General features: G+C 60.6%; 34 protein-coding genes and 2 tRNA genes (2 of these 36 running past the window's edge). 18 read left to right on the forward strand and 18 right to left on the reverse strand.

Going from position 1 to position 57,671, the window contains the following annotated elements:
* Positions 1-3,372 carry the final stretch of a non-ribosomal peptide synthetase gene (locus CFII64_RS02645; RefSeq protein ID WP_020289211.1) on the forward strand. The gene continues 9,654 nt to the left of window position 1, outside the view, so only the last 3,372 of its 13,026 coding nucleotides appear in the window; its start codon lies off the left edge, out of view; it ends in the stop codon at positions 3,370-3,372.
* Positions 3,373-3,424: 52 nt separating this feature from the next.
* On the opposite strand, the gene dsbG is transcribed toward CFII64_RS02645, so the two are convergent.
* From dsbG to dsbD, 3 genes are read right to left on the reverse strand one after another with little or no spacing between them, the layout of a single operon-like run.
* A complete protein-coding gene (dsbG, locus tag CFII64_RS02650) occupies positions 3,425-4,195 on the reverse strand; it encodes a thiol:disulfide interchange protein DsbG (RefSeq protein WP_020289212.1) in 771 nt (256 codons plus the stop codon).
* Entirely contained in the window at positions 4,192-5,025 is an 834-nt protein-coding gene (locus CFII64_RS02655) for a TlpA disulfide reductase family protein (protein WP_020289213.1), read from the reverse strand. Before CFII64_RS02655 ends, dsbG begins: the two co-directional genes overlap by 4 nt.
* Complete coding sequence (gene dsbD, locus CFII64_RS02660) at positions 5,025-6,761, reverse strand: protein-disulfide reductase DsbD (RefSeq protein WP_020289214.1); 1,737 nt, start codon at positions 6,759-6,761, stop codon at positions 5,025-5,027. Before dsbD ends, CFII64_RS02655 begins: the two co-directional genes overlap by 1 nt.
* A 639-nt stretch (positions 6,762-7,400) precedes the next feature.
* Between dsbD and CFII64_RS02665 the strand changes: the two genes are divergently transcribed.
* The 5 genes from CFII64_RS02665 (at position 7,401) to CFII64_RS02685 (ending at position 14,149) form a co-directional block, all read left to right on the forward strand.
* Complete coding sequence (locus tag CFII64_RS02665) at positions 7,401-8,090, forward strand: response regulator (protein WP_020289216.1); 690 nt, start codon at positions 7,401-7,403, stop codon at positions 8,088-8,090.
* On the forward strand, positions 8,087-9,415 hold the full coding sequence (locus CFII64_RS02670) for an ATP-binding protein (RefSeq protein WP_020289217.1): 1,329 nt from the start codon (positions 8,087-8,089) through the stop codon (positions 9,413-9,415). The genes CFII64_RS02665 and CFII64_RS02670 overlap by 4 nt, the downstream gene beginning before the upstream one ends.
* Positions 9,416-9,558: 143 nt before the next feature.
* Positions 9,559-11,049, forward strand: coding sequence for a DASS family sodium-coupled anion symporter (locus tag CFII64_RS02675; protein ID WP_020289218.1), 1,491 nt, complete (start codon positions 9,559-9,561; stop codon positions 11,047-11,049).
* A 114-nt stretch (positions 11,050-11,163) separates the two neighbouring features.
* The gene (locus tag CFII64_RS02680; protein WP_020289219.1) at positions 11,164-12,576 is read left to right on the forward strand and encodes an aspartate aminotransferase family protein; all 1,413 of its coding nucleotides are present in this window, start codon (positions 11,164-11,166) and stop codon (positions 12,574-12,576) included.
* Between the two features lie 298 nt (positions 12,577-12,874).
* A complete protein-coding gene (locus CFII64_RS02685) occupies positions 12,875-14,149 on the forward strand; it encodes an aromatic amino acid transport family protein (RefSeq protein WP_020289220.1) in 1,275 nt (424 codons plus the stop codon).
* Positions 14,150-14,277: 128 nt separating this feature from the next.
* On the opposite strand, the gene CFII64_RS02690 is transcribed toward CFII64_RS02685, so the two are convergent.
* From CFII64_RS02690 to CFII64_RS02725, 8 genes are all read right to left on the reverse strand, one after another.
* Entirely contained in the window at positions 14,278-14,751 is a 474-nt protein-coding gene (locus CFII64_RS02690) for an SgcJ/EcaC family oxidoreductase (RefSeq protein ID WP_020289221.1), read from the reverse strand.
* Between the two features lie 214 nt (positions 14,752-14,965).
* On the reverse strand, positions 14,966-16,561 hold the full coding sequence (locus CFII64_RS02695; protein WP_020289222.1) for a gamma-glutamyltransferase family protein: 1,596 nt from the start codon (positions 16,559-16,561) through the stop codon (positions 14,966-14,968).
* Between the two features lie 37 nt (positions 16,562-16,598).
* A complete protein-coding gene (locus CFII64_RS02700; RefSeq protein ID WP_020289223.1) occupies positions 16,599-17,471 on the reverse strand; it encodes an ABC transporter permease in 873 nt (290 codons plus the stop codon).
* A complete protein-coding gene (locus tag CFII64_RS02705; RefSeq protein WP_020289224.1) occupies positions 17,468-18,415 on the reverse strand; it encodes an ABC transporter permease in 948 nt (315 codons plus the stop codon). Before CFII64_RS02705 ends, CFII64_RS02700 begins: the two co-directional genes overlap by 4 nt.
* A gap of 28 nt (positions 18,416-18,443) precedes the next feature.
* A complete protein-coding gene (locus CFII64_RS02710; RefSeq protein WP_020289225.1) occupies positions 18,444-19,946 on the reverse strand; it encodes an ABC transporter substrate-binding protein in 1,503 nt (500 codons plus the stop codon).
* A complete protein-coding gene (locus tag CFII64_RS02715; RefSeq protein ID WP_020289226.1) occupies positions 19,943-21,076 on the reverse strand; it encodes an ABC transporter ATP-binding protein in 1,134 nt (377 codons plus the stop codon). The genes CFII64_RS02710 and CFII64_RS02715 overlap by 4 nt, the downstream gene beginning before the upstream one ends.
* Positions 21,073-22,080 carry an ABC transporter ATP-binding protein gene (locus tag CFII64_RS02720; RefSeq protein WP_020289227.1) on the reverse strand — a complete coding sequence of 336 codons (1,008 nt, stop codon included), beginning with the start codon at positions 22,078-22,080 and terminating at the stop codon, positions 21,073-21,075. The genes CFII64_RS02715 and CFII64_RS02720 overlap by 4 nt, the downstream gene beginning before the upstream one ends.
* Positions 22,077-22,814: a FadR/GntR family transcriptional regulator gene (locus CFII64_RS02725; protein ID WP_020289228.1), complete on the reverse strand. Its 738-nt coding sequence runs from the start codon at positions 22,812-22,814 to the stop codon at positions 22,077-22,079. The genes CFII64_RS02720 and CFII64_RS02725 overlap by 4 nt, the downstream gene beginning before the upstream one ends.
* A 457-nt stretch (positions 22,815-23,271) precedes the next feature.
* On the opposite strand from CFII64_RS02725, the gene CFII64_RS02730 reads away from it, so the two are divergent.
* A complete protein-coding gene (locus CFII64_RS02730; RefSeq protein WP_020289230.1) occupies positions 23,272-26,802 on the forward strand; it encodes a toxin VasX in 3,531 nt (1,176 codons plus the stop codon).
* A 1-nt stretch (position 26,803) separates the two neighbouring features.
* Positions 26,804-27,931 carry a hypothetical protein gene (locus CFII64_RS02735; RefSeq protein ID WP_020289231.1) on the forward strand — a complete coding sequence of 376 codons (1,128 nt, stop codon included), beginning with the start codon at positions 26,804-26,806 and terminating at the stop codon, positions 27,929-27,931.
* Between the two features lie 200 nt (positions 27,932-28,131).
* Here CFII64_RS02735 and CFII64_RS02740 read toward each other — a convergent pair whose 3' ends face one another.
* Entirely contained in the window at positions 28,132-29,265 is a 1,134-nt protein-coding gene (locus CFII64_RS02740) for a cupin-like domain-containing protein (protein ID WP_020289232.1), read from the reverse strand.
* Between the two features lie 308 nt (positions 29,266-29,573).
* Between CFII64_RS02740 and CFII64_RS02745 the strand changes: the two genes are divergently transcribed.
* The 3 genes from CFII64_RS02745 (at position 29,574) to CFII64_RS02755 (ending at position 45,857) form a co-directional block, all read left to right on the forward strand.
* Entirely contained in the window at positions 29,574-39,839 is a 10,266-nt protein-coding gene (locus CFII64_RS02745; protein ID WP_020289233.1) for a non-ribosomal peptide synthetase, read from the forward strand.
* On the forward strand, positions 39,836-42,973 hold the full coding sequence (locus tag CFII64_RS02750) for an amino acid adenylation domain-containing protein (protein ID WP_020289234.1): 3,138 nt from the start codon (positions 39,836-39,838) through the stop codon (positions 42,971-42,973). The genes CFII64_RS02745 and CFII64_RS02750 overlap by 4 nt, the downstream gene beginning before the upstream one ends.
* 433 nt (positions 42,974-43,406) lie before the next feature.
* The gene (locus CFII64_RS02755; RefSeq protein WP_052026557.1) at positions 43,407-45,857 is read left to right on the forward strand and encodes a TonB-dependent siderophore receptor; all 2,451 of its coding nucleotides are present in this window, start codon (positions 43,407-43,409) and stop codon (positions 45,855-45,857) included.
* A 76-nt stretch (positions 45,858-45,933) separates the two neighbouring features.
* Here CFII64_RS02755 and CFII64_RS02760 read toward each other — a convergent pair whose 3' ends face one another.
* The gene (locus CFII64_RS02760; RefSeq protein WP_020289236.1) at positions 45,934-46,899 is read right to left on the reverse strand and encodes a bile acid:sodium symporter family protein; all 966 of its coding nucleotides are present in this window, start codon (positions 46,897-46,899) and stop codon (positions 45,934-45,936) included.
* A 149-nt stretch (positions 46,900-47,048) separates the two neighbouring features.
* Positions 47,049-47,969 (reverse strand): recombination-associated protein RdgC, encoded by a 921-nt coding sequence (gene rdgC, locus CFII64_RS02765; protein ID WP_020289237.1) that lies wholly within the window; start codon positions 47,967-47,969, stop codon positions 47,049-47,051.
* Between the two features lie 161 nt (positions 47,970-48,130).
* Between rdgC and CFII64_RS02770 the strand changes: the two genes are divergently transcribed.
* The 6 genes from CFII64_RS02770 to CFII64_RS02795 all read left to right on the forward strand — a co-directional run bounded on the left by CFII64_RS02770 (position 48,131) and on the right by CFII64_RS02795 (position 51,118).
* Positions 48,131-48,206: transfer RNA gene (locus CFII64_RS02770), tRNA-Val, on the forward strand.
* A gap of 19 nt (positions 48,207-48,225) precedes the next feature.
* Positions 48,226-48,302, forward strand: a tRNA-Asp gene (locus CFII64_RS02775).
* Positions 48,303-48,651: 349 nt separating this feature from the next.
* Positions 48,652-49,413 (forward strand): FKBP-type peptidyl-prolyl cis-trans isomerase, encoded by a 762-nt coding sequence (locus tag CFII64_RS02780; protein WP_020289238.1) that lies wholly within the window; start codon positions 48,652-48,654, stop codon positions 49,411-49,413.
* 406 nt (positions 49,414-49,819) lie between these two features.
* Positions 49,820-50,272, forward strand: coding sequence for a YkvA family protein (locus tag CFII64_RS02785; protein ID WP_020289239.1), 453 nt, complete (start codon positions 49,820-49,822; stop codon positions 50,270-50,272).
* 136 nt (positions 50,273-50,408) lie between these two features.
* Positions 50,409-50,756, forward strand: coding sequence for a helix-turn-helix transcriptional regulator (locus CFII64_RS02790; protein ID WP_044901094.1), 348 nt, complete (start codon positions 50,409-50,411; stop codon positions 50,754-50,756).
* On the forward strand, positions 50,753-51,118 hold the full coding sequence (locus CFII64_RS02795; protein ID WP_020289241.1) for a hypothetical protein: 366 nt from the start codon (positions 50,753-50,755) through the stop codon (positions 51,116-51,118). The genes CFII64_RS02790 and CFII64_RS02795 overlap by 4 nt, the downstream gene beginning before the upstream one ends.
* A gap of 24 nt (positions 51,119-51,142) precedes the next feature.
* Here the strand turns inward: CFII64_RS02795 and CFII64_RS02800 are convergent, their stop codons facing one another.
* Positions 51,143-52,915 (reverse strand): bifunctional diguanylate cyclase/phosphodiesterase, encoded by a 1,773-nt coding sequence (locus CFII64_RS02800; protein ID WP_020289242.1) that lies wholly within the window; start codon positions 52,913-52,915, stop codon positions 51,143-51,145.
* 118 nt (positions 52,916-53,033) lie between these two features.
* Positions 53,034-55,115, reverse strand: coding sequence for a carboxy terminal-processing peptidase (locus CFII64_RS02805; protein ID WP_177325384.1), 2,082 nt, complete (start codon positions 55,113-55,115; stop codon positions 53,034-53,036).
* A 140-nt stretch (positions 55,116-55,255) separates the two neighbouring features.
* Between CFII64_RS02805 and CFII64_RS02810 the strand changes: the two genes are divergently transcribed.
* Complete coding sequence (locus CFII64_RS02810; RefSeq protein ID WP_020289244.1) at positions 55,256-56,218, forward strand: NAD(P)H-quinone oxidoreductase; 963 nt, start codon at positions 55,256-55,258, stop codon at positions 56,216-56,218.
* A 128-nt stretch (positions 56,219-56,346) separates the two neighbouring features.
* Here CFII64_RS02810 and CFII64_RS02815 read toward each other — a convergent pair whose 3' ends face one another.
* Positions 56,347-57,000 carry an HAD family phosphatase gene (locus CFII64_RS02815; RefSeq protein ID WP_020289245.1) on the reverse strand — a complete coding sequence of 218 codons (654 nt, stop codon included), beginning with the start codon at positions 56,998-57,000 and terminating at the stop codon, positions 56,347-56,349.
* A 129-nt stretch (positions 57,001-57,129) separates the two neighbouring features.
* Positions 57,130-57,671, reverse strand: partial view of an ABC transporter ATP-binding protein gene (locus tag CFII64_RS02820; RefSeq protein ID WP_020289246.1) — the 3' portion only. The gene runs 445 nt beyond the window's last position; only the last 542 of its 987 coding nucleotides appear in the window; the start codon falls outside the window, past its right edge; the stop codon is at positions 57,130-57,132.

Consider the following 57,671-nt stretch of genomic DNA (forward strand, 5'->3'; position numbering starts at 1 on the left):
CTGACTGAGCTGCAAGGGTTGATCGCTCATTGCCTGGCCGATGATGCGGGCGGGCTGACGCCTTCGGACTTCCCGCTGGCCAGACTCAGCCAGCAACAACTGGATGCGCTGCCGATCCCGGTGGCGGCCATTGAAGATGTTTATCCGCTGACGCCGATGCAGGAAGGTTTGCTGCTGCACACGCTGCTGGAGCCGGGCACTGGCATTTATTACATGCAGGACCGTTATCGCATCGACAGCGAGATCGACCCGCAACGTTTTGCCCAGGCCTGGCAAGCAGTAGTCGCCCGCCACGAAGCCTTGCGCGCGTCGTTCTGCTGGGACAGCGGCGAGCAAATGCTGCAAATCATCCACAAGCCCGGCGCCACCCGGATCGAGTTCGTCGACTGGAGCGCCGAACCCGAGCAAGGCCATGAAGCGCGCCTGCAAGCGCTGCTCAAAGACGAGCGCGAGGCCGGGTTCAATCTGCTTCATGAAGCGCCATTCCACTTGCGCCTGATCCGCATCGGCGCCGGGCGTTACTGGTTCATGATGAGCAACCACCACATCCTCATCGATGCCTGGTGCCGTGGTTTGTTGATGAGCGACTTCTTCGAAATCTATACCGCGCTCGGCGAGGGACGCGAAGCCGCGTTGCCCGCGCCGCCGCGTTATCGCGACTACATTGGCTGGTTGCAGCGTCAGGACATTGCCCAGTCGAAACACTGGTGGCGTACCAATCTGCAGGGCTTCGAGCGCACCACGTTCATTCCGGTGGATCGCCCGTTGCTGCGTGAACACGCCGGTCACAGCGGCGGCATGATTGTCGGCAACCGCTACACGCGTCTCGATGCTCAGGACGGGCTGCGTCTCAAGGATCTGGCCCAGCGTCATCAACTGACAGTCAATACTTTCGCCCAGGCCGCGTGGGCCTTGCTGCTGCGCCGTGTGAGTGGCGAGCGTGATGTGGTGTTCGGCGTTACCGTGGCCGGACGTCCCGTGGACATGCCGCAGATGCAGCGCACGGTCGGGCTGTTTATCAACAGCATTGCGCTGCGGGTCAGCCTGCCTGCGGATGATCAAAGCTGCTCGGTGCTGGATTGGCTGCACGGCCTGCTCGACAGCAATCTGCAACTGCGCGAGCACGAATACATGCCGCTGGTGCAGATTCAGGAATGCAGCGAACTGCCCAAGGGCCAGCCGTTGTTTGACAGCCTGTTCGTCTTCGAAAACGCCCCGGTTGAAGTCTCCGTGCTGGATCGCGCGCAAAGTCTGAGCGCGAGCTCGGATTCGGGCCGCACCCACACCAACTTCCCGCTCACAGCCGTGTGTTATCCGGGCGATGAGCTGGGCCTGCATCTGTCGTTCGATCAGCGTTATTTCGATGGCGAAACCGTTGAGCGCTTGCTGGGCGAGTTCAAGCGCCTGCTGCTGGCGCTGGCCGATGGTATTCAGGGCACGATGGCGGACTTGCCGTTGCTGGCCGATGCGGAGCGCCAATTCCTGATCGAGGACTGCAACCGCAGCGAGCATGACTATCCCCTTGAACACGGCTATGCACGGCTGTTTGAAACCCAGGTCGCGGCGCATCCGCAACGCATCGTCGCCACGTGCCTGGAGCGCAAGTGGAGTTATCAGGATCTCAATCGTCACGCCAATCGCCTCGGTCATGCCTTGCGCGAGGCCGCTGTGCAAATCGATCAGCCCATCGCCTTGCTGGCCGAACGCGGTCTGGATCTGCTGGGCATGATCCTCGGCAGCTTCAAGGCTGGCGCGGGTTATCTGCCGCTGGACCCTGGCCTGCCGGATCAACGCCTCAGCGGCATCATCGAACAGAGCGGCACGCCGCTGCTGGTCTGCACCGCCGCCTATCGCGAGCAGGCGCTGGGCTTGCTTGAAAGCTTCTCCTGCGCTGGCAAGCCGCGCTTGCTGGTCTGGGAAGAGGTGCAGCAGGGCGCGCATTCGGAGCTCAATCCGGGGATTTATTCCGGGGCGGATAACCTCGCCTACGTGATCTTCACCTCCGGCTCGACCGGGCAGCCCAAAGGCGTGATGGTCGAGCAGCGCGGCATGCTCAACAATCAACTGAGCAAGGTGCCGTATCTGCACCTGGATCAGTTCGACGTGATCGCGCAGACCGCCTCGCAAAGTTTCGATATTTCGGTCTGGCAATTCCTCGCCGCGCCGCTGTTCGGCGCGCGGGTGGATATCGTGCCGAACATCATTGCCCATGATCCCCAGGCGTTGCTGGAACATGTGCAGGGCAGCGGCATCACTGTGCTGGAAAGCGTGCCGTCACTGATTCAAGGCATGCTCGCGGCAGAGCGGCTGCCGCTGGAACGCTTGCGCTGGATGCTGCCGACCGGGGAAGCCATGGCGCCGGAACTGGCCCATCAATGGTTGCAACGTTATCCACAGATCGGCCTGGTCAACGCTTACGGGCCGGCAGAATGTTCCGATGACGTGGCGTTCTTCCGCGTCGATCAAGCTGCGACCGAGGGCAGCTATTTGCCGATTGGCACGCCGACCGATAACAACCGCTTGTACCTGCTGGATGACGCGCTGGAGTTGGTGCCTTTGGGTGCCATCGGCGAGTTGTGCATCGCTGGCACAGGCGTGGGCCGGGGTTACGTGGGCGATCCGCTGCGCACGGCTCAGGTGTTTGTGCCGCATCCATTTGGCGCCGCTGGGGAGCGGCTGTACCGCAGCGGCGATCTGGCGCGGCGCCGGGCGGATGGCGTGCTGGAATACGTCGGGCGTATCGACCATCAGGTGAAGATTCGCGGTTTCCGCATCGAGCTGGGGGAAATCGAAGCGCGACTGCATGAACAGCCGGAGATCCATGACGCTGCGGTCGCGGTGCAGGAAGGGCCGAACGGCAAGTATCTGGTGGGCTACATCGTCTCGACTGCCGATCAGGCGGGCGAATTGCCGGAGATCATCAAGGCGCGTTTGCGTGCGGTATTGCCGGATTACATGGTGCCGCTGCACTGGCTGTTGCTTGAGCAGTTGCCGCGCAACGCCAACGGCAAGCTGGATCGCAAGGCGCTGCCGGCGTTGGAGATCGGCCAGCTGCACAATCAAGCCTACGTCGCGCCAGGCAATGACCTTGAGCAAACCCTGGCCGATATCTGGGGCGAAGTGCTCAACGTCGAGCAGGTCGGCACCCACGATAACTTCTTCGAACTGGGCGGCCATTCGCTGCTCGCCACGCAAATTGCCTCACGGGTGCAGAACGCCTTGCAGCGCACAGTGCCGCTGCGGGCGATGTTCGAATGCAGCACGGTTTCCGAATTGGCCGGTTATATCGACGGCCTGGAATCCAGTGTGATCACCGAAGAGAAAGTGGATCGCCTGAGCGACTTGATGGCACAGCTGGAGGCTCTGGATTAACGACACGCCAGATCCGGGCGTGCCGTTTTGGGGCATGCCCGGATTGTGATGGCTAAGGTTTGGGGCCCAGAATCTTTTCCAGCTGCGCGGTTTGCGGTGCGCCTTGCTGCTGTTGCAGTTGGCCCTTCGCATCGAGGTAGAAGATCGACGGCGTTGCGGAAAGGCCCAGGTCGTTCATCAATTGCAGATTGGCGTCGAGACGGGTCTGAATGTCCTTGGGGATGCTGCCCAAAGGTTTCAACTTGCTGCTTTTGCCCGCCTGTTCATGCGTGTTCAGTGCCGCTTGGGGATCGTTGTCGGCCAGTAAAGCAGCGGCCTTGGCGGCGCTGTCTTCACGGATGATGCCGACCATGATGTGGCGCAGTTGCACCTTGCCAGCCTTGACCCATGGCCGCGCCTGTTCCCAGAACATGTTGCAGTACGGGCAATTGGCATCGCTGAACAGATACACCACGTTGGGTGCATCGGCGTTGCCATCGGCGATCCAGGTGCTTTTCTCCAGACCGCTCCAGACCTCTTTGGACATCGGCTCGTAGACCAGTTTTTGCAGCGGTGCCTCGCTGAGGTCTTCACCTTTTTCGTCATAGAGATTGCCCGCCAGCACATGCTTGCCATCCCGGGTCAGGTACAGCGCCATGGCCTGTTTCTGGTATTCAGCGGCATAGCCGCGCAAGCCGTCCGGCGCATCGAAACTGCCGATGATGCGCGCGCCTTTGTCTTGCAGTGCGCGAATCGGCGCAGGCAATTCTTCGGCCTGTAACAACGGGCTTTGCAGGATCAGCAGGCTCAGGCTGAGCAGTGAAAGGCAACGGATCGAAATCATGGGTCAAGGGTCCTTGAAGGCTGGGTCGTACTCGGAAAACTGTCGAGGTAGCGGGTCAGGCTGGCTTGGGAAAGCTCGCCCAGGTGACTGCCGATCAGGCGGCCTTCGGAGCTGTAGAAAACGGTGGTGGGCAGGGCCATGGAGCCGACGCTTTGCGCCAGTTGGCCGCTGCCGTCGAACAGCACGTTGCTCAGGCGCAAGCCTTGGGTGTTCAGGAAACTTGCTACGGTTTGCGGCGATTCGGCTTGATTGACGAACAGGAACACCACGTCATCGCGCTCGGCCTGGGCGGCTTGCAGGACGGGCATTTCCCGCCGACAGGGCGGACACCAGGTCGCCCAGAGATTAATCACCAGCGGTCGTCCCTGATAATCGGCCAGCTGCACGGATTCCCCGGCAGCATTGCGCAAGCTGATTTCCGGCAGGCTGACACCTTGCTGATAAATGTTCAGGCCCAGATTGGCCAGCAGCCAGAACATCAATCCGCTGCCCAGACCAAGCCCCAGCGGGCGGCGTAGCTCCAGGCGTCGCCAGGCGATCAGCAGTCCGCCGAGGATCACCGCGAGCACGCCCGGCCAGATCAGGAAACCGCCATCGCGAATGTCCAGCGCCTGCCACGGCTGCGCCTGATAATGCGCCCAATACTCGATGACAAATCCCGCACGTGCGACCAGCAACCCCAACAGGAACAGACCGAACAACGCCGATTCCGGGTTGGCGCCGGTCCGCCGCGAGGTCAACCAGCCCACCAGCGTGGCCAGCGCCAGTGCGCCGATCAGCAGCAGGTGCACGACGGCCAGGGCGAACGGCCCGATAGAAACACTCAACATCAACTGCGCTCCCGAGTGGCTTGCCAGTGTTGCAGGAAAGTCCCGGCGTCGACCTGGCCGGTGATCCGCCGGTCGCGTCGTTCGTTGCCGTCTGGCCCGATCCACAACAGGCTCGGTGGCCCCGGCACCTTGTAACGTTGCAGCAGCTCGCGGCTGGCCGGGCTGTCAGCGGTGACATCCAGGCGCAGCAGATGCACGCCTTGCAGCGCATTCAACACCTCGGGTTTGGCGAACACCTGTTTCTCCATGATTTTGCAGGACACGCACCAGTCGGCGTAGTAATCGATCAGCACCCAGCGACCGCTGGCTTTGGCGGCTTCGAGTTCAGTTTGCAGCGCCCGGGGATCGCTTAGCGTGACAAACGCTTCATCTGTCGTGGCGCGTTGTTCGACACGGTTGGCACTGTAAACCTTCAGCGGCTGCCAAGGGTCGTCCGCGCCACCAGCGGCGCCCACCAGCAGCAACACGGACCACAGGCCGAAGATCAGACCAGCGGGGGCGAAGAACCGGGTGGTGCTTTTCATTCGCTGGGTCAACGCCAGCGCACTGCATGCGGCGATCAACAGCAGCGCGCCCCAACCGGCGACCCACAACGACTCATCCAGCAGAGGCCGCGCCATCAGCAATGCGGTGCCGAGGAACATGAAACCGAACACGCCTTTGAGCACATCCATCCACGCTCCAGGCTTGGGCAGGAAACGATTGCCGACGGTGACCAACAGCATCAATGGCAAACCGATTCCCAATCCCATGACGAACAGCACCAGGCCGCCGTGCAGCGCATTGCCGCTTTGTGCGATGTAGAGCAGCGCGCCGGCCAGCGGTGCGGTCATGCACGGGCCGACCATCAACCCGGACAACGCTCCCAGCACACCGGCGCCGAGCAGGCTGCCGCCGCGTGTGCGCCGACTGGCGTTTTCCAGTCGATCACGCAACGCGGCGGGCAGTTGCAGTTCGAAAAACCCGAACATCGGCAATGCCAGCAAGACGAACAGCGCAGCGAAGCTGCCGAGCAACCACGGCTGTTGCAGCAGCGCCTGCAGATTGCCGCCGAGCAATGCCGCAACCACGCCGAGTCCCGCGTAGACCAGTGCCATGCTCAGCACATAACTACCTGCCAATGCCAGACCGCGCCGGGGACTGGCGCCACCACCCACCACCACGCCCGCCAGAATCGGCAACATCGGCAGCGAGCACGGGGCGAAGGCCAGCAGCAGGCCCAGGCCAAAGAAGATCAGCAGGCTCCAGCCCAGCGAGCGTTGCGCGAGGGAGCTGGCCAGTGTCTGGTCTTCGGCTTGCTGCCCGTTTTGTTCGACACGGGTGTCGCCGATCTCCAGCAACCGGCTTTGCGGCGGATAACACAAACCCGCATCGGCACAACCTTGCCAGCCAAGTCTCACGGTGCCGTTGGCGGCGGCCGGGATCAACACTTCAAGACTGTTGCGGTACACCTGCTGTTCGCCGAAAAACTCGTCACTGTGGGCTTCGCCTTCGGGCAGCACCGGCTGATTTTCGGCGCTCAGCCCGGCAAAACCGACGCGCTGCTTATACAGGTAATAACCCTCTGCGATGCGCCAGTGCAGACGGGTTTCCCCGGACTCCAGGCGGTCGCTGGTCAGGGTGAACGCCTGGTCAGCAGGGAGAAATTCGGCTTGTCGCTTGAAGGGATCATTGCCGGACAACGCCTGAGCAAGTGAGGGCAACAGCAAAAACATCAGCAGCAAAAAAATACGCATACAAGAGCCTTGGGATTTACAGACCGGCCAAGGGTGGAGGAGGGGGATTAAGTGATGGTTAAGGCCGTACCCTTTGTTGAAGCGAGGCTTGCCCGCGAACCAGACGCCTCGGTGGGCCAGATACGCCGCGTCATCGTTCTTCGGTGCCGTGTGTTGAATCGGGTGGCACCAACAGCATTTGCGGTGCGGCTTATTGAGGTTTCGCCCTGACGGTCGAGTCCTTTTGTTCCGGCAAAAGGACGAAACCATCTGCGCTGACGTCCGGCCCGACTTCGTCGGGTTCCTTCGCTCCGGTGTCGTGGCGTGGGTACGCGCCGACGCGCCATCCCTGGCGCAACGGCGCTCGACCGGCATCCATGCCGGTCGCCCCACACCACGACGCCTGCGCTCAGCCTCCCGACGCGCGTTTGGCGGTGTCTGTCAGATCGCGGCACGGAAAAGCGAAAATCAACAGCCAGAGCAATGTTTCAGGTGGGCCCTGAATCGGTTAGAGCGAGGCTTGCCCGCGAACATAGAATCTCCAACGAGATTGCATTTTTTTGATCTGCGCGACCGGGGTCGCGATCCCATCTTGTCCTCGAAGGCATAATCCTGCCTTAATCCTGACCTGTTTCATTGGTACATTTCCCGAGCCCGAGCATGCACGTATTACTCTGTGAAGACGACGATCTGATCGCCAGCGGAATTGCCGCCGGCCTCAATGCCCAGGGCCTGACCGTGGATCGGGTGGCCACGGCGGCAGCGGCGCGGGCGATTCTGGCGGCGGCGCAATTCGATGTGCTGATCCTTGATCTGGGCCTGCCCGACGAAGACGGTCTCAAGCTCCTCAAGCAGCTGCGCGGGCAGGGCGTGGAGCTGCCGGTGTTGATTCTTACCGCGCGGGATACGGTCAGCGACCGGGTCGATGGTTTGCAGGCCGGTGCCGATGATTACCTGCTCAAACCCTTTGATCTGCGTGAACTCAGCGCCCGCCTGCACACGTTGGTGCGGCGCGTGGCCGGACGCAGCGTCAACCTGATCGAGCATGGTTGCCTGAGCTACGACCCCAGCAGTCGCGAGGTTTTTCTATCCGGTCAACCGGTGGATTTGTCCCGCCGTGAGCAGGCGCTGTTGCATGCGCTAATGCATGCCCGAGGTCGTGTACTGTCCAGCGAGCAACTCAAGGATTGCATTTACGGCTTCGGCGATGAAGTGGAAAGCAACGCGCTGAGCGTGCACATCCATCATCTGCGGCGCAAGCTGGGCGGCCACATCGTCGAGACCGTGCGCGGCCTGGGTTATCGACTCGGCGTGGCCGGCAAAGACCTGCCATTGGAGGACCGTCAATGAGTCTGCGTCTGCGCCTGAGCCTGACGCTGGGCTCGGCATTCGTGGTGATCTGGATGCTCGCGGCGGCCTGGATGTTGTGTGATTTGCGTGCACAAATGATGGACTCACTGGATCAACGTCTCGCCGCATCGGCGCGCATGGTTTCCGGGCTCCTCGAGCAATTGCCAGTCCCCGCCAGCAATGACGGCGCAGCCTTGAGCGCCGAGCAGTTGGGCATCCCCGGCGGGCTGGCGTGTCAGGTCAGTTCATTGCGCGGCGAAGTGCTCGCACGCAGTCACTCGACCCCGGATGAACCGCTGGCGGCCGATGCCAGCGGCTTTCAAGACCAGCTTATCAACGGCGAACGCTGGCGCAGTTTCACCCTGACGCACGGCGAGTTGCGCGTTACCACGGCTGACCGCCAGGACGAGCGCGACACCCTGAAATATTCGGTTTTATTGGCGGCTTCGGTGCCGGTGGCGGTGGCCTTGTTCGGCAGTCTGGGCCTGCTCTGGCTGGGCATCGGGCAAGGTTTGGCGCCGCTCAATCGCATGCGTGATGCCTTGAAACGGCGCAGTGCCGATTCGCTGGAGCCGCTGGATATCTCGGGTATGCCCAATGAGTTGCTGCCGTTGCTGGACACCCAGAACCAGCTGTTCCAGCGCATTGCCCAGACCCTGGAACGCGAGCGGCGTCTGACCGGCGATGCCGCCCATGAGCTGCGCAGCCCGCTGACCGCCATCAAGACCCACCTGCAAGTGGCGCGCATGACCCAGGGCGAAACCCGTGATCGTTCGCTGGCCCACGCGGAAGAGGGCGCGGATCGCCTGCACAGCACGCTTGAGCAATTGCTGTTACTGGCGCGAGTCGAGGGCAGTCTGTCGTTCGAAGATGGCGTGCAATGCAGCGCCGAAGAAGTCGCGCGTCTGGCGATGCACGACGCCAGTCACGGCCACGTGTCGCGCATTGATCTGCACCTGCCGGACGATTTGTCCTCAGCGGCGCTGGATATGCCATCGGTGCTGGCCATCGCCGCCTTGCGCAATCTGCTGGAAAACGCCTTGCGCCACGCACCTCGAAACACCCGGGTTGAGCTGACCTTGAGCACTTCAGCGAGCCTGGCATGCTTTGAGGTGCGGGATCACGGCAGCGGCATCGCCGAGGAACAATTGAGCCTTGTCACCCAACGCTTCTGGCGGCAGGGCACCGGCGAAGGTGCCGGTCTGGGCCTGGCCATCGTGCAGGCCATTGTCCAGCGCTGCGGCTGCCTGCTGACTTTCGCCAATCAGCCGGATGGCTTGCGGGTCGAACTGCGTATGCCGTTGAGTCGCGACCTTCACGGATAAGTCCGGGCCAAGCATCAACATTGTGTTGATCCATCTCAAGCGTTGCCGTCAACCGTTGCGTCATGATGCGCGCGATAGCGGGCTGCGCGTCCTGGATGTGCAAGCCATGCGTGCTGATTTCGATGGACCCAGGAAAAAAAATCATGAATGCGACTGTGACGACGCCCGAAGTACCGCCCGCGAAGCTCAAGTTGCCCATCGCACTGGCCATCGCCGTACTGGTGATGGTCGGCGTGTTATTGCTGCCGCTGCCGGCGGACCTGCCGGTTGCCGGGCACCGAATGCTGGCGATTCTGGCCTTTGCCGTCGTGGTGTGGATTACCGAAGCGGTTTCTTACGAAGCCAGCGCGATCATGATCACTTCGCTCATGGCCTTCCTGATCGGCACCGCGCCGACCTTGCCGGACCCGGCTGTGATCTATGGTTCATCCGCAGCGATCAGCATGGCCCTGACCGGCTTCTCCAATCCGGCACTGGCACTGGTCGCCGGGGCGCTGTTCATCGCCGCCGCCATGACTCATACCGGACTGGATCGAAGAATCGCCCTCGTGACTCTGGCGCGGGTCGGCACCAGCACCCGGCGCATCATGCTCGGCGCCATTGTGGTGACGATTTTGCTGAGTCTGGTGGTGCCCAGTGCTACCGCGCGCAGTGCCTGCGTGGTGCCGATCATGATGGGCGTCATTGCCGCGTTCGGGGTCGACAAACGCTCGAACATCGCCGCCGCGATCATGATCATCGTCGCCCAAGGCACCAGCATCTGGAACGTCGGCATTCAGACCGCCGCCGCGCAAAACCTGCTGACGGCCGGCTTCATGGAGAAAATGCTCGGTGCACGAGTGTCCTGGCTGGACTGGCTGATCGCCGGTGCACCCTGGGCGATCATCATGTCCGGCGTGTTGATTCTGCTGGTCCTGAAATTACTGCCGCCGGAAAGCGACAGCATCCCCGGCGGCAAGGAAGCCGTCGCGCAATCCCTGGCCGAAATCGGCCCCATGACCAGTGCGCAGAAACGCCTGATGGCGGTGTCCATCGGCTTGCTGTTGTTGTGGGCCACTGAAGGCAAGTTGCACAGTTTCGACACCACCTCCACGACCTACGCCGGGTTGGTCCTCCTGTTGCTGCCGCGTTGGGGCGTGATGACCTGGAAGGATGTGCAATCGCGCATTCCGTGGGGCACGGTGATTGTTTTCGGCGTGGGCATCAGTCTGGGCACTGCATTGCTTACGACCCATGCCGGTCAGTGGCTGGGCGTGCAAGTGGTGGCGAACACCGGTCTGGACAAAGTCGGCCCGCTGGGAGTTTTCGCCATTCTCGGGGCGTTCCTGATCCTGATTCACCTGGGTTTCGCCAGCGCCACGGCGTTGACCTCGGCGATGCTGCCGATCCTGATCGCGGTGTTGCAAACCCTGCCCGGTGATTTCAACCGGCTGGGCATGACCATGTTGCTGGGTTTTGTGGTCAGCTACGGGTTCATTCTGCCGATCAACGCGCCGCAGAACATGGTCTGCCTGGGCACGGAAACCTTCACCGCCCGGCAGTTCGCCCGTGTCGGCCTGCCGGTGACGATCATCGGTTACCTGCTGATGCTGCTGTTCGCTGCCACCTACTGGAAGTGGCTGGGCTGGATGTGACACTGATTTTGTAAATCCTCGCCGCGCTGGTGCGTTTCCCTAACAGGAAATCTGCAAGCGCTCGACGGCGTGGCAGATGTCCTTTTCTACTACCTGCTATCGAGGGTTTGAGGGATGTCGGTCGCCATCAGTCGCAACGAAAATTCGCCTGCCCGGTTTGTCAGTGAGCCGGACGAAGTGCTTTATCACTTCGAAGATTCGCCTTTGCTGCAACGCCAGAAGCAGCAGGAATCCAACGCGCGCAGTTATCCACGGCGTATTCCGCTGGCGTTGAAGCGCGCCCAGGGGATTTATGTCGAGGACGTTGAAGGACGCACCTTCATCGATTGTCTGGCCGGTGCTGGCACCCTGGCGCTGGGGCATAACCATCCGGTGGTGATCGCCGCCATTCGTCAGGTGCTGGATGACGGCCTGCCGCTGCATACGCTGGACCTGACCACGCCGGTTAAAGATCAATTCGTTCAGGACCTGTTCGGTTTACTTCCAGAAGGTCTGCGCCGGGAGGCGAAAATCCAGTTTTGCGGGCCCACCGGTACGGACGCCGTGGAAGCCGCGTTGAAACTGGTGCGTACCGCCACCGGACGCAGCACCGTGCTCTCCTTTCAGGGGGGTTATCACGGCATGAGCATGGGCGCGTTGAGCCTGATGGGCAGCCTGGGTCCGAAGAAACCCATGGCCGCGTTGCTCAACAGTGGCGTGCAGTTCCTGCCGTTCCCTTACGACTATCGCTGCCCGTTCGGCCTGGGTGGCGAGCAGGGCGTGCAGGTCAATCTGAGTTATCTGGAAAACCTGCTCAACGATCCCGAAGCGGGTGTCGAACGGCCCGCAGCAGTGATCGTCGAGGTGGTGCAGGGCGAAGGCGGCGTGATTCCGGCGGATCTGGACTGGCTGCGGGGTCTGCGGCGCATCACCGAGCAGGCCGGTGTGGCGTTGATCGTGGACGAGATCCAGAGCGGCTTTGCCCGCACCGGCAAAATGTTCGCCTTCGAGCATGCCGGCATCGTGCCGGATGTGGTGGTGCTGTCCAAAGCCATTGGCGGCAGCCTGCCGTTGGCGGTGGTGGTGTATCGCGACTGGCTCGACACCTGGCTGCCGGGCGCACACGCTGGAACCTTCCGTGGAAATCAAATGGCCATGGCGGCGGGCTCGGCGGTGATGGGCTTCCTGAAACAGCACGATATTGCGTCTCATGCGACAGCCATGGGCGCGCGTTTGACCGAGCACCTGCGCATCCTCCAGCGAGACTTCCCGCAACTGGGCGACATTCGCGGGCGTGGCTTGATGCTCGGCATCGAGCTGGTGAACCCCGATGGCGCGCTGGATAACCTCGGCCATCCGCCTGCGTACAGCACTTTGGCGCCACTGATCCAGAATGAATGCCTCAAGCGCGGCCTGATCCTGGAACTCGGCGGCCGGCATGGCGCAGTCGTGCGCTTCCTGCCGCCGCTGATCATCAGCGCCGAACAGATCGACGAAGTCGCACGGCGTTTTGCCAAAGCGCTGGCGGCGGCGTTGAAGAGGGTTTGAAGTGAATTGAATTTCGCTGCGCTGTGCGGGGCAGGGACCATAGGACCGGCTTCAGCCGGGAGGATGACGGTTCTGACGACGGAACCGCTGCGAATGTACCCGCGACCTCCCGGCTAAAACCGGTCCAACGGAATGCGCTCCAATTCAGAGGATCAACACCTTCTCGTCAGACAAGCCTTTGATTTTCAAGCCCGATCCCGGACAATTGCGCCCCTGTTTTTGATGGGGGCGTTGAACTGCCAGGTTTTCCGATGCGTCCCCGCCTTGTTGTATTAACCGGCAACGGAGATTCGACCGGATGAATGATCAGGCCAATAGCGTCGAACAACGTTTCGACACGGCCCCCGCCAGCATTGCTGCGTGGAACCGCCACGACACCACCTGGATGCTCGGTTTGTTCGGCACCGCCATCGGCGCGGGCACCCTGTTTTTGCCGATCAACGCAGGTATCGGCGGCTTCTGGCCGTTGATCATCCTTGCGCTGCTGGCGTTCCCCATGACCTTCTTTGCACACCGTGGCCTGACCCGTTTCGTGCTGTCCGGACGCGAAGGCGCGGACATCACCGAAGTGGTCGAGCAACATTTCGGCAAGAGCGCCGGGGCCTTGATCACGCTGCTGTATTTCTTCGCGGTGTTTCCGATCCTGCTGATCTACAGCGTCGCGCTGACCAACACCGTGGGCAGCTTTCTCGAGCATCAGTTGCACATTCAACCGCCACCCCGGGCGATTTTGGCGTTTGTCTTGATCCTCGGCCTGCTGGCGGTGGTGCGTTGCGGCGAACGGGTGATCGTCAAGGCCATGAGCCTGATGGTTTACCCGTTCATCGTCGCGTTGCTGTTTCTTTCGGTGTTCCTGATCCCGCACTGGACCGGCGGCATCCTCGAAACCGCGACCACGCTGCCGGAGCCCTCGGCGTTCCTGCACACCTTCTGGCTGGCGATTCCGGTGATGGTGTTCTCCTTCAACCACACGCCGATCATCTCGGCGTTTGCTGTGGATCAGAAGCGTCGTTACGGAACTCAGGCTGAAGGTCGCAGTTCGCAAATCCTCGCCCGCGCCCATGGCTTGATGGTGGTGCTGGTGCTGTTCTTTGTTTTCAGTTGCGTACTGACCTTGTCGCCGGTACAGCTGGCAGAAGCCAAGGCGCAGAACCTGTCGATCCTGTCGTATCTGGCCAACCATTTCAGCAATCCGACCATTGCGTTCATGGCGCCGTTGATTGCGTTCGTGGCCATTGCCAAGTCGTTTCTGGGCCACTACATCGGAGCCAGCGAGGGCTTGAAAGGCCTGGTGGCGAAAACCGGTTATCGTCCCGCGCCCTTGCTGCTGGATCGCATGACCGCTGCGCTGATGCTGGTGGTGTGCTGGGCGGTTGCCACGCTCAACCCAAGCATTCTGGGCATGATCGAAACCCTGGGTGGCCCGATCATCACCGCGTTACTGTTCCTGATGCCGATGTACGCCATCCACAAAGTCCCGGCCATGCGTCAGTACGCCGGCAAGGCTTCCAATGTGTTTGTGGTGATCGTCGGGCTGGTGTCGATATCGGCACTGGCGTACTCGTTGACGTAGGACTGGCTTTAGCCGGGAGGGTAATTGACGCCCTCGCGACTAAAGTCGCTCCTACGGTCGCTCCTACGGTCGATTCGCGGGCAAGACGGAACGCCGCCCGCGCGCTTCAACGAGTTGCATTGCGGCTATCAATGACTCACAACGTGCGGCACTAACGATGAGTGATGACTGGTAATTAGCCATTTGTCGTCAAGGAATGCGTAGGTAAAGGTATAGCGGGCTTTTGCGGCGGGATGGTTTTCGAACTGGAAAGTGTAAAGGCCTGTATCAATAGCCATGTTGCATCCAATGTAGAGGGTGCGGCTGTCGATGCTTCCTTCAGGCTTCTTCTTCAGAAAGTCGTTGAAGTATGCGATGCGGCCCTCATCGTTCGTGCGCACTCGGTCGGAGAGTGTTGGCAGCAACACTGCATCGCTGCTGTAACGGGCTGCAACCGTCGTGGCATTGCCAGATTTCAGAGCGGTGTTCCAGTCATCGAATAATGCGGCTATCTGAACCTGATCTGTCTTGACGCAGTTTTTATCTGGCTGCCCCTGGGCTGTGACCGGTAACAGTAACGCCGCGGCGGAATATGCCAATGCCAGACTTTTTGGAAGAATCATTGTTAGTTATCACGAAGAATATTGGGGCGCGGATGCTATCGATTTCTTTATATCTGCTCCAGATGAGTTATTCGCTAAGTTGTGTCCAAGTATTGATTTTACTTGGTTGTGTAGGACCAATATTTAGTTGATGTTTTATTGTCCTTCTTCCGATAGTTGAAAACGCCTTGTCCTACGTGCGCAGTGTCATCTGCACACGCAGGATCAAGATCAATCAATAAGCGGCTACCAACCCATCCTTCCTCGGATCGGTCCCACCGACATAACCATGGGCGGTGCGCTGGATGATCTGCGCGCCGCCGAAGGCGAATACGCCGCTTGGCTCTTCAACGTCAATGTCGTGACCTTTGGCGCGCAGCGCTTCGACGACCTGCGGGTCGAATGCGCGCTCCACGGCGACTTTCAAACCCGACTCGATTCTCCAGCGCGGCGCGTCGGCTGCGGCTTGCGGGTTCTGCTTGTAACGCAAAATACGCATCATCATTTGCAGATGACCTTGCGCCTGCATCGGGCCGCCCATCAGGCCGAAGGACATCAATGGCGTGCCGTCGGTGTTCATCACGAAACCGGGAATGATGGTGTGGAACGGACGTTTGCGCGGCGCGACGACGTTGACGTGTTGCGGGTCCAGCGAGAAGCCGGCACCACGGTTTTGCAGGCTGATACCGGTGCCCGGCACGACCACGCCAGAGCCGAAACCCATGTAGTTGGACTGGATGAACGAGACCATCATGCCGCTCTCATCGGCAGCGGACAGGTACACCGTGCCACCGGCTTTCGGCGAACCATGGCCAGGGTTGGCGGCTTGATCGGTGACCAGGCCAGCGCGTTCCATCAGGTAGGCGGTGTCCAGCAAATGCTCCGAGGCAACGCGCATGTGCTCGCTGTCGGCGACGTGTTCGTCGAGGTCGGCCAGCGCCAGCTTCATGGCTTCCAGCACCGGATGCACGGTGGCCAGGCTGTCCACCGGATGTTCGCCGACCCCCAGCGCTTCGAGCATGGTCAGGCCGGCCAGCGTGGCGATGCCCTGGCCGTTGGGTGGCAGTTCGTGAACCATCGCCCCTGCATACGGCACCGACAAGGTTTCGATCCAGTCCACGGTGTGGGTCGCCAGATCGTCGAGGCTCATGACGCTGCCGTTGGCGTTGGCATGGGCGATGATCGCTTCGGCCAGCTCGCCGCGATAAAACGTTTCGCCTTTGGTCTGGGCAATCAGCTCCAGGGTGCGGGCGTGATCCTTGAGCTGGATTTTCTCGCCTGCCAGCGGCGCTTTGCCATTGGGCATGAAGCATTCGGCGAAACCGGGCTGCGACTTGAGCAGCTGCGAGCCGCGTTTCCACAACTCGGCAATGATCGGCGTGACTTGATAACCGTCGCGGGCATAACCGATGGCGGGTTCCGCCAGGGTGGCGAAGGGCAGCTTGCCGTAGCGCTTGGACAGTTCAACCCAGGCGGACACTGCGCCAGGCACGGTAACCGCGCCCCAGCCGCGTTGCGGCATTTCGCTCTGGCCTTCGAAGTGCTCAGGCGTCCAGGCTTGTGGCGCACGGCCGGAAGCGTTCAAACCTTGCAAGTTGTTGCCGTCCCAGACGATAGCGAACGCATCGCTGCCGATCCCGCAACCGGTGGGTTCGACCACGGTCAGCACCATGGCCGCAGCAATTGCTGCGTCAACCGCGTTGCCGCCACGGCGCAGCATGTCCAGCCCGGCCTGTGCGGCTAGCGGCTGGGAGCAAGCGACCATGTTGTTGCCCATGACCGGCGAGCGGGCCGAGGCGTAAGGTTGGCTGTAATCCAGATCATCGAACATTAGCGTCTTCTCTTGGCAGAAATGGCAGAAAGAATGATTAGCCCTTGGGGTCCAGCGCATCGCGCAGGCCGTCACCCAGCAGGTTGAAGCACAAGACCGTGATGTAGATCGCCACGCCCGGCGCAATCGACATCCACGGCGCTTGCTCCATGAAATTTTTCGCGGTGTTGAGCATCGAGCCCCAGGAAGGCGAGGGCGGTTGCTGGCCCAGGCCGAGAAACGACAGGCTGGCTTCGGCAAGGATCGCTGAAGCGATGGTCAATGTGGCTTGCACCACCAGCGGCGATGTCACGTTGGGCAACACGTAACGCAGGATGATCCAGCGATCCGGCAGACCAATCGCCCGGGCGCCTTCCAGGTAGTCTTCGTGCTTGATCGACAGCACCTGACCACGGGTCAGGCGGGCAAAGATCGGCATCGCCGACAAGCCGATGGCAATCATCGCGTTGGTCAGGCTCGGGCCAAGAAAAGCCCCCAGCGCAATGGCCAACACCAGAAACGGACAGGACAGCAGTGCTTCCATGATCCGCGAGATGATCGCGTCGAGCTTGCCGCCGAAGTAACCGCCGAGCAAACCCAGCGGCACGCCGATCAGCATGGCAATCGCCACTGAAACGCCGCCCGCCAGTAATGAACTGCGCGCGCCCCAGAGCAGACGGGAAAACAGATCGCGGCCCAGCTCATCGGTGCCCAGCCAGTAGATCAGCGACGGCGCCTTGCGTACGGCGAGGAAGTTGGCTTTGAGCGGATCGTGTGGCGCGATCCACGGCGCAAACGCAGCCGCGAGGATAAACAACAGCAGCACCGCCGCACCGAGCACCGCGCCTTTGTTGGCGAGGAACTTTTTGACGAAAGGCGAGCGCGCGCGGGGCGCAAGCGCAGTGAGAGTAACGCTGGCGATGGCGGTCATGACGCTGTCCTCAGACGCGGGTTGATCATGCGATAGAGCACGTCGGCAAGCAGGTTCAGCAACAGAAAACCAATCGCCACGCAGAGCACCACACCTTGCACCACGGCGTAATCGCGGTTGAACACCGCGTCGACGATCATCTTGCCGAAGCCGGGAATGCTGAACACCTGTTCGGTCAGCACTGCGCCGCCGAGCAATTCGCCGAACAGCAAGGTGGTCAGCGTGACGATGGGCATCAAGGCGTTACGCAACGCATGCTTGAGGATCACTGTGCGCGGAAACAAACCCTTGGCCCGGGCCGTACGCACATAGTCGGTGCGCAACACTTCGAGCATGGCGCTGCGGGTGTGGCGCATGAGAATCCCCGACAAGCCGGCACCGAGCACAAAGGCCGGCAGGATCAGGGTTTTCAGGTTCTGCCCGAAGTCCTCGCCAATGGGCACGAAGCCCGACGCGGGCAGCCATTGCAGCTTCACGGCGAAGATCATGATCAACAGAATCCCCAGCCAGAAGTGCGGAATCGAGATCCCCGACAGCGCGATGACGTTGGCCCCGTAATCCACCGCCGTGCCTTTGCGCACGGCGGAAATGATCCCGGTGGGAATGCCGATCAGCAGCGCGATCAGCAAGGCGAACACCGCCAGCTCCAGCGTTACCGGCAACTTGGACGCCAGCAACGTGGTGACGGGTTGCTCGGTGCGCAGCGAAGTACCGAAATCCCCGGTCAGGACATTGCCGACCCAGTGCAGGTATTGCAGCGGCAACGGGTCGTTGAGGCGGTATTTGTCCCGCAGGTATTCCATCACCGCCGGATCGCGTTCTTCCCCGGCCATGGCCAGCACCGGGTCGCCCGGCAGCAGCTTCTGCAGGGTGAAAACGAACAGCGAAACCAGAATCAGCGTCGGAATCGCACTGAGCAGGCGTCGCAGGATGAACATCAGCATGCCGAACCCTCGCTGGTGTGCGCGTCAATCACGGCTTGAACGCGACATTGGTCAGACGAATCAATCCATCCGGATTCGGCACGAAACCGGTCACGGTGTTGCGCATGGCAATGATGCGCGGATCAAAATACAGGTACGCGGTCGGCACTTCGTCAGCCAGCAAACGCAGCGCTTCGTTGTACAGCGCCTGACGCTGAGCCACGTCGTTGACGGTGCGCGCCTTGTTCAGCAGCTCATCGAGCTTGGGATTGCAGTATTTGCCATCGTTCTGGCCGCCTTTACAGGTGACGAACTGATGGATGTCGCCATCCGGATCAGGTCGGCCGGACCAGGCGCTCATGCCAATCTGGAAGTTGCCGCCCTGTTGCTCGCTGAGCAGCGTGGCGTATTCAGTGGCGACCAGATTGACCTTGAAACCCGCTTCTTCGGCCATGGCCTGGATGATCTGTCCGACCTGTTGCGCGATTGGGTTATTGGCGACTTTCAGGTCCACCGCCAATGGCAGCTTGACCCCGGCCTCAGTCAGCAACGCCTTGCTTTTCGCGACATCGCGCGCCGGGATCGGCAGATCCTTGTCGTAGTACGGGCTGTTTTTCGGGAACGGCTGGGCACTCGGCGCATACAAGCCTTCGAACACCACCTGATTGATCGCGTCGCGGTCGATGGACAGCACGAACGCCTCACGCACGCGTTTGTCCTTGCCCATCGGCGTGTTGGCTTTTTCGCCATTGGCAACGTTGAACATCAGCTGCATGTAGCCCAGCCCCGGGGTGTTGTAGATCGCCAGCTTGCTGTCCGACTTGACGGTTTTCACGTCGGTGGGCGCCACACGCTCGATGATGTCCAGATCACCCGAACGCAGGTTGGCCAGGCGCACTGAGGTGTCCGGAATCGGCAGGAAAATCACCTTGTCGAAGTGGTAAGCCTGCTTGTTCCAGTAATTGTCGAAACGCTCCAGCACGATGCGATCCTGCTGCACGCGCTGGACGAATTTGTACGGCCCGGAACAGACCGGCTTCATGCCGAATTCACCCTGTGCGGCCTTGGGCGCGAGCATCATCCCGGCACGGTCCGACAGCTGCGAAACCAGCGTGGCGTCGGGTTGCTTGAGCTTGATCGCCACGGTTTTCGCGTCGATCACTTCCACGCTGTCCACCGAGGCCAGCTCACTTTTGCGCAACGAATCGGGCAAGGTGCGCGCGCGGTCCAGGTTGAACTTCACCGACGCCGCGTCGAACACTTCGCCATCGTGATAGGTCACGCCGTCGCGCAGGGTCATGGTCAGGGTCTTGCCGTCCTCGCTCCAGTTCCAGGCCGTGGCCAGTTGCGGCGCATAGGTCAGGTCCGGGTTGACGTCCACCAGCTTGTCGCACAGCGCGGTGTAGACCAGGCGACCGGAATAGGTGCGCGAGCGATGCGGGTCGAGCACGTCCGGGTCGTCCTGGATGCCGATGCGCAAGGTCGATTCGGCAAAGGCGGCGTTGGCGGCCAGCAGTAACAACGTTCCGGTCATAACGCGTGCGATTTTCATGGCTGGCTCTCCGTTGATAGGGATTGATGAGTCTTGAACAGGCTCAAGCGCTGGCTGTAGGCCGCGCTGGGGGTAGGAAGGATCAGCGTGCCGGCACCCGCGTTGGCGATTTCGCGCCAGAAGTGGCACGCAACCTGACGTTCGGCTGCGACACTTTCCATGACCGGCGCAACCTCTTTGCACAGGGCGCGGGCATGGGGGCAGCGGGTATGGAAACGGCAGCCCGAAGGCGGGCGGCTGGGGCTTGGCATGTCGCCGCCGAGCACCGGGCGCGGGCGACGCAAGTCCGGATGGCTGACCGGCACGGCGGCCATCAGCGCCTGGGTATAGGGATGCAGCGGGGTTTCGAACAGCGCGTTGACCGGCGCCAGCTCGACGATTTCCCCCAGGTACATCACGGCAACGCGGTCGCTCATATGGCGAATCACTGCCAGACCGTGAGCAACGATCACCAGCGTCAGACCAAACTGATGCTTGAGGTCTTCCAGCAGGTTGACCACTTGCGCCTGCACCGAAACGTCCAGCGCCGACACCGGTTCATCGCCGAGAATCAAACGCGGCTCCGACGCCAGAGCGCGAGCAATACCAATACGCTGGCGCTGCCCGCCGGAAAATTCATGGGGATGGCGGCCGCCGTGTTCCGGGGCGAGGCCTACCGTGCGCAGCAGCTCGGCGACTTTGGCCTGCCGGTCACTGCGGCTGGCTTCGCTGTGCAGCCAGATGGGTTCACCGATGATCGATTCCACGGTCATGCGCGGGTTCAGCGAGGCGAACGGGTCCTGGAAGATGATCTGCAGATCGCGGCGCACCTGACGCAGCTTTTCCGCTGGCAGATTCGCCAGGTTGCGGCCTTCGTAAATCACGTCGCCCGCAGTCGGTTTCAGGAGGTTGAGCAGCAGTCGGCCGAGGGTCGATTTGCCCGAACCGGACTCGCCCACCAGCGCCAGAGTTTCGCCTTTGCGCACTGACAGCGACACATTGTTGACCGCCTGCACCGGCGGCTTCTTGCGCTGGAACAGGCCGCTTTCGACGCCGAAATGCTTGCTCAGGCCGACGCCTTCAAGGATGGGTTTTTGCGCTGTGCGTTCAAGAGTGATGCGTTCGACGATTTCGCGTTCAGAAGGGCTCACGCGCTGGCTCCCACATGCTGTTCCAGGGGCGCGCGGATGCACGCGGCGAAATGTCCGGGGGAAAGCTCAAGCAGCGGCGGGCGCGCCTCGCGACAGGCCTGAATCACGAACGGGCAACGCCCGGCAAAACGGCAACCGCCGGGCATTTCCGCAGGCGTCGGCACGCGGCCATTGATCGTCGCGAGACGACCTTCCCGTGGGCCTATGGAAGGCATCGAGCCCATCAAACCGATGGTGTAAGGGTGCTGCGGATCGTCGAACAAGGTCTTCACCGAGCCGCTTTCCACCACGCGCCCGGCGTACATGACCATGACGTCATCGGCGACCTCCGCGACCACGCCCAGGTCGTGAGTGATGAGGATCATCGCCGTGCCGGTTTCCCTTTGCAGATTGGCAACCAGCGCAAGAATCTGCGCCTGAATGGTTACATCCAGCGCGGTGGTAGGTTCGTCGGCAATAATCAGCGCCGGATCGTTGGCCAGGGCCATGGCGATCATCGCCCGCTGCCGCATGCCGCCGGACAACTCGTGGGGATATGCATCCAGACGTTGCGCGGCATCGGGAACGCGGACTTTTTCCAGCATCTCCAGTGCCCGTTGCCGCGCATCCCTGGCTGACATGCCTTGATGACGGATCACGCTTTCGGCGATCTGCTCGCCAATGGTGAACACCGGATTCAGCGAGGTCATGGGTTCCTGGAAAATCATCGCCATGCGATTGCCGCGCACGTCGAGCAGACGTTCTTCAGGCATGCCCAGCAGCGTTTCGTCGAGCAGGCTGGAAACGCTGGCGCCGACCATTGCGCTGTCTGGCAGCAAGCCCATCAACGCCATGGACGTCACGCTCTTGCCGCAGCCGGACTCACCGACAATCGCCAGGGTTTTGCCCCGTTGTACCTTGAACGATACGCCGTCGACGACGTTGACGGGCGCGCCGGCAAAACGCACGGTCAAGTCGCTGACACTGAGTACCGGATGGCTGGAATCGTGGCCGGTCGCAGTCATAGACTCGCCTCCAGGTCTTGATTGATAACGGTGTCGAGCGCTTGTTGCAGCGCCCGCAAATGTCCACGCATGGCGGTGGCGGCCTTGATCGGATCGCGGCTTTCTATGGCGCTGACGATGTCATCGTGATCGTGGCTGTAAGTGTTCAGGCGATCGGCATTGCGCGCCCGCTGCCGCAAATCGCGCCATGTGGGATCCAGGCGAATCGCGTCGAGCATCTCGAAGATGTCCAGCATCAGCCGGTTGCCCGCTGCTTCGGCAATTCCCCGATGCAGCGCGCTGTCCCACAACTCCAGGCCTTCGGCATCGATTTCAGCGGCGTCCTGCTGACGCGTGGTGCGTTCGGCCAGGCGCCGCAGAATCGCCATCTGCTCGCCATTGGCGCGTACCGCCGCCAGCGACGCCAGCGCGGGCTCCAGATGCAGCCGCGCTTCCATGACCTCACTGAAATTGGTCCGCCCGGACAACCGCGCAAAACTCAACGCCGCGCTGGGCGGCGTCGGCCCGACAAACGTGCCCTTGCCCTGACGCCGCCAGATCTGCCCTTCGGCTTCCAGCACCGACAAGGCGCGGCGGATCGCCCGGCGGCTGACGCCGAAATCCGTCGCCAGATCCCGCTCGGTCGGCAACGCCCGCTGAGGAAACGCCGCATGCTGCGCCACCATCTGCCGCAAGGCATCCAGCGCCAGCTTCGAAGCGTTATCGATGGTTGTGTCAGGGACGAACCTTTGCATCGTGGTCACTCGCACCAGGCCGAAAAAGAAGCCCTTGCTCGCGATAAGGCTGCAACGAGGGCTTCTGGAGCGGGTGCAAGAGCGATGCCAATGGAAATTGGTTCGCAGGGCTTCGAATTGAAATCGCTGCTTTCTGACCCGTTGTCGCGGTGCGCGGGCCAATGGCTAATGGTTCGGGGAGTGGGTTCAGTGGTGGAGGAGGGGATTGGTTCGCTGATGGGTGAACCAATTTTCGGGTAGTGCTGCTGGCGTGCATTTTTTTGGGCGAGACTGCGCCAGTGCAGGGCATGGCGACACATGTCGTAGGGCATTTCCCAAAAGCCCTTTCGCGCATTGAGTGCACCCTCTTCATCCGCCAATCTGCCGACTTCTTACAGGGTTCCGGTCGTGCCTCGTCGTGTTCGCTCATCTGACCCTGGTTCTTTGATACAGCGCCCGTCCAAGGCAAGGAGCCTGCATGATCGACCCCTGCATGACCCCGCGCGGCCATATGGCCATTCTGGTTGCCAATTCCAAAAGCGCCGACGCACCGGACACCGGCGGGATGTGCCCGCTGATGATGCAGACCCTGCAATTGCTGCCGGTGCGCTACGCCAGGGTCGAGGAACTTGACCCGTCGCTTGAGCTGTCGATGCCCTATGAATTGCAGTCGCGGCCGCTGGGGTTTCGCCTGTTGCGCGATGGCTATTTGTACATTATCGACAGCGCCACTGGCTGGCTGCACGAGTACCAGACCCGCGACGGCTCGGTGGTCGCCTTGCTGTTCAAAGGCAGCGACGTGGTGGCTGATCGGCGCACCACGGTTGTGGAGGTTGATCCGGCGCTGGTGTTTGCCCGTAGCAGCGTGCTGCACGTCACGTATTCAGAGGTGCAGTGGACCGCCTTCAAATGCGCCCAGGTCGTAAAAGTGGCCGCCGAGCGTGAGCACTTCATGCAGCGCGTCAGTTTCGAGGGCGTTGATTATGGTCAGGGCCAGGATCTGGTTGACGACACGAGCATGGCCGTGTGGCTGGCCGAAACCAGCGCTGCCTGGGCCGACAAACCGGGCGACACGTCTCCAGACATCCCCTACGGGTGGGAAAAACCGGCGCTGTACCGGCAAACCATCATCGAAGAATTCACCAGCCAGGTCATTGGCACGCATAAACGTGATTTTCTGTTCCTGGCGGTGCGCGATGACGTGGGCGTCATGCGCGATCTGGCCAATCATCAGAATCACGTGGTCGAACAGATTCAGGCGTGGGCCGATGGCGGTGCGGAAAAGGGCGACGTCGAACGCGACTATTTGCTGGGCTGCTACATCGAATCCATCACGCTGATCGATGAAGACAAGCTCAACCAGCGGGCCAAACGCGACCGGCCCCTGCAGGCGCTGCTTGACGACCTGCAAGCCCTGCCCGAACCCGAGCGCAGTCAGACGCGCAAAACCCTGCGCGAGGTGATGAGTGAGGACAATAGCCAGCACACCGACATCTATTTCAATAACGACCAGCTGCCCGCCGACTTGCAGGCCCGGCTGGATCAGGCCAAACCTGACCGGTTCAGCATGGACGACGGGATCGATGCCAGGGCGCAGACCATTCAGCAATATCAGCTGGAGCAGAAATTCGTCGGCACGAGCCCGGACTTTATCGCTCGCCATCGCAAGGCGCTGTGGCGGCTCTATCGGCAGGTGGACAAGACCACCAAAGAGTTGCTGTACGGCGCCAAATTCGGCCAGCGTGGCATCAACGAACTGATTGATCGCCCGGCCATGGACGCGTTTGTGCAGCGCCAACGCGAGGTGCTGCAGCCGCTGAACGCGCTGCTGGAGAAGATTACCCAGGACCGCGTCGAGTTGTTGATCAAGGACCGTCTGCATCGGGCCATCTGGTATTACGACATCGAGGACAGCGACCAGGTCGATCACGCGCTGCTCACCGAATACGACTGCCTCAAGGACCTGTGCCGCAGCGACAGCGCGATTGCACAAACCCTGGCCTGGCTCAATGCCAACCCCGCCATGACCCGGCAGATGTTCTACGCCGCGCCGCGCAGTGCGCAAACCGAACTGGGCGTGCAATTTGCGTACATCACCAATGCCGGCTGGCTGCTGATCAAGGACGCCCCCGCGTGGCTGGAACGCCTCAAACACTGGGGCGCGGGGTTGGTGCTCAACCCCGAAAACCTGTCGCCGGCCACGCAAATCAACGCCGCCGCGGCCATGGGCACCCTGGCCCCCGCGTTGCAAATGGGCATGCAGCAGGCCGTGCAGGACTTTATGCAGCATCTGGACAAAGGCCAGATGCCGGACATCGAAGAACTGTTCCGACGCATGCCCAAAGGTGCGGGCGTCGCGCTGCTTGATGCCGCCAAACGCGAGGGCGTGACCTTCGTGGTCGGCAACGCAGACGACGCCAAACACGCGGGCAAAACAGTGGAAGAGGTGCTGGGCTTGCGCAGGCAATTGACCTCGACAAAAAGCGTCGCGAATCACCGCAAGGCCCAGGACAAATTCTGGCATTTGACCCCGCAGGCACAATCTTTCAAGGACCGCGAGCAAGCACTCAAACTCAGCCTGCAAGAGCATGAAGCACAACTCGCCCGCTTCATCAGCCCCATCGGCGCACTGCCCGAGGATGCCACGCACCTGCAAGCGGCCTCGTCGGGCAAGCCGGGACTGACGTTGGTATTCCCACCACAACAGCAGGCCGAAGTGCGCTCGCTGCTGGATAACTATCGGCACGGGGTTACGGTTGCGCCGAAGGCCGGGTTGTTGGGGGATGGGGCCGGGGTGTTGGTGTTTGTGGCGCAGGTGGTGAATTTGGTGCAGGTGAGGCGGGAGGTTTTCTCGCGACCAGAGAGCTCTAGAGAAATAGGGCCTTTATTAAATTCGGTGGCAGCAACCGTGGCAGCCGGATTTGGCGCAGCGCAAGGCATCGTCGATACAGCTCTCAGTGCTCATGCAACGGAACTCGGGAAAAACCTGAAGAAAGCAGAGTTGATGGGCGTGCATGTGCAGATGGGCAAGTTGCACATCAGCCTAGGGTTTGTAGGTTACCTTGCAGGAATAGCCGCAGCCGGCATGAGCTTGGCCAGCTCCTATAACAATTGGCAGGACGCGGTGCGCAACGGCAACCGTGACGCGCAAGCCGGGGCGACGCTCAGCATGCTGGGCAATAGCGGTTTTATCGCCAGCAATGCCTACGGTGTGGGCCATACGGTGCAAGCCTTCCGGCATGTTCTCGCCGCCGAGGCCGGTTCTGCGGCTCGTACCACCGCTTGGGCACTAGCAGGCATTCGGCTGTCCACGGTGTTTTTACGTTTCAACCTTGTGGGGATTCTCTTTACGGCGCTGGAGCTGTCCGGCAGCTGGCTCTATAACCGCTTTAACCTGAGCGCCCATGATCACTGGCTACTCAGCACTCCATGGGGCATGGACCCGGATCGACGCGAGTCAATAGCCCTTTCCGAGTTTCAGAAAACCTTGCGCGGCCACATTCAGGCACCGCACGTGGAAATCCTGCCAGCCTCAGACGAGTCGGGAACGATCCAGCCCCGTCGTTTCCTGCTGCATTTTCCAACCCTGTCAGTTGCCGACCTGGCAAAGCGGGTGGGCAGCAACGCCAGCAGCGTTTTGCTCAATATCGGTGGCTATCGAGTGCAACGCGAGCAAACCGACCGCGACCGAAAGCCGGCGCACTGGACAACGCTGGGCGAGGCGCTGGAAGATCGTCTGTTCATCAAACAAGACGCTCCGCTGATCGTCGAGTTGTCGGATATTCGCGAGCTGCTCGGCTCGGCTTACCCGGAGCGCAGCGACATTGTCCTGTCGATTCAACTAGGGCACGCAGTTGCCGACGGTCGTTACGAAGCCAACCTCTATGACCTGCGCTTTCCCGTCACCGGTGAGACTGGCAACTTCCCCGCACGCACAATCCCTCGTCAGGGTGAGGAATGTCGCTACTTCCAGATCGACCCGGCATTGATGCAGCAGGCGGAAAACTGAGATGGCGACTGATATCCCCGGCTCACCACCGCCGATTCATCACGCGCCGCATGCCGGCATGGTCGAGCGTTTCCCAACCGGTCAGGTGGTGTATTTGGCGCCTTTACCACTGCCTACCGATCTGCCCGCTCAGGACTACGGTCATGCCGTGGGAGAGGTCAATGACAGCTACCTGGACTTCGGTGTGGGGCTACCTGCCGTCTTCGCCTGGCAGATGGGGCTGGGTGCGCCGTTCTGGGCTATCTGGTTTTTCGGTTTTTTTGCACCTGCGTTGGCTTGGTTGCTGACGGTCTTAGATGGCGGTGGAGTTGAGCCAGCTACAGTGTTTGCACTTCAGGTCATGCCCGAAGGCCTGGAAGTCGGTGCTTGGCTCGCCGCCTTCGCTCTGTTCATCTACCTCTTCATCACCTTCAACCACCTCGATAAATACAACGAAATCGTCCCCACCCGCTTCAACCGCCAGCGCCGCGAAGTCTGTTTTGTACCCAGAGGCCACACCGAACCCATCTTCGTCCCATGGGAATCACTATCGGCCTGGGTGGTGCAGGCGCGCTCCGTCAACCAATACGGCCTGGATATCCGCTACGCCATGGGCGTCGGGTTTTATCATGCGCCGCACGATGAGCATTACAGCCTGGAGTTCTTTTGCGGCGGCTTTGATCTGGCGGTATGCAACTGGGAGGCGATTCGCGCGTACATGGAATACGAAGTACACAGCCTCAAGGAAATCCAGGACCCGCTGGACCTGCAAAACCCCGGCGACCCGCCCCATGAAGGTCTGCATACCTTTTACAACGCTCGGGAACGCATGCGGCGGCGACGCAAAAACCGCGAGGTGGGGTTCTTTTATCCGTTCTGGTGGTACACGTACCACGCACTGACCTTATGGACGCTGCCTAACCACCTCACCGAATGGGAAATCCGCCGCATCAAAAGCATCGGCCGCGCCGTCGTGCCCGAAGCGATGCAGAACTGGTCGGCACCTTTGCCGCCCGAGCAATGGGCCAAACCCAGCGCGGAACTGCAACGCCTGAGCGAAGCCGTCAAAACCCTGAGGCAGCAAAGGCCGGAGCTGAACATTTCGACGCGCTTTACCCAGGTGCAGCGGCCTGATCGGAAGTCCGCCTGATGAGCGTGCCGCCGCCGATTTATGGACTCAGCAGACAACGCGCATTAGCCAGTCAAACGCGTTCTCCGTTGGAGCGAGGCTCGCCCGCGAAGAACGATAACGCGGTGGGTCTGGCTGACCGATGCGCCTGGTTCGCAGGCAAGCCTCGCTCCAACGGGTTGCATTAGATGGGGGGCAATTTTCTTCAGAACCCCCCGTGCTTACCAACCCCGCCCCGAATTCACCCAGAAGTTCACCGACAGCGACGTGGTGATCGATTCCACCTGATGGAACCAGCCTTCGGGCAGGAACAGCAGATCGCCGGCTTGCAGGGTGATGCGCAGGAAGGTGACGTCGCGGGCGGTGGGGAAGCGTTGGTGGTCGGGGGCGTCGGGGTTGAAGTCGCAGCCGTCCAGGCCGCCTTTGGGGGAGGTCGACCAGGTGCCCAGCGCTTCGCGGTGATGGGGCGCGGCGAGGATGAAGGATTTCTGGCCCCAGACCTGGGCGAACAGGTTGTCGGTGTCGTCCCGGTGCAGCGGGGTCAGCGTGCCTTTGGGACCGATCCAGATGCGCGGGGCGATGTACAGGGATTGCTCGAAGTAGGGCGGGTATTTGATCTGCGCCAGTAATTGCGCGGGCAGGATGTTGTTGCCCATGTACGCCGGCGGTTGCCCATCGACGCCTTTGCTGGCGGGTTTTTCCAGCGAGGCGATGAAGTCGGCCATGGAGGTGGAGCGGAAGTCGCGGTCGGTGGAGAAGGTCTTCTTCACGTAGTCGCCGTGACGGGTGATGCCTTGCAGTTCGGCGAAATGGCTCAGGGATTGTTCGCGGCTCATGTTGAACAGCGGCCAGTCTTGCAGGGCGTCGCTGATGATCAGTGGAATGCCTTCAAGCAGGTAATGGTTCCTGAATTCGCTGACCGTCACTGCGCTGCGCGGCCTTCTTTCGACGCTGACCTGGGTTGGCAGGCTCGCCGAGACGCGCTCGCTGAAGCGCGGCGGCGTCGGGTAACGCTGGTTGATGTCGACTTTTTCCTGCCTGGCAGTGCCGCGTCGGGCGCTGTCGATGATTTGCGGCAGCATCGTCGCCAACCCCATATTGCCGCCGATTTTCAAGCGGCCGCTGGCAAACAGTTCTTCGACATTGGCAACGCCACTCATGATGCCCAGAAAGTCAGTCTTGCTGACTTCGATGGTCACGTCCGGCCGCGCGTGGCGGCCGGTTTCGGTCACGGTGCGCGCCTGCACATCGGACCAGATCGCCAGCTCAGCGCCGAAGATGAACTGAAAGACGCCTTCGATACCGACCGAACCGGCATTGACGAACAACTTTGACAGGACGGGCTGCAGATCCACGGCGCTCACTCTTGTTGGTTTGGGCTTGAAGGGGGAACGGATGAGCGGCCGGGGAATTTATGGGTGATGCAGTTCAGATTCGTAGGACCGGCTTTAGCCGGGAGGGCGGTAGGTCTGACGACGCAACTGTTGTGAATGTACCTGCTTGCTCCCGGCTAAAGCCGGTCCTACGGGATCTACGAGTTGTGTGTTGAGGATCAAGACAGTGTCTACAGGCCCCAATCAGCTAATTTTTGCCCCATGCCATCCGTTTTCTGAGGACTGGTCGAGCCCGTGGCTCCCACTCTTCTTTGGACGGATGCCTGCTGATGAATGCACAAGATTCCCTGAAACTCGCCCGCCGCTTCATCGAGTTGCCGTTGCAGAAACGCCAGCTGTTTCTCGATGGTTTGCGCCGCGAAGGGATCGATTTTTCGGTGTTTCCGATCCCGCAGGGCGTGGCGGCTGAAGACCGCGATGCATTGTCTTACGCCCAGCAGCGCATGTGGTTTCTCTGGCAACTGGACCCACAGGGCGCGGCGTATAACTTGCCGGGCGCGGTGCGGCTGAGCGGCCAGCTGGACGAAGCAGCCTGCGAGCAAGCGTTCGCCAGTCTGATTCAGCGGCACGAAACCCTGCGCACGGTGTTTGAGCGCCAGGCCGATGACAGCCTGCGCCAGGTGCCGTGCGTGGCCGCGCTGGTTATCGAGCGTGAGGACTTCAGCGAGTTGCCCGCCGTCGAGCGCGAAGCCAGGGTGCTGGAACAGGCGCAGCAGCAGGCGACTCAACCTTTTGATCTGGCTCGCGGGCCGTTGCTGCGGGTCAAGCTGCTCAAACTTGGCGCTCAGGAACACGTGCTGCTGTTGACCCTGCACCACATCGTCTCCGACGGCTGGTCGATGAACGTGTTGATCGACGAGTTCACCCGTTTCTACGACGCCCATCAGCAAGGCCGCGCGCCGCAGATGGCCGACTTGCCGATCCAGTACAGCGACTACGCCTTGTGGCAGCGGCGCTGGCTGGAAGCCGGCGAGCAGGCGCGGCAGCTGGAATATTGGCAGGCGCAGCTGGGGGACGAACACCCGCTGCTGGAATTGCCCACCGATCACTCCCGGCCTGCGGTTGCCAGCTATCGTGGCGTGCGTCACGAGTTTGCTGTGGACGGGCAACTGGTGGAACAGCTGCGCAGCCTGGCCCAGCAGCACAACGTCACCTTGTTCATGCTGTTGCTCGGCTCGTTCAATGTGCTGCTGCATCGCTACAGCGGCCAGCGCGATATTCGCGTCGGCGTGCCCATTGCCAACCGCAATCGCAGCGAAATCGAGGGGTTGATCGGCTTTTTCGTCAACACCCAGGTCCTGCGTTGCCAGCTGGACGGCCAGACTCGGGTCAGCGATTTGCTGCAGGGCATCAAGGAAACTGCATTGAGTGCCCAGGCGCATCAGGACTTGCCGTTCGAGCGTCTGGTCGAAGCACTCAAGCTGGAACGCAGCCTCAGTCATACGCCTTTATTTCAGGTGATGTACAACCATCAGCCGCACGTCGCCGACATCAGTTCGATCACCACGGCTTGCGGTCTGACTCTCGGGCTGGTGGAAAATCAGGGCCGCACCACGCAGTTTGACCTGACCCTCGACACCTGGGAGAAAGCCGGCAAGCTGCAAGCGGCGCTGACCTACGCCAGCGATCTGTTCGAGCCCGCGACCATCGAACGAATGGCTCGGCATTGGACCAACCTGCTGCGGGCCATCGTCAGCGATCCTCGGCAATGCGTCGGCGAGTTGTCGATGCTCGACCCGGCTGAATATCAAACCCTGATCCATGCCTGGAATCCCACGGCTGAGTTGCAACAGCCGGAGCGCTGCATTCATCAGCTGATCGCCCAACAGGTCGCGGCGATGCCGGACAGCGTGGCGCTGATCCATGGCGAGCAGCGCCTGACGTATCGGCAACTCGACATCCGTGCCAATCAGCTGGCACACAAGCTGATCGAGCTTGGGGTTGGCCCGGAAGTGCGGGTCGGCGTGGCCATGGCGCGCAGCGATGGTTTGATCGTCGCCTTGCTGGCGGTGCTCAAGGCCGGCGGCACTTATGTGCCGCTGGACCCGGAATACCCCGCCGAGCGCGTCGCCTACATGCTGCAAGACAGCCAGGCGCAGGTGCTGCTGACGGAAAGCGCGGTCATGGCGGGTTTGCCGCAGACTCAGGCGGCCGTGGTGTTGCTGGATCATGCCGGATGGCTGGCGAATTATCCCCAAGGCGCGCCGCAATCGAGCGTGTCGGCGCAGAATCTGGCCTACGTGATTTACACCTCGGGCTCGACGGGCAAACCCAAAGGCGTGGCGATTACCCATGGCAACGTCGCGGCGCTGATCAACTGGTCGCAGCAGGTTTACCGCCAGGAGGATATGCAGGGCGTACTGGCCTCGACCTCGGTGTGCTTTGATCTTTCGGTCTGGGAGATTTTCGTCACCCTGGCCAGCGGCGGTTTCATCGTGCTGGCGCGTACTGCGCTGGAGTTGCCGCAGCTGCCTGCGTGTAACCAGGTGCGTTTGATCAACAGCGTGCCATCGGCGGTCGCGGCGCTGCAACGCAACGGCGAGATTCCGGACAGCGTGCGCATCATCAATCTGGCTGGCGAGCCGCTCAAGCAATCGCTGGTCGAGGCGCTGTATCAGCAGCAGACCATTGAGCACGTTTACGATCTGTACGGCCCGTCGGAAGACACCACGTATTCCACCTGGACCCGCCGCGAAGTGGGTGGCAGCGCCAACATCGGCCGACCTTTGCGCGGTACTCGCAGCTATATGCTCGACGTTGATCTGCAACCGGCACCGGTGGGTGTCGCTGCCGAGTTGTATCTGGCGGGCGCCGGGATTACCCGAGGCTATCTTGAGCGGCCCGGGCTTACGGCGGAACGCTTTGTGCCCGATCCCTTTGCAGCCAATGGCGAGCGTCTGTATCGCACCGGCGACCTGACCCGCTATCGCCCGGATGGCGTGATCGAGTACGTCGGGCGCATCGATCATCAGGTGAAACTGCGTGGTTTTCGCATCGAACTGGGCGAGATCGAAGCGCGCTTACTCAGCCATGCAGGGATCAAGGACGCGGTGGTGCTGGTTCACGACGGCAAGACCTTGCTGGCGTACGTGGTGCCGGATGTCGCGCCCGAAGACCCGGCGATGCTCAATCAGCAGCTCAAGGATCACGTGCTGCTGACGCTGCCGGAATACATGGTGCCGAATCTGTTCGTGCAGCTCGATCAGTTGCCGACCACGCCCAATGGCAAGCTGGATCGCAAAGCGCTGCCACAACCGGATGCGGTTCAGGCGCAGCGCTTCACCGCGCCCGGCACCGTCAAGGAGCGGGCCTTGGCGCAAATCTGGCAGCACGTGTTGGGCGTTAATCAGGTCGGGCTCGATGACAATTTCTTTGAGCTGGGCGGCGATTCCATCGTCTCGATTCAGGTGGTCAGCCGCGCGCGGCAGGCCGGTCTGACGCTGACGCCGCGGGATCTGTTCCAGTATCAGACCTTGCGCAGCCTTGCCGAAGTCGCCCGGGAGGAAACGCCGCGGTTGCTCACTCAACAAACGGTGACGGGTCCGGCATTGCTGACGCCGATTCAGCAGTGGTTTTTCCAGCAGCCCATCCCGGAACGTCAGCACTGGAATCAAGCGGTGTTGCTGACGCCCCAACTAGTCGTGGATAGCCCGGCGTTACAGCGCGCGCTGGACTGGCTGACTCAACAACACGATGCGTTGCGCCTGCGTTTCACCCTCAACACTGCGCAGGGCTGGCAGCAATGGCACGCCGAAGCGCAGCCCGTGGAGCTTTGGCAACGCACGGCGACTGACGCCGAGCATTTGCGCGAGCTCTGCAACGCCGCGCAGACCAGCCTGAACCTGAGTCGCGGGCCATTGTTGCGCGCACTGCTGGTGGACATGGCCGATGGCAGCCAGCGTTTACTGCTGGTGATCCATCACCTGGTGGTGGATGGGGTTTCCTGGCGCGTCCTGCTTGACGATCTGCAACAGGCTTATGCTCGGGCGCAAGCCGGGCAGGAGTTGCCTGCTGCGTACAAAACCAGCGCCTATCAACAGTGGGCGGCGCGGCTTGCCGAATACGCCTCAAGCCCGGCGCTGCAGGCTGAGCTGCCGTATTGGCAGGGCCAGCGGCAACACGCCGCGCCAGACCTGCCTTGCGACAATCCACACGGCGGCCAAACCAATGCCGTGGCGCGGCGCATCAGCCTGCGTCTGGACCCGCAGCGCACCCGCCAGTTGCTGCAAGAGGCGCCAGCGGCTTATCGCACCCAGGTCAACGATTTGCTGCTGAGCGTTTTGAGCCGGGTGATCGGCAACTGGACCGGCCACACCTCAACCCTGATTCAACTGGAAGGCCATGGCCGGGAACAGTTGTTCGACGACATCGACCTGACCCGCAGCGTTGGCTGGTTTACCAGTCTGTATCCAATGCTGCTGATGCCCTCTGTCGATCTCGGCGATTCGATCAAGGCCATCAAAGAGCAACTGCGCGGCGTGCCGAATAAAGGCGTCGGTTATGGCGTGCTGCGTTATCTGGCGCGCAACCCGTCTCTGGCAGATGCGCCGCAACCGCGTATCACTTTCAATTATCTGGGCCAGTTCGATCAGCAGTTCGACGAGGGCGCGTCGTTCATGCCTGCCAGGGAAGGCAGTGGCCTGGGGCAAAGCGAACACGCGCCGCTGGCGAACTGGCTGAGCATCGAAGGTCAGGTGTCCGGCGGGGAATTGCAGCTCGACTGGAATTTCAGTCACGAAATGTTCCATGACGCCACCATCCAGCGCCTGGTGGATGATTACTCCCGTGAGCTGACGGCGCTGATCGAACACTGCGCTGCCGGCGTCAATCAGGGCATGACGCCCTCGGATTTCCCATTGGCGCGCCTGAGCCAAAAACAACTGGATGCCCTGCCACTTGCAGCCAGTAGCGTCGAAGATATTTACCCGCTGGCACCCATGCAGCAGGGCATGTTGTTCCACAGCCTGCTGGAGCAGAGCGGTGGGGATTACATCAATCAGATTCGGTTGTCGATTGGCGGGCTGGATAGCCAGCGCTTTCGCGCGGCATGGCAGGCAGTTGTGGATTGTCACGATGTCCTGCGCAGCGGTTTTATTGTCGAGGCTCCCGGACAAGCCCGGACGGGTACAAAACCCGGTAGGAGGGGACTTGTCCCCGAAGGCGTAAGCCCGGACAACCTTGAACTGGAGCAACCGCTTCAGGTGGTCTTCAGGAATGTCGAGGTGCCATTTAGCGTGCTGGACTGGCGTGAGGAAAGCGATCAACACGCCGCACTGCAAGCCCTGGCCCAGGACGAACGCGACCGGGGTTTCGATCTCAGCCAGGCGCCCTTGCTGCGCCTGTTGCTGGTGCGTACCGCCGATGATCGCCATGAACTGATTTACACCAGCCACCACATTCTCATGGATGGCTGGAGTAATTCGCAGCTGTTGGGCGAGGTCTTGCAGCGCTACCAAGGACCAGCGCCGCAGCGGCAGGTCGGGCGTTATCGGGATTACATCGCCTGGCTGCAACGTCAGGATGCCGGGCTCAGCCAGGGATTCTGGACCGAGCAGCTGGCCGTCTTGCAGGCGCCGACTTTGCTGGCGCCGGCCATGATTGCGGCAAAGCCTGCGCAGGCCAAGGGTTACGGCGACCTTTATCAGCGCTTCGATGCCAGTCAGAGCCAACGCTTGAGCGAGTTCGCCCGGCAACAGAAAGTCACCGTCAACACGCTGATTCAGGCGGCCTGGCTGCTGCTGTTGCAGCGTTATACCGGTCAGGACTGCGTGACCTTCGGCGCCACGGTTGCCGGACGTCCGGCAGACATCGACGGCATCGAGCAGCACATCGGTCTGTTCATCAACACCTTGCCGGTGATCGCCAGCCCGCGCAGTGAGCAGCCGGTCAGCCAATGGCTGCAAGCGGTGCAGACGCAGAATCTGGCATTGCGCGAGCACGAACATACGCCGTTGTTCGATATCCAGCGTTGGGCCGGGCAGGGCGGCGCGGCGTTGTTCGACACGATCATGGTCTTCGAAAACTATCCGGTCTCTGAAGTGCTGAAACGCAGCGCGCCGCACGGTTTGCAGTTCGGCGAGCTGCTCAATCATGAGCAAACCCATTACCCGCTGACGTTGGCGGTAGGCTTGGGCGAAACCCTGGATGTGCATTTCAGCTATGACCTGCGGCACTTTGCCCAGGCCAGCGTCGAACAGTTGAGTCGACACCTGGCGGCGCTGCTGCTGGGCATGCTGGAGCAGCCACAACTGGCCATCGGTGAGCTGGCCATGCTGGCTGCGGATGAAGCGCGGGCCATTCTCGCACTCAATCCGCCCTGCGTTGAGGTTGCGCGCACGCCGGTGCCGCAATTGATCGAACAACAGGCGCAGCGCACGCCCGATGCTGTGGCGCTGGTGTTCGGCGCGCAGCAACTGAGTTATCAACAGCTCAACGCCCAGGCCAATCAGCTGGCTCACAGCTTGATCGCACGGGGTGTCGGGCCGGATGGGCTGGTGGGTATTGCGGTGGAGCGTGGTCTGGAAATGATCGTCGGTCTGTTGGCGATCCTCAAGGCGGGTGCGGCTTATGTGCCGTTGGACCCGGCTTATCCGGAGGATCGGCTGGCGTACATGGTGCAGGACAGCGGCTTGAAATTGCTGCTGACCCAACGTCATTTGCTGGCGCAGTTGCCGATCCCCGCCGATGTCGAAACGCTGGTCGTCGAATTGGCTGATAACCCGCCCAATGCCGTCAATCCGCCACAGCGCTGTGCCCCGGAAAACCTGGCTTACGCCATCTACACCTCGGGTTCCACCGGCAAGCCCAAGGGCGTAATGGTGCCCCACGGCGCACTGAGCAATTTCCTGTGGAGCATGGCTAAAAATCCCGGTCTGACAGGCGAGGATCGCATGCTGTCCCTGACGACATTTTCCTTCGACATTTTCGGCCTGGAGCTTTATCTGCCGCTGATCGTCGGTGCCCGCGTGGTGCTGGTGGATAAAGACACGACCCTGGACGCGGACGGCATCCTCAAACTCGTTGCCGATCAGCAGGTCACAGCGCTGCAAGCCACCCCGTCAACCTGGCGCATGGTGCTGGACAGCCCGCAGGCCAGCGCGTTGCGCGGCTGTAAATTACTCTGTGGCGGCGAGGCTTTGGCTGATGAGCTGGCGCTGCGCATGGCCGGGTTGGGCGAGGTCTGGAATTTGTACGGGCCGACCGAAACCACCATCTGGTCGGCGCAGCATCGGTTGCTCGGCGAAGACCCGCAGCCCTGGCTGGGCACCGCCATCGACAACACTGCGTTGTATATCCTCGCGGCCAACGGCGAGCTGGCGCCAGTCGGTGTGGCGGGCGAGCTGTTGATTGCCGGCCGTGGGCTGGCGCGGGGTTATTTCCAGCGTCCGGGTTTGACCGCCGAGCGCTTCCTGCCTGATCCATTCGGCGCGGCGGGCGAGCGCTTGTATCGCACCGGCGATTTGGCGCGTTATCGCCCGGACGGGGTGATCGAATATCTGGGCCGCATCGATCATCAGGTGAAGATTCGCGGTTTCCGCATTGAGCTGGGCGAGATCGAAGCGCAACTCTTGCAGCAGACGGGCGTGCGCGACGTGGCGGTGCTGGCGCGGGAAATCGCCGGTAGCCAGCAATTGGTGGCTTACCTGAGCGGCGCGAATGACCGTGAAACACTCAAGGCCAGCCTCAAACAGACGCTGCCCGATTACATGGTGCCGACCCATTGGGTATTCCTTGAACGCTTGCCGCTGACACCGAACGGCAAGCTGGATCGCAAGGCCTTGCCGATGCCGGACGCCAGCGAAGCGGCGCAAGGTTACGTCGCGCCCCAGACCGCGCTTGAGCTACACATCGCTGCGGTTTGGCAGGACGTACTGAAGCTGGAGCGGGTTGGCTTGAGCGACAACTTCTTCGAGCTCGGCGGTCACTCGTTGCTGGCAACTCAGGTGGTGGCGCGGCTTAAGCAGCGGCTGGCGTTGCCGGTTGGCCTGCGGGATCTGTTCGCCGAGCCGCAGTTGCAGGCGTTTGCTGCGCGGCTGGCCGGGCAAGCCGAGGGTGCTCCCGGCAAGACGCTGGCGTTGGTCGCCGCAGGGGAGCAAGCCACTGCGCCGTTGTCCCTGGCGCAACGGCGTTTGTGGGTGGCCGAGCAGTTTGGCTCCGGCAGTGGCGCGTACGGCATGCCGTTAGCGCTGCGTCTGCGCGGTGCGCTGAATATCGAATCATTGCGCGCCAGTCTGGCAGCGGTGATCCAGCGCCACGAAATCCTGCGCACGGCGTATCTGGCCGATGACGAAGGCGACCCGATTGCCCTGGTATCGGCACAGATTGCCGTGGATATGCCGCTGCTCGACATCAGCCATCTTTCGCCTGTAGAGCAACAGACCCGCGTTGCGTTGGCGGTAGCGGACAACACACGTCTGCCCATCAGCCTGGAGCAGGCGCCGTTACTGCGTGCGCAAGTGTTGCGCGTATCGGCAACCGAACATGTGCTGCTGTATTCGATGCACCACATCATCTCTGACGGCTGGTCCATGGCGGTGCTGGTCAACGAGCTGGTGCACAACTATTCGGCGCTGGAGCAGGGCGCGTTGTCGGCGTTGCAACCGTTGCCGGTGCAATATTCCGACTATGCACGCTGGCAACTGGCGCTGGAGCGCAGCGGTGCTCTGCGCGAGCAGGCCGATTACTGGCAGCAAGCGCTGGCGGGCAGTTCCGGTTTGTTGCCGTTGCATATGGATTTCCCGCGTCCAGCCACTGCGTCGTATGCCGGTGCGAACCTGCAATTCAACCTGCCGCCGTCATTGAGCGCTGCGCTGAATCTAGTGGCGCAGCGCGCCGGCGTGACGTTGTACAGCACGCTGCTCGCGGCGTTTCAGGTGTTGCTGCATCAATGCACCGACGCCGACGACCTGCTGATCGGCGCGGATGTGGCCGGGCGTCAGCAACCCGAGCTGGAAGGCCTGATCGGCTTCTTCGTCAACATCCTGCCATTGCGCTCGCGTTTCGCTGCCGATCAGCCATTTTCAAATTTCCTCGCCGCCACTCAGGAAACCGCATTGAGTGCCTTCGAACATCAGGACCTGCCGCTGGACATGATCGCCGAAGCAGCGGGAACGCCGCGCCACAAAGGCGTCAATCCGCTGGTGCAGGTGTTGTTCGTGATGAACAACCTGCCTGTGCACAGCGCCAGCATCGAAGGCGTCGCCGTGGAAGTCTTGCCTGATCCCGGTGGTTATTCGAAGTTCGACATGGCGCTGTTTATCGACCAGAGCGCCGGCCAGTTGCAAGGCACCTGGCAATTTGCGAGCGACCTGTTCAAGCCCGAGCGTATCCAGCACCTGCTCGACAGCTGGCTGGAGATTCTCCAACTCATCGTGCGTGACCCAGACATCAGATTGAGGGATATCAGCGTGCCCATCCATAGTGCAACCCAACCTGCTGGAACAAATGCCGCTTCACCGGCCCGCTCCAAGGCCGACAAACTGGGTTCTTTCCTGAAAAAACCAAGCAAGGCTACCAGCGCGGCGCCGTTGTTTCGCGAGTCGCTGATCGTGCCCGGCCAGCCGTTTCCGTTGCTGGTGGAACCCACTGACCCGGGCCTGGACCTGATCGAATGGGTCAAGGTCAATCGGCCCTTGATCGAACAAAAGCTCGGTCATCATGCGGGCATTCTGTTCCGGGGTTTCCAGCTGCACGACATTGAGGATTTCGAAGCCTTTGCCGAGGCGGTGCAGCCGGGGTTGTACGGACAATATGGCGACTTGCCCAAGAAAGAAGGCGGCAAGAACACCTATCGCTCCACGCCGTACCCGGAAAAGAAAATGATCCTGTTCCACAACGAAAGCGCCCATCAGGATCGTTGGCCGCGCAAGCAGTTGTTTTTCTGCGAGCAACCGTCGCCGGTGGGCGGCGCCACGCCCGTGGTGGACTGCCGCTTGATGTATCGCTCGCTGCCGGTTGCGCTGCGCGAAAAATTCGAAAGCAAGGGCTTGCTGTACGTGCGCACCTTCGCCGACAAACTCGATGTGTCGTGGCAGCACTTCTTCAAGACCGACAGCCGCGCCGAAGTCGAGGCCCGTTGTCAGTTGGCGGGCATTCAATGGGAATGGCTGGACCACGACGAGCTACAGATTCGCACCCCATGCCCGGCGATCATCGAGCACCCGATCACCGGCGAGAAAAGCTTCTTCAACCAGGTGCAGCTGCACCACATCTATTGCCTGGACCCGGACGTACGCGACGATTTGCTCGGCTTGTTCGGCGCCCAGCGCATGCCGCGCCACGTTTATTACGGCGATGGCTCGCCTATCGAAGACGACGTGATGCGTCAGTTGGGCGAGCTGTACGAGCAATGCGCGGTGCGCTTCGACTGGCGCAAGGGCGATGTGATCCTGCTCGACAACATGCTTGCGGCCCACGCCCGCGACCCGTTCGAGGGGCCGCGCAAAATTGTCGTGGCCATGGGCGATATGGTCGAGCGCAGCGCACTGCAACAAACGCCAAAACCGGTCATGGAACCACAAGGGACTGACGCATGAATACGCACGACGAAGTGATCACCGACCTGGGCCATGCCTTGCTGGCGCAACAGCTGACCGAGCTTGAATGCGTGCAAAACGGCGCCAATTGGGGCGAGTCCGCGTATTTTCTGCGCATCGACATTGACGGACCGCTGGACCCGCAGCATCTGCAACGGGCTCTGGATGAGTGCGTGAAGCGTCAGCCGGTACTGGCCACTGAATTGCGATCAGTGCCGGGTTACCACGGCCTGCGCCAGTTTCCGGGCGCGGGTCGGCTGGACTTTGCCTTGACGGTGGATGAGCAGGCCCAGTCGGCGCAGCTCATCGAGCAACGCCTGACGCAGTGGTATGCGCGGCCGCTGCAACTGGCCACCGGCCGGTTCGCCGAAGCGCTGTTGCAGCGCCGGGATGCGCAGGCCTGGCAACTGGTGCTGGGCGTGGGCAAGTTTCTGGTGGATCAGGAAAGCCTGAAGATCCTGTTCCGGGATTTGCTGACGGCCCACAGCACACAATCGGCAGACGAAGGCGAGGAACAGGCGCAGTTTGCGCAATACCTGGAGTGGCGCAGCGAAGTGGTGCTCGACGAAGACGCCGGGACTGCCAAAAGCTATTGGCAGGCGCAGCTGAATTCTCAGGCAACCACGGCTCCGGATCTGCCGGAGCGGCGCCGAGGAACAGTAGCTCGTGCGCCGATCCAGAGTCTTGAGTCTGCAATCGATCCTGAGCTGTTGACCCGTCTCGATGCGCTAGCCGCACATCAGGCTCGTCCACTGGAAAGCCTGTTGCAGGCCGCATGGTGGCTGCTGTTGGGTCGGATCAGCGGTCGCGAAGCGTTCGTTGGCACCTGGCGTCACGATGCGCGCCGGGATTATGAATTCTTCACTGAAAGCCTCGGCCTGTTCGAGAAGCACCTGCCGCTGACGTTCGCCCCCGACATGAGCCAGCCGTTCAGTGTCTGGCTCGCTGGCATTGGCGCGCAGCTGGAAGATCACAGCACCTGGCAGGAATACCTGCCGGCGTCAGTGGTCACGTCGGCCTACGGCTTTGCCGTGCGTGGATCGGCTCGAAAGCAAACTGCTGCGGGCTTGAGCTGGACGCCCGCCGAGCTGCCGGAAACTGCGCCGCAGTTCGAATTGGTGCTGAACGTGCTGCTTGATCAGAATCAGAAAGCCAGCAGCGTACGCCTGGATTTTCTGCCGGAGCGGCACGCGGCAAACACCGTGCAGCGCTTGCTGAATCAGTACCGGGTGTTGCTGCAAAGCATTGCCGAACCGCACAACGCGGCGACGCCCATGGCTCAGCTCAATCTGTCGAGCGCGCAGGAGCGGGCGGCATTGCTGGCGATCAATCCGGCACCGCTTAACCTGCCCGATCAGGGTTTGTTGCCGGTGATCATTGCGCGCTGGGCGCAGCAAACCCCGGACGCCGTTGCGCTTGAGGCCGAAGGGCAGCGCCTGACGTATGCCGAGCTTGAGGTTCAGGTTCGCCAGGTGGCCGCCGGTTTTGTCGCCCAAGGCATCACTCGCGGATCGATCGTGGCCCTGACGCTGCCACGGTCCATGAATCAGGTACTGGCCATTCTGGCTGTGTGGCGCGCGGGTGCTGCTTATCTGCCGCTTGATCCAGTCTGGCCGCTGGCGCGCCGGCAGTTGATCGTCGAACAGGCGGGCGCGAGTCTGGTGATTGAGGACGCCGCTGACCTGATGACGGTTGAGTCGCCGGAGCTGATCGAACTTGAGCTGAGTGGCGCTGATGCGGCCTACGTGTTGTTCACTTCCGGCTCAACCGGAACGCCCAAGGGCGTAGTGATCGAGCATCGGCAATTGCTCAACTACACGGCGGGCGTAACGCACCAATTGGGTCTTGATGGCTGTAAGCATTTCGCCTTGGGTTCCACGGTGGCAGCAGATCTGGGTAATACCACCCTATACGGTGCGCTGTTCAATGGCGCCACCCTGCATATTTGCGGTGATCAGGTGATGCAGGATGCACAGGAATTTGCGAGCTTTATCGAGGCGCAGCGCATCGATTGCCTGAAAATCGTGCCGTCGCATCTGAGTGCTTTGCTGGATGTCGAGCGCCCCAGCCTGCCGGCGACGCTGGTGCTGGGTGGCGAGGCGATTGCAAGCAGTCTGGCCGAGCGGATTTTGCAGATTCGTCCCGATTGCCGGTTGTTCAATCATTACGGCCCGACGGAAGCCACGGTCGGCGTCATGGTCCATCCCATCATCCGCGCCGATGCGCAGCAGTCCGCTATCCCGCTCAGCCAGGTGCTGCCCAACAATCAGGTGTACATCCTCGATGCGCGGCAGCAGTTGGTGGCGGGTGGCGATTTGGGTGAGTTGTATATCGGCGGCCAGCAATTGGCGCGGGGCTATCTGAACGCGGCGGCTGACGATCAGGTGTTCATCGCCAATCCGTTTGCAGCCGGCGAGCGGTTGTACCGCAGCGGCGATCTGGCCCGTTATCGTGCCGATGGCAGCATCGAGCTTTATGGGCGCAAGGATCAGCAAGTGAAGGTGCGCGGCTTCCGTATCGAATTGGCGGAAATCGAAGGGCAGTTGCTGCAACTGGCTGAAGTCAGCGAAGCCGTGGTGTTGCTCGACCCGTCGTGCGCAGAGCCGGTGGCCTTTATCGTGGCGGGGCAGGGCGTTTCGAGCGAAGTGCTGAAGGCCGGGCTGGCGCTGCGTTTGCCCGGCGTCATGGTGCCCGGGCGTATGCAACTGCTGGAACGTATGCCGCGTCTGGGCAATGGCAAAGTGGATCGCCAGGCATTGTTGCGACTTGAAACCAGCGAACCCGCGCACGCCTATCTGGCGCCGCGCGATGGATTGGAACAACTGCTGGCTTCGCGCATGGCGCAGTTGTTGGGGAAGGACACCTTGAGCGTTGATCAGGACTTTTTCGCGGCCGGCGGCCATTCGCTGCTGGTGGTCAAACTGGTGGCCGGTATTCGCAAACTGCTGCAATGCGAAGTTCAGCCGGGCATCGTCTTTGATCATCCAACCCCGGCGGCGCTGGCCCTGGTATTGCGCGAACGGGAGGCGAGTCCGGGCCAGCTGGAGAAAATCGCTCAGGCACGTCTGAAACTGGACAGCATGACCCCGGAAGAGAAAGCGCAGATGCTGGAAAGGGCCCGGCAAGGGGCTTGAGTAGAACGCTCGGTTTGCTGTAGGACCGGCTTTAGCCGGGAGCTCAATCGACGCGGTTTGCTGTAGGACCGGCTTTAGCCGGGAGCTCAATCGACGCTTTCGCGACTAAAGTCGCTCCTACGGCCAATTCGCGGGCAAGCCTCGCTCCAACGGGAAATAGTCGGAAATGTGAAAAGTTTATTCATTTCACTAAATTTTCACTTTCCTGTTCGTTCATTCAAAACTCGATACCGTTTCCGCTGCCCGCTTCATTCCTGGTCGCGTGTCTTTGTGCAGCAAACACGGCGCCTTGAGGCTAACGACGAGCAACTCATTTTCCACTGGTCAGCCATCCTCAGAGAAGGCGGCCCGCCAACTTAACGATTCAAACGGGGTGATTCATCGCATGAAATCCAGGAACCAGACATTTGCCAGGCGCTTGTTGAAATCGCCGATGCCTTCATGGAGAACTTCTGCATCCGTAATGGTATTGGGGTTGGCACTGGGAACGTGCGAAGGCGTATTCGCCGAAGTCCGTCACGTGAATATTCCCGCTCAGCCGCTGGACGCCGCGCTGAACGCGCTGGGCGCGCAAACCGGGCTGCAAGTGCTGTATCGGCCGGAAATGGTCAGCGGCAAGAAGTCCGTGGCAGTCAACGGTGATCTTGAACCGGGTGCCGCACTGGATAAATTGCTCAATGGCGCCGGCCTGACTTATCGCATCGAGAACAACACGATTTTCCTCAGCGAAGAGTCGCTTGTCGGCGGTGCCATGGAATTGGGCGCGACGACGATTCAGGGCCAGGGCATGGGCCAGGCGACTGAAAACTCCAAGTCCTACACCACCGGTTTGACCAGCGTAGGCTCGAAAACCCCCACCAGTCTGCGCCAGACGCCGCAGTCGATTTCCATCATCAGCCAGCAAATGATGGCTGATCAGCAGTTGACCGATATCAACGATGCACTGCGCATGACGCCGGGCATCACGGTGCAGAACAGCACTTATCGGACGTTCGACATCCTGTCCCGTGGTTTCAAGATCGAAAACTTCCAGCTCGATGGTGCCGCGCCGATGGCGTTGGGCAGTTCGCTGGGCAGTTTCTATTCGTCCAACGTCTACGATCTGGCCGAGTTCGACCACATTGAAGTGCTGCGTGGTTCGGCGGCATTGTTCGGCGGCACGGGTGATCCGGGCGGCATCGTCAACATGGTGCGCAAGCGCCCGCTGGACACCTACCAACTCAAACTCACCGCGTCGGCGGGTAGCTGGGATAACTATCGCCAGGAAGTGGACCTCACCGGTCCGATCGCCTTCGACGGCAAACTGCGCGGCCGCCTGGTGGTTGCCAACACCGATCGGCAGTATTTCATCGATAACCGCAGCACGGAAAAACCGTTCGTTTATGGTGTCCTCGAAGCTGACGTCACCGATGACACCATGCTCACGGCCGGTATCCGCTATAACAAAGCCCATGAAAATGGCACGCAAAACTCTGTACCGCGTTACCTCGACGGTTCCGATATCGGTCTGCCGCGTCACACCAGTCTGGGTCAGGCCTGGGGTTATACCGACACCACCGGTCGCGAGATTTTCGCCAAGATCGACCACAAGCTTTCCGATAACTGGAAACTCAACGTCTCCTATACCGATCTCTGGGATGTCGGTTACTTCAAGACCACGACCGTCAGCGGTGTAGGCGTCAACCAGGCGACCGGAGGCGGGTTGTCCTGGAGCAGCACGACTGCCAAACAGGAAAACCAGCAGCGCATGTGGGACACCAACCTGTCCGGCACCTTCGACATGTTCGGCCTGAAACACGATCTGGTGGTGGGCGCCGACTATCAGGACGTGACCAGCCGCTGGCTCGGGGTAGCTCGAGTGATAGGCGGGCCAATCAACCCTTACGACCCGGACAGCACGCCGTTCCCCGAGCCGCCAAACAACACCAACTACACCCGCGATTACAGCCCCAACGACCAGAAGCAGTACGGCCTGTATGGCAGCTTGCGCATGCAGTTGGCCGAGCCGCTGCATTTGATCCTCGGTGCGCGGGTGCAACGCTACAAATTTGACCAGACCTACAAGACGCTTACAGCGGGTACCTGGAGAACCTCCTCGGAGATCTCCATGCGCGAACCGACCAAGGTCACGCCATATGGCGGTCTGGTCTATGACCTCAATGACGAGTGGTCGGTGTACGGCAGCTATTCGGAGATCTACAAGCCGCAGGTCAGTCTGCTGAGCGGTTCGGGCTCCTCGCTCGACGCCATGGAAGGCAAGACCTATGAAACCGGTCTTAAAGGCGAGTTGTTCGGCGGCAGCGTCAACACTAACTTCGCGCTGTATTACACCAAGCGCGACAATCAGGGCGTGCGCGACCCGGCTTATCCCGCCAACGACTTTGACTTCTCCGGCAGCTGCTGCTGGATTGGTAGCGGCGAAGTAGTGAGCAAGGGCGTCGACATGGAAGTGTCGGGTGAAGTCATGCCTGACTGGATGTTGATGGCCGGTTATACCTACAACCAGAACCACAACAAGAGCTCCAAGACGCTGCTCAGCACCCAGACGCCGAAGCACTTGTTCAAACTGTTTTCCACCTATCAGCTGCCCGGCGTGTTGTCGGACTTCAAAGTGGGTGGCGGCGTGAACCTGCAAAGCTCCAATTACTTCAGCGGCACGGTGACCAACAGCGGCGGCACCAACACCTACGACTTCGATCAGGCGGGCTATGCGGTCTGGAATGCGTTGGCCGAATACAAGGTCGACGAACACTGGACCGTCACCTATAACGCCAACAACATTTTCGACAAAAACTATTACTCCACCGTGGGCTCGACATCCGCCACCAACTGGTACGGCGAACCGCGCAACCACATGCTGACCTTGCGCGGCACCTTCTGGTAACAGAACGCGCTTGAATGAAAAAGGGGAGCCAGATCACTGGCTCCCCTTTTTTGTTACCGATGTTGCAGGCCGACAATCAGTCGACGACAGCAGAAGGGGCCTTGGTTGGCTCCTCGTCCTCTTTCATCTTGCGAAAGTACGTCGAAAGCAGGGCGCCGGATATGTTGTGCCAGACGCTGAACAGCGCGCTGGGCACCGCCGCCAATGGCGAGAAGTGCGCGCTGGCCAGTGCCGCGCCCAGCCCGGAGTTTTGCATGCCGACTTCCAGCGCCAGGGATTTGCGTTGCGCCAATGGCAGCTTGAACACCTTGCCGGTGAAGTAACCCAGCAGAAAACCGAAGCTGTTGTGCAGGATCACCACAAGCATGATCAGCAGGCCGGACTCGGCGATTTTCGCCTGACTGGCGGCAACCACGGCGCAGACAATCATCACGATGCTGACCACCGAAACCAGTGGCAATACGTCCACAGCATAGCTGACCCGTGCGCCAAGCAAACGCTGGGCAAGCACACCGAGCACGATGGGCAACATGACCAGTTGCAGGATCGACCAGAACATATCCATGAAGGACACCGGCAACCAGGCCGAGGCCAGGAACCAGATCAAGGTCGGCGTCAGCAGCGGCGCGAGCAGGGTGGTGACCGCTGCGATGGCCACTGCCAGGGCCAGATCGCCCTTGGCCAGCCAGGCCATGACATTGGAAGACGTGCCACTTGGGCAGCAGCCCACGAGAATTACGCCCACCGCGATTTCCGGCGGCAGATGAAAGACCTGGCAGAGCAACCACGCCACGCCGGGCATGATCACGAAATGCGCGACCACACCCAGGGCCACGCGCCACGGATGGCGGGCAACTTCGGAAAAGTCGTCGAGCTTGAGGGTCAGGCCCATCCCGAACATCACCAGCCCCAGCAGCGGGACGATCAGCGTTTTCAGACCGATGAACCACTGCGGGAACAGGAACGCCAACACGGCGAACAACAGCACCCAGTACGCAAAGGTATTACCGACAAAACGACTCAAGGTTGCCAATGCACGCATGGCGGGTTCCTTTTTTTATTGGGTTAAATGGCTTTTCCTGACATCCGTAGGACCTGCTTTAGCCGGGAGGGGGCCGGTACCTTCGCTGCATCTCCTTGATCAGCAAGAAGCTCTCCCGGCTAAAGCCGGTCCTACGATGGCATGAGGTGTTAAATCCCCTGCGGCAACTCTTCACCGCCCAAGGCTTCAACCAACTCCGGCAGGAACTCGCCGAAGGTCAGCATCATCAGGGTAAAGCTGGCATCGAGCTGACCCAGGGCTTCGTCGCCGCCGTCCTGTTCCGCCTGATCCTGCAGCAGGTCTTCGAATTTCAGGCGCTTGACCACCATCTTGTCGTCCAGCACGAAGGACAATTTGTCCTGCCAGGCCAGGGACAGTTGGGTCACGACTTTGCCAGTGCTCAAGTGCAGCTGGATTTCATCGCTGGTCAGGTCCTGACGCTTGCAGCGCACGATCCCGCCATCTTCATGGGTGTCACGCAGTTCGCATTCATCGAGCACGAAAAAGTTGTCAGCCGCTTTCTGCGTGGTGACCCACTCGGTCATGACCGCAGTCGGCGCGGTCTTGACGGTCAGAGGACGCACCGGCAGCGAGCCGATCACTTCGCGCAGCGTCGACAGCAGGTCTTCGGCACGCTTGGGGCTGGCCGAGTTGACCAGAATCAGGCCCTGTTTCGGCGCGATGGCCGCGAACGTGGCCGAACGACGAATAAAGGCGCGGGGCAGGAACGCCTGGATGATTTCATCCTTGATCTGATCGCGTTCCTTCTTGTAGACCTTGCGCATTTGCTCGGCCTCGATCTCTTCGACCTTCTCCTTGACCGCGTCACGCACGACGCTGCCCGGCAGGATGCGTTCTTCCTTGCGCGCCGCGATCAGCAGGAAGTCACCGCTGATGTGCACCAGTGGAGCGTCTTCACCTTTGCCAAAAGGGGCGACGAAACCGTAAGTGGTCAACTCCTGGCTGGCACAGGCGCGGGCCGGTTTGGTCGCCAGTGCAGTTTCCAGCGCCTCGGCGTCAAAAGGCAGATCCTGGGTCAGGCGATAGATAAGCAGGTTTTTGAACCACATGAGGTGAATCTCTCCTTCTATACAAAGGAGGGCATTATTCGCTGCTCGGGCCTTGCGGCCAACCCTGCGCTAAGCCTTTGGAAGGATTATAAAAATTATTTAAAAAAGTGCTTGCCAGAGGTAGGGTCGCTACGTAGAATGCGCGCCACACGATGAGTGAAGGGTGATTAGCTCAGCTGGGAGAGCAGCTGCCTTACAAGCAGCGGGTCGGCGGTTCGATCCCGTCATCACCCACCAATCATTCAAAGTGTTACGCGCAGCGGTAGTTCAGTCGGTTAGAATACCGGCCTGTCACGCCGGGGGTCGCGGGTTCGAGTCCCGTCCGCTGCGCCATATTCCGCTTCAAGGCCCTTGAACTCCTTGAAGCAAAAGAAAGCCCGCCTAGTGCGGGCTTTTCTTTGTCTGCGTTTTTTATTCCTTCCTATATATAGCTGTCGTGCAATGCGCATCATGAGCGAATTCGCCTGTGCGTTGTGTCAGGCGAATCTAGTAGATTTGTACGATTTTTCTCTAAGTCCCTGAACCCGGACTGAACGAGAAGGCGTCCATTTCAAGAAAACCTTTGGATACCTGAACTTATCTGGCTTTTCTGCCTCTCATGCCGGTAGCCATTGATCGCGGCGGCCTGATAAGCTCGCGGCTTTACTCGTTTGCCCTATTGGCGCATGAACAAGGAATTAGCATGAAACAGCATCGGTTGGCAGCGGCGATTGCCCTGGTCGGTCTGGTACTCGCAGGTTGTGATAAGCAAGCCAGCACTGTTGAGCTGAAAACCCCGGCACAGAAAGCGTCTTACGGTATTGGCCTGAACATGGGCAAAAGCCTGGCTCAGGAAGGCATGGATGATCTGGATTCCAAGGCAGTTGCCCTGGGTATCGAAGATGCCGTCGGCAAGAAAGAGCAGAAGCTCAAGGATGATGAACTGGTTGAAGCTTTCGCCGCGCTGCAAAAGCGTGCCGAAGAGCGTCTGACCAAGATGAGTGAAGAGTCGGCATCCGCTGGCAAGAAATTCCTCGAAGAAAACGGCAAGAAAGCCGGTGTAGTTACCACCGCATCCGGCCTGCAATATGAAATCGTCAAGAAAGCCGATGGCGCTCAGCCTAAAGCGACCGACGTGGTGACTGTTCACTACGAAGGCAAGTTGACTGACGGCAAGGTGTTCGACAGCTCCGTTGAGCGCGGCAGCCCGATTGATCTGCCGGTCAGCGGCGTGATTCCGGGTTGGGTTGAAGGCCTGCAGCTGATGCACGTCGGTGAGAAGATCAAGCTCTACATCCCGAGCGATCTGGCTTACGGCGCACAGAGCCCTAGCCCGATGATCCCTGCCAACTCGGTATTGGTCTTCGACCTGGAACTGCTCGGCATCAAGGATCCTGCTTCGATGCCGGCTCCTGGCGCTGCAGATGAGGAAGAAGAAGAGACTGCACCTGCTACTAAAAAATAAGTAGCAGTTCAGGCTTGAGCAAAACGCCCCGTTTCGACGGGGCGTTTTCGTTTCTGTGTAATTTGTCGAACGGATGCAATCAGGTGCAGTCCCACTTATGTTCACTGTGGGCATAAGGCGCAGGCGGCGGGTCTGACGATTGTCAGACGATCCAACATTAATCCACAGGCTCGGTTGTGGGTAACTTCCAGCGGCCTGCAAGTCAACGAATTTTACGGCTTTTTTCAGGTGAGTAAAAAACGCCCGATTTGAGTCACAAGCCTATAGAGCGGGCTTATGCGGGCGGAAAAGATGCTCTGTTCACAAGGTTATCCACAAGTTGTGTGGATAACCTTTTTGATGATCAGACGCTGACGATTGTAGGATCGGCGTTTATTCACAGAAAAGTCGCTCAACAGGAGTGGACATGAAAGCACCGTGGAATTTTCTTCGCTATTTGCCCATGGCTCGCCGACTGATGGCGGCGGGGCGTTTGCCAGGTTTGCTGTTTGCCGTCGCGCGCAAGGGCTCTGCTGAACGCAGTCGCCTGGGTAAGGTCATGGATGATCTGCGACTGTTGCAGGCGTTGTGCCTGGCGTACTGGCGCGGCGAGTATCGGGCGATCAGCCCGACGGCCATTCTGTCCATCGTTGCCGGGTTGATGTACTTCCTGAGCCCGCTGGATGCCATTCCCGACTGGATTCCAGGCTTGGGCATGCTGGACGACATCGCGGTGCTGGCGTGGGTCATGAAACATCTGGAAAGCGAGTTGTCGGCGTTTCGCCAATGGCGAGAGCGGCAGGCGCCTGAAAAACTATTGGTGGTTGAACGCTTACCGGCTACACCCGCGTTGCTCGAACAGGAAAAAGCCAAGGATTGACGCCGATACAGCCATTCGCCGCGATATTAAGACGCAGTTACAGATTGAAGACAGGCATATGGCCTTCATCCACTGTTAAGATGCGGCAACATGGAAACGCCTACTCGCAATGTGTAGTTGTCCTACAGGGGGTTGTATGGATCTTCAGGTCATTTCTCGTGATGGAGAGCCAGAGTACGCAGTGTTGCCATGGGCTCAGTACCAGGCATTGCTGCGCGCCGCAGGTCTTGTGTCCAAAGAGAGCGTTGCGTCGAGCACTCAGCCGGTCGAGCCGGGGGAGGCGACCGCTGATTTGCCCGGTCTGGATCAGTTGGCGACGCTCCGGGCAGCCAAAGGGCTGGAAGTTGCGCAACTGGCGCGCACGGTCGGCATCAGCCCTTCGTACCTGGAATTGATTGAAAGTGGGGTGCGCCTGCCCGACGCCGCTATTCGCCGCAGCCTGGCCTGGGAATTGGGTGTCGCTGGCTGGCGAGGTGAGGCATGAGCGTACGCATCAGTCGCCAGCACTGGGATGGGCTTTTGGCTGAACTGGATCAGGCGCGTCGCCAGCGCCATTTGTTAACCTATCGCGCGCTGCTGGAGCGTCTGCAACTGCCCAGCCCCGCCATGCAAACCCTCACTGCCGCGCTTGAGCACTTGGCCGCGCTTGACGCGCGTGCCGAGCAGCCGTTGCGCAGTGCGCTGGTCATCAGCCAGGGCGCCAGTCGCTTGCCGCGCACTGGTTTTTTCGAATGCGTTGAACGCCTCGGGCGTTTTTCCGGGCCATCCGACGGGATCGCCGCGGCGTCCTGGCATGCTTCGGAAGTGGTGCGGGTGTTTGAGTTTGTGTATCCGGAAGCGGAATGACGGAATGAAGCCGCCGTTGCGCCATCAGCCCATCGCCAACAAATCCAGCTCGCGCGTATCGATCACATGCAGGCTCGCCCCGGCGACTTCCTTGGCGTAGTGCTTGGCCTGCGAGGCCAGTTCGGCCAGACGACTGGCATCCAGTTCGGCGCAGGATTCAGGATGCAGGTGGATGACGCCGATGGACAGCGACAGCAGGGCAAACTCCTGGCGCTGGCCGTGGCGATTCAAGGCAGTGAAGCAGCCCGCTTCAAGGTGTTCGGCCCGATAGAAGCGTCGGCATTGATTCTGGAAGTCTTCCAGCAGGATATTCAGACGTTTGTTCCAGTCTTCCGAGCCGAGGACCATTAGAAAGTCATCGCCGCCAATATGCCCGACGAAGTCACGGCTGGGGTCAATCCGGTCGTTCAGGCATTGGGCCAGACACAGCAGAACCTCGTCACCGCGGCCATAGCCGTAGATATCGTTGAAGGGTTTGAAACTGTCGATATCCACGTAGCAGATCATCGATTCCCGGCCCTGTTGTAGCAATCGGGTCAGGCACTGCTGGATTGGCACATTGCCCGGCAGCAAGGTCAGCGGGTTGGCATAGCGCGCCTGCTGGATTTTCATCTCGGTAATCAGCTTGAGCACATCGATCACTCGTCCCAGGCCCAGATAACGGCCGTTCTGGGTAATGATGAAGTCTTCTTCGATACGCTGCCGGGCGCGACTGGTCAGCAGGCGACTGACTTGCGCCAGGGACTGGCTCAACTCCACGGCGAGAAAGTCATCGCTCATCAGGCGGCTGATCGGCTTGCGGGCGAACAGCTCGGTGGCAAAGGGTTTGAGGAGAATTTCCGATAACGAATGGCGGTGAACAATCCCGCACGGCTGGCCGCTTTCATCCAGCACGGCGAGGGAATTGAGATTGGCCTGTTTGCGAAAGGCTTCGAGCACCGAAGCGGTCGGCATGTTGGCACCCACCGCCGCTTGCTCGTTGAGCAGGGCGCTCAAATCGCTGCCTTCTTCGGTCAACACCAGTGTTGAGCTTTCCAGCTTGGGCAGCATCGCTTGCGCGTCTCGCGGGGGTTGTTCTTGCGGGCGGCAGAGCAGATAGCCCTGGACCAGCTCCACGCCCATTTCCCTGAGCACTGCCAGTTCTTCGGGCAGCTCGATGCCCTCGGCAATGACCTGCGCCCGGGAAGCTCTGGCCATTTGCAGCATGGAGCCGACAAACTCGCGCTTGACCGCGTCCTGATGGATACCGTCGATGAAGTGCCGGTCGATCTTGACGTATTCCGGGCGCAATTCCGACCACAGGCGCAGGCTGGAATAACCCGCGCCCAGATCGTCCATGGCGATGGAAAACCCCATATCGCGATAGTGGTGCAGCGCCGTGTACAGCAGCCCGAAATCTTCGGTGGGCGTCTGCTCGGTCAGCTCGATCACGACGTTGCTGGGCGCGATGCCGTAGCGTTGCAACAGCTGCAGGGTTCGGCCCGGCGGGTGCGCAGGTTCCAGCAAGGATTCCGGGGAAATATTGAGGAACAGCTTGCCAGGCAGCTTCTGCTGGCTGAACCGACGGCACGCACTTTCCCGACACTGCAATTCCAGCTCGCTGAGGCGACCGGACTGGCGAGCAATGGCGAACAGGTTGATCGGCGAATGCAGCGAGCTGTTCGACGGGCCGCGGGTCAGGGCTTCATAACCGAGGATACGGCGTTCGGACAGTGACACGATGGGCTGGAACAGACTGTGTAAATCGCCATGAGCCAGGATTGAACTCAATGCGTTCAGCTGTTCAGTTGCGGTCATGGCGATCTCAAGGCAAGAAAAAGGGGCTAGGCACTATGCGCCCAGCCCCTGTATTTCACGACAGATTCATGACTGTTTGATGACCGTTGCCATTAAACAGCCATTATCCGTGTGGTTTTTACTTCTTGGCCACAGCCGCGTTCAACCCCAGGTAATCGATCAGGATTCGCCCGGTTTCCGACAGGTAAGCGTCGTCTTCGGGTTTGGTCTTGTCGTCTTCAACCGGCAGTGCGTCTTCGTCCTCTTTCTTCAGCTCCTTGAGCGGCTCTTCACCTTTGGCCTTGCGGCGGGTGTTTTCCAGAGTCAGCTGCCTGGCTTCGATAGAGGCATGTTCAGCGCGACGGTCAATTTCATTGAGGCTGACGGTTTTCTCGCTCATCAACTTCTTGGCCAGGGCCAGACGGTCTTCGATGAAGACGAACTCGGCATCTTTTGCCGAACGGGCTTCATGTCGGGTCTGCAACTGCGCCAAAAATGGCTTGAACGGATCGACCGCCGGCTTGATCGCCGGTTTGATGCTGTCCCAAGGCATGGCCTCAGGCAGCGCGCTTTCGCCGATTTCCTTGGTATCGATGATCGACGGGTAGGCGATGTCCGGCACGACGCCCTGATGCTGGGTGCTCTGCCCGGAAACCCGGTAGAACTTGGCCAGGGTCAGTTTCAGCTCGCCATGATTAAGCGGCTGAATGGTCTGCACGGTGCCTTTGCCGAAGGTCTGGCCGCCGATGATCAACGCCCGGTGGTAGTCCTGCATGGCGCCGGCGAAAATCTCCGAAGCGGAGGCGGACAAGCGGTTGACCAGCAACGCCATCGGGCCTTTGTAGAACGCGCCGGTGTCTTCGTCTTCCAGCACGTCGACCTTGCCGTCGGCGTTGCGCACCAATACGGTCGGACCTTTGTCGATGAACAGACTGGTCAGCTCGGTGGCTTCCTGCAGGGAGCCGCCGCCGTTGTTACGCAAGTCCAGAACCACGCCGTCGACTTTCTCGGCTTGCAGTTCGGTCAGCAGTTTCTTCACGTCGCGGGTGGTGCTCTTGTATTCCGGATCGCCAGCTCGGTAGGCCTTGAAGTCCAGATAAAACGCCGGAATGTCGATGACGCCCAGCTTGTAGTCGCGACCGTCCTGATTCAGGTGCAGGATCGATTTTTTCGCAGCCTGCTCTTCGAGCTTCACCGCTTCGCGAGTGATGGCGACGATCTTGGTGGTCTGGTCGTTGGGGGCATTGCTGGCCGGAATCACTTCCAGACGCACGACCGAGCCTTTAGGGCCACGGATCAGCTTGACCACTTCATCCAGACGCCAGCCGATCACGTCGACCATTTCTTTGTCGCCCTGGGCGACGCCGACGATCTTGTCGGCCGGAGCGACCTGCTTGGTCTTGGCCGCAGGACCTGCCGGCACCAGGCGCACGATCTTCACGTTGTCGTTGTCGCTCTGCAACACGGCGCCGATGCCTTCCAGCGACAGGCTCATGTTGATGTCGAAGTTTTCCGCGCTGTCAGGTGACAGGTAGTTGGTGTGCGGGTCGTAGGACATGGCGAAGGTGTTGATGTAAGCCTGGAACACGTCTTCGCTGCGAGTCTGGGCCAGGCGCGACAGCTGATTCTTGTAGCGCTTGGTCAGGGTTTCCTGAATCTTCGCCGGGTCTTTGCCGGCAATCTTCAGGCGCAGGACTTCGTCCTTGACGCGTTTGCGCCACAGGTCGTCCAGTTCAGCCTGGTTCTTCGCCCAAGGGGCGTCCTTGCGATCCACCAACAAGCTTTCCTTGGAGGTGAAATCAAGCTTGTCGACGCCCTTGTTCAGCTCTGCCAAAGCGAAATCCAGACGCGACTTGATGCGGTCCAGATAGCGCTTGTAGATGGTGAACCCGGGGTTCAGGTCGCCGCTCTTGAGGAAATCGTCGAACTGGGTCTGCCACTTGTCGAACTCGGCGATATCGCTGGCCAGAAAGTAGCTGCGTGCCGGGTCGAGCAGCTTGAGGTAGCTCTCGTAAATGATCACCGAGCGCTTGTCGTCAAGCGGCGGCTTGCTGTAATGGTGCCGTTTTAGCAGCTCAACCACGTTGAGGCTGGCAATCACTTCGTCGCGATCAGGCTGGAGGTTATCCCAGCTATTGGCGGCGAAAGAGCTGGCGGACATTGGCAGAATACTGAGGCCAACGAGCAGGGCGAGGGCGGTGCCTGGGAAAAAATGCTTCATGCTGATTCGACGCGGGGACAATTGATAACGCATATTAGGCCGTCTTTGAAGTCGCCGGTCCCGTCGGATCCGGTCGCATAATGCAAAAAGCCCGGGCGTCTATAGCTTCGGGCTCAGTCCAGACTCACTATGGAGGCACCGTGAAGGCATTGCAAGGCGTTGAAGGTCGAGTGGAATGGGTCGAGACACCGAGTCCGGCTCTTGATGCCGGTCAAGTCCGGATCAAAGTGGCCGCAGCAGGTTTGAATCGCGCTGATTTATTGCAGCGTGCGGGCCTGTATCCGCCGCCGCCAGGGGCTAGCGAATTCCTCGGCATGGAATGTTCCGGGGTGATTGCCGAAGTCGGTCCGGGTTCTGCGTGGCAGGTTGGCGACCGGGTTTGCGCACTGGTGGCCGGTGGTGCCATGGCTGAAGAAGTGGTTGCCGATGCGCGTCACGTGTTGCCGGTGCCCGAAGGCATATCGCTGCACGAGGCGGCGGCAATCCCTGAAGTCTACGCCACTGCCTGGCTGAATCTGTTCCAGCTGGCGGCACTCAAACCGGGCGAAAAAGTTTTGCTGCACGCCGGGGCAAGTGGAGTTGGTTCAGCGGGCATTCAGCTTTGCAAGGCCTTCGGCAACCCGGTATGGGTCAGCGTCGGCTCGGCCGAGCGTCTGGCGTATTGCATCGAATTGGGCGCCCAGGGCGGTGTCATGCGCAGCGAAAGCATCGACAGCCTGAAGGATTTCGCCCCCTTCGATGTGATTCTCGATCCGGTCGGCGCCAACTATGCGGCGCTGAACGTGAAGCTGTTGGGCGTTGATGGTCGCTGGGTATTGATCGGCCTGATGGGCGGCCGCGAAGCGCAGCTGGATCTGGCGCAGATATTGGGCAAACGCATCCAGTTGCTGGGTTCGACCCTGCGCAGTCGCGATGACCAGTTCAAGGCGGACTTGCTGCTCGACCTGGCGCACAACGTCTGGCCGCTGTTCACCGAAGGCCGCCTCAAGCCCCAACTGGCCCGCAGCTTTGCGGTCAAGGACGCCGAAGCGGCTTTTGCCGAACTGGCGACCAATCAGGTTTCCGGGAAAGTCGTGTTGGTGATCGATGAGAGTCTGGTGTAATCGACGCAGGCACGATCTGGAGGACTGGCTTTAGCCGGGAGAGGGAGAGCCAGTACAGCGCCCTCGCTCCTGGTGTCATGCCACCTCCCGGCTGAAGCCGGTCCTACGGGGTTTTGCGGGCAATGCTGTTACTTCCAGTGATGCACCGGCCAACCGGCCTTCTGGGCGTGTTCCAGCAAGGTCGGGTCGGGGTTGACCACATGCGGATGATCGACCTTGAGCAGCAAGGCCAGGTCATTGCGTGAGTCTGAGTAGAAGCTGGCGCCTTCGAGGTTTTCGCCTTCGGTGTCCAGCCACTCCATGAGCCGGGTGACCTTGCCTTCCCGATAGGTCAGGGTGCCAACGGTCCCGCCGCTGTAAACCCCGTGCTGCACCTCCAGATCAATCGCCAGCACTTCGTCGATACCGATGCGCTCGGCAATTGGCTTGACCAGATGAATCCCCGAAGCCGAAATGACCAGAATCCGGTCGCCGGCAGCGCGGTGTTCAGCGATGCATTTGGTGGCGTCACTGAAAATGATCGGCTCGATGAAGTCCTCAACCCACGGGCCAACCAAGTGATCGACTTCTTCCGGCGTACGGCCCAGCATCGGCTCCAGGCTGAAGGCCATGTAGTCCTCCATCGCCAACTGGCCTGCGCTGTAGGCTTGCATCAGTTGGTGATCGCGCTTGATGAACGACTCGGGATCGACCCAGCCGAGGCGGCCCATCTGCTCGCTCCATAAACTGGCGCAGTCGCCGGCGATCAAGGTTTCGTCCAGGTCAAAAATGGCTAAAGGCATTGCGCGCGTTCCTTAAAACTTTGTCAGTTGAATTGGCGTTCGGCGCGCAGCTACAAGCTTCAAGCTGCAAGAGAAACAGGTCTGCGCCGCACACACTTGCAGCTTATAGCGTGCCGCTTGCAGCTGTCCTCAGACCTCACACAACGCCGACGCATCAATGCTCAACGTCACACGTCGGCCATTGGGATGCAAATCGTCCGCCGAGCGGTTGAGTACGTCTACCACCAATTCCACGCCGCGCGCTTCGACCCGATAACGAATCACATTGCCCAGCAAGCTGTGGCTGCGCACTTCGCCTTCCAGAGAGCCGGTCAGACTCAGCTGAATGGCTTCCGGGCGAATAGCGATGCGGCTGTTGATCGGGCGTTGCATCAGGCGGCTGGCTTCATCTGCTTCAAGCAGGTTGTAGTTGCCGATAAAACCGGCGGCAAACGCATCGACCGGCGCAGTGTAAAGGGTTTCGGCATCGCCGCTTTGCACGATACGGCCCTGGTTCATCAGAAAGATGCGGTCCGACATGGTCAGCGCTTCTTCCTGATCGTGAGTCACAAAAATCGTGGTCAGGCCCAATTCTCGCTGAATGGCGCGGATCTGCTCTCGCAGGTGTTTGCGTATCCGCGCATCCAGCGCCGAGAGCGGTTCGTCCAGCAACAACAGGCGTGGACGGGTGA

The organism is Pseudomonas sp. CFII64 (genome assembly GCF_000416235.1).
GTDB lineage: Bacteria > Pseudomonadota > Gammaproteobacteria > Pseudomonadales > Pseudomonadaceae > Aquipseudomonas.

Excerpts from the sequence above, each read along its gene's own strand:
- CFII64_RS02705 (WP_020289224.1), bottom strand. The coding sequence starts at position 18,415 with ATGCTGATGTTCATCCTGCGACGCCTGCTCAGTGCGATTCCGACGCTG.
- CFII64_RS02700 (WP_020289223.1), bottom strand. The coding sequence starts at position 17,471 with ATGACCGCCATCGCCAGCGTTACTCTCACTGCGCTTGCGCCCCGCGCG.
- CFII64_RS02675 (WP_020289218.1), top strand. The coding sequence starts at position 9,559 with ATGAATGCGACTGTGACGACGCCCGAAGTACCGCCCGCGAAGCTCAAG.
- CFII64_RS02760 (WP_020289236.1), bottom strand. The coding sequence starts at position 46,899 with ATGCGTGCATTGGCAACCTTGAGTCGTTTTGTCGGTAATACCTTTGCG.
- CFII64_RS02690 (WP_020289221.1), bottom strand. The coding sequence starts at position 14,751 with ATGATTCTTCCAAAAAGTCTGGCATTGGCATATTCCGCCGCGGCGTTA.
- CFII64_RS02710 (WP_020289225.1), bottom strand. The coding sequence starts at position 19,946 with ATGAAAATCGCACGCGTTATGACCGGAACGTTGTTACTGCTGGCCGCC.
- CFII64_RS02795 (WP_020289241.1), top strand. The coding sequence starts at position 50,753 with ATGAGCGTACGCATCAGTCGCCAGCACTGGGATGGGCTTTTGGCTGAA.
- dsbD (WP_020289214.1), bottom strand. The coding sequence starts at position 6,761 with ATGCGTATTTTTTTGCTGCTGATGTTTTTGCTGTTGCCCTCACTTGCT.
- CFII64_RS02785 (WP_020289239.1), top strand. The coding sequence starts at position 49,820 with ATGAAAGCACCGTGGAATTTTCTTCGCTATTTGCCCATGGCTCGCCGA.
- CFII64_RS02750 (WP_020289234.1), top strand. The coding sequence starts at position 39,836 with ATGAATACGCACGACGAAGTGATCACCGACCTGGGCCATGCCTTGCTG.
- CFII64_RS02670 (WP_020289217.1), top strand. The coding sequence starts at position 8,087 with ATGAGTCTGCGTCTGCGCCTGAGCCTGACGCTGGGCTCGGCATTCGTG.
- CFII64_RS02695 (WP_020289222.1), bottom strand. The coding sequence starts at position 16,561 with ATGTTCGATGATCTGGATTACAGCCAACCTTACGCCTCGGCCCGCTCG.
- CFII64_RS02730 (WP_020289230.1), top strand. The coding sequence starts at position 23,272 with ATGATCGACCCCTGCATGACCCCGCGCGGCCATATGGCCATTCTGGTT.
- CFII64_RS02735 (WP_020289231.1), top strand. The coding sequence starts at position 26,804 with ATGGCGACTGATATCCCCGGCTCACCACCGCCGATTCATCACGCGCCG.
- CFII64_RS02755 (WP_052026557.1), top strand. The coding sequence starts at position 43,407 with ATGCCTTCATGGAGAACTTCTGCATCCGTAATGGTATTGGGGTTGGCA.
- CFII64_RS02780 (WP_020289238.1), top strand. The coding sequence starts at position 48,652 with ATGAAACAGCATCGGTTGGCAGCGGCGATTGCCCTGGTCGGTCTGGTA.
- CFII64_RS02745 (WP_020289233.1), top strand. The coding sequence starts at position 29,574 with ATGAATGCACAAGATTCCCTGAAACTCGCCCGCCGCTTCATCGAGTTG.
- CFII64_RS02805 (WP_177325384.1), bottom strand. The coding sequence starts at position 55,115 with ATGAAGCATTTTTTCCCAGGCACCGCCCTCGCCCTGCTCGTTGGCCTC.
- CFII64_RS02815 (WP_020289245.1), bottom strand. The coding sequence starts at position 57,000 with ATGCCTTTAGCCATTTTTGACCTGGACGAAACCTTGATCGCCGGCGAC.
- rdgC (WP_020289237.1), bottom strand. The coding sequence starts at position 47,969 with ATGTGGTTCAAAAACCTGCTTATCTATCGCCTGACCCAGGATCTGCCT.
- CFII64_RS02685 (WP_020289220.1), top strand. The coding sequence starts at position 12,875 with ATGAATGATCAGGCCAATAGCGTCGAACAACGTTTCGACACGGCCCCC.
- CFII64_RS02800 (WP_020289242.1), bottom strand. The coding sequence starts at position 52,915 with ATGACCGCAACTGAACAGCTGAACGCATTGAGTTCAATCCTGGCTCAT.
- CFII64_RS02665 (WP_020289216.1), top strand. The coding sequence starts at position 7,401 with ATGCACGTATTACTCTGTGAAGACGACGATCTGATCGCCAGCGGAATT.
- CFII64_RS02720 (WP_020289227.1), bottom strand. The coding sequence starts at position 22,080 with ATGACTGCGACCGGCCACGATTCCAGCCATCCGGTACTCAGTGTCAGC.
- CFII64_RS02790 (WP_044901094.1), top strand. The coding sequence starts at position 50,409 with ATGGATCTTCAGGTCATTTCTCGTGATGGAGAGCCAGAGTACGCAGTG.
- CFII64_RS02655 (WP_020289213.1), bottom strand. The coding sequence starts at position 5,025 with ATGTTGAGTGTTTCTATCGGGCCGTTCGCCCTGGCCGTCGTGCACCTG.
- CFII64_RS02680 (WP_020289219.1), top strand. The coding sequence starts at position 11,164 with ATGTCGGTCGCCATCAGTCGCAACGAAAATTCGCCTGCCCGGTTTGTC.
- dsbG (WP_020289212.1), bottom strand. The coding sequence starts at position 4,195 with ATGATTTCGATCCGTTGCCTTTCACTGCTCAGCCTGAGCCTGCTGATC.
- CFII64_RS02725 (WP_020289228.1), bottom strand. The coding sequence starts at position 22,814 with ATGCAAAGGTTCGTCCCTGACACAACCATCGATAACGCTTCGAAGCTG.